This window comes from Noviherbaspirillum aerium (assembly GCF_008929045.1).
Taxonomy (GTDB): domain Bacteria; phylum Pseudomonadota; class Gammaproteobacteria; order Burkholderiales; family Burkholderiaceae_D; genus Noviherbaspirillum; species Noviherbaspirillum aerium.
In genome coordinates this window covers 114,061-171,731 of record NZ_VFAH01000008.1, presented here as the reverse complement: position 1 = coordinate 171,731, position 57,671 = coordinate 114,061, and the positions used below count along the sequence as shown (strand labels likewise).

Sequence of the window (57,671 nt, the reverse complement as noted above, 5' to 3'; positions counted from 1 at the left end):
TCCTGAATGCGCGGCACGGCGAGAATTTCGAAAAGCTGATGGCTTTCCAGGCCGAGCGCGCCAAGGCAATCTATGCGGAAGCCTTCGCCCTGCTTCCCGCCGCCGACAGGCGCGCGCAGCGTCCGGGCCTGATCATGGCCGCAATCTACCGCACGCTGCTTGACGAGATCGAGCGCGACGGTTTTCATGTGCTGAACCAGAAGATTTCGCTGACGCCGATCCGCAAGCTCTGGCTTGCCTGGAAAACCTACATCCGCGCCTGATGAAACGTGTCGCGGTCATCGGCGGAGGCTGGGCAGGCTGCGCTGCGGCGGTCGAACTGGCCCGTCGCGGCGCACCGGTCACGCTGTTCGAAGCGGCAAGGAACCTGGGCGGCCGCGCCCGCATGGTGGAACTGAACGGCCGCAAGCTTGATAACGGCCAGCATATTTTGCTCGGCGCCTATGCCGACACCTTGCGCCTGCTCGAGACAGTCGGGCTTTCCGTATCCGATGTGCTGCTGCGCCTGCCCCTGCAGATGCGCTACCCGCCTCAGGCCGGCGGCATGGACTTCGTCACGCCCCGCCTGCCGGCGCCGTGGCACATGCTTGCCGGACTGATTCGAGCGAAAGGCTTGCAGCGCGAGGACAAGCTGGCGCTCGCGCGTTTTTCCACGACGGCGCGCTGGATGGACTGGCGGCTCAACAATGACTGCAGCGTCAATGAGATGCTGGAACGCTTCGACCAGACTGACCGCCTGATTCAATTGATGTGGCGTCCCTTGTGCATCGCTGCCCTGAACACGCCGCCCGAACGCGCCTCCGCGCAGGTATTCCTGAATGTATTGCGGGACAGCCTCGGCGCGAGAAGATCCGCGTCCGACATGCTGATCCCCCGGGTCGATCTGTCGGCGCTTTTTCCCGCACGGGCCGCGGCCTTCATCGAGCGTCACGCCGGCAGCGTGCATTGCGGCGCGGCCGTCAGGCGCATCGTTGCCTCCAGCAACGGATGGCAGCTTGAAACGGGCGATCCGGAAACGGAAGATGGCTTTCAGTATGACGCCGTGATCGTGGCGACTTCCGCCTGGCAGGCGGCTAGCCTGCTTGCCGGCCATGCCGACGTGGCAGCACTTTCGTCGTTTTCCCATGAGCCGATCACCACCTGCTTCCTGCAATACCCGCCGCAGGTCCGGCTTGCGCATCCGCTTCTCGCGTTGATTGATGATGCCCGCAAGGAGCATTGGGGGCAATTCGTTTTCGATAGAGGCCATCTCGACGCCGAGCAGGCTGGACTGCTCGCCGTTGTGGTGAGCGCCTCTGGCGATGCCATCACTCACGGCCACGAAGCGCTGTCTTCGGCCGTCGCCGGTCAGCTTGCCGAAGTCCTGCGGCGCCCCGAACTGGCGTCGCCGTCATGGAGCAAGGTGATTTCGGAGAAGCGGGCGACATTCGCCTGCACGCCCGGGCTGCAGCGGCCAGCCAATGAGACCGGCATCAACGGCCTGGTACTGGCGGGCGACTATACGGCAAGCGACTATCCCGCGACGCTGGAAGCGGCCGTGCGGAGCGGCTTACGGGCCGCCCTGCTGGCGCTTGGCAGCTGACCGCGACTGCTGACTGCTCACTCGTCGCGCAGGCGGTTGAGCGCTTCATCGATGCGCTCGACGCCAATGACCTTCAATCCTTCGATGGCCTGCTTCGGCGCATTCGCTTTAGGTATCAGTGCCAGGGAAAAGCCCAGCTTGGCCGCTTCCCGCAAGCGCTCCTGTCCGCGCGGCGCCGGGCGTATCTCGCCCGCAAGGCCGACTTCACCGAACACCACCAGGCCGCGCGGCAGCGGCTTGTTGCGCATGGAGGAATGAATCGCCAGCAGCACGGCCAGGTCGGCGGCCGGCTCGGTGATCTTTACACCGCCCACGGCATTGATAAAGACATCCTGGTCGAAGGCCGCGATCGATGCATGCCGGTGCAGGACGGCCAGCAGCATCGCCAGGCGGTTCTGCTCCAGGCCGACCGACAGGCGGCGCGCATTCGGCACATGGGAGGTGTCGACCAGCGCCTGGATTTCCACCAGCAGCGGCCGCGTGCCTTCCTGCGTCACCATCACGCAGGAACCGGGCACCTGGTTGTCGTGCTGCGACAGGAACAGCGCGGACGGATTCGACACGCCCTTCAAGCCCTTTTCACTCATGGCAAAGACGCCAAGCTCGTTTACTGCTCCGAAACGGTTCTTGAAGGCGCGCACCAGGCGGAAGCTGGAATGGGTATCGCCTTCGAAATACAGCACGGTATCGACGATGTGCTCCAGTACCCGCGGACCGGCTAGTGCGCCTTCCTTCGTGACATGGCCTACCATGATGATGGTAATACCCGACTGTTTTGCAACCCGCGTCAGCTGCGCGGCGCATTCCCGCACCTGGGCAACCGAGCCCGGCGCCGAGGTCAGCGCATCGGAATAAATGGTCTGGATGGAATCGATCACCACCACCTGCGGCTTGTGCTCGGCTAGGGTATTGAGGATTTTCTCCAGCTGGATTTCAGCCTGCAGCTGCAGTTCCTTGGCATCGACCGCGAGACGCTTGGCGCGCAAGGCGATCTGGGAACCGGACTCCTCGCCGCTGACATACAGCGCCTTCTTGACGCGCGCGAGGTTGGCCAGCGCCTGCAGCAGCAGCGTCGACTTGCCGATGCCCGGGTCGCCGCCGATCAGCACCACGCCGCCGGCGACCAGTCCGCCGCCCAGCACGCGGTCGAACTCTTCAATGCCCGTGCCGAATCGCGGCACATCGATGGCTTCGATATCGGACAGGCTCAGCACCGGCGAGGTTTGCGCCAGGGCCTGGTGCTGACCTGAAAATCGGTTGCCGACGGGCTCGACGAGGGTTTCCACCAGCGTATTCCACTGTCCGCAGGATGGGCACTGGCCGGCCCACTTGCTGACGACGCCGCCGCATTCGGTACAGGTGTAATTGGTTTTTTGCTTTGCCATTGGATATTTACCTTTTGTTGGCCTTGTCCGGCCTTGTGTGGCTGGTTCTGACCGGTTCTGACCGTTTCCCGCCGTCTTAGTCCTCGATGACCGCCACGCGGGGCGCCAGTGCGCACATCAGCTCATAGCCGATGGTTCCGGCGGCGCCTGCCACCTCGTCGATGGGAATATGCCGCCCCCACAATTCCACCTTGCTGCCGAAGCCGGCATCAGGCAGCTCGGTCAGATCCACCGTGATCATGTCCATGGAAACCCGGCCCACAATACGGGTGCGCCTGCCGCCGACCATGACAGGCGTGCCAGCCGGCGCATGGCGCGGATAGCCGTCCGCGTATCCGCCGGCCACCACGCCGATAGTCATGTCCTTGTCGGCAACGAAGCGGCTGCCGTAGCCGACGGCATCGCCGGCCCGGATGCGCTGAACGCCGATGATCTCGCTTTCCAGCGTCATTGCGGGCTGCAGTCCGAACTGCTCCGCCGTTTTACCGCCCGGCGTGCCGCCATATAACATCACGCCCGGCCTTACCCAGTCCGCAGCAAGCTCGGGATGACCAAGCACCGCGGCGGAATTGGCGAGGCTGCGCCTGCCTTCCAGCCCGGAGCTGGCCGCATCGAAGCGACGGATCTGCTCGGCCACCGGCATGGCGGCATTGGCGGGATCGTCCGCATTGGCGAAGTGCATCATCAGCGTAATGCTGCGGACCGCGGGAATGGCTTGCAGACGCTGATAGGCATCGCGGTACTGATCCGGTTGGAAGCCCAGCCGGTTCATGCCGCTGTTCATCTTCAAATGCACGTCGACCTGCCTGTCGAGCCGAGCCTTTTCCAGCATGTCGATCTGTTCATGGCAGTGAATCGCAAATTCGATCTCGCGCGCCGCCAGTTCGGGCAGGTCGGATTCGTCAAAGAAGCCTTCGAGCAGCAACACCGGCTTTCTCCACCCCAAGTCGCGTAGGCGAAGAGCGCCGTCCACCTCGATCAGGGCCAGGCCATCGGCCGCATCGAAGGCCCGGCTGGCGCGCGCCAGGCCATGTCCGTAGGCATTGGCCTTGACTACCGCCCATACTTTGGAACGGGGCGCCGCGCGGCTGGCAACATTCAGATTGTGCCGCATTGCAGCAGCGTGGATTCGGGCGACGATGGGTCTTGGCATGGGGCTGAAACTATTTGCTGTGGGACATGTTTGCGAGGGTTTATTCTACTGGACGGCTACGGAACCATGCCTATCAAAACCCTGTCCGTCAGGATTTTCATGGTATAAAGCAAGCCGGAGACAGTAGAGAAACACGGGTACCCCTCAATATGCGGATGAATCGCGGTTTTTACACCATCATGGCAGCGCAGTTTTTTTCTTCGCTTGCCGACAATGCTCTCCTCATCGCGGCCATCGCACTGTTGACAGCCATGAAATCTCCGGCATGGATGACGCCGCTGCTCAAGCTGTTCTTCGTTCTCTCCTACGTTCTTCTTGCAGCCTTCGTCGGCGCCTTTGCGGACTCGCTTCCCAAGGGCCGCGTCATGTTCATTACCAACCTGATCAAGATCGCCGGCTGCAGCCTGATGTTCCTGGAAGTCCATCCTTTGTTTGCCTATGCGGTGGTCGGCTTCGGCGCGGCCGCATATTCGCCGGCGAAGTACGGCATTCTCACCGAATTGCTGCCGCCGGAGAAACTCGTGGCGGCCAACGGATGGATCGAGGGATTGACAGTCATCTCCATCATTCTCGGCACGGTGATGGGTGGCGCGCTGGTCAATGCGCAAATTTCAAGCGCGCTGCTTGCATTCGATTTTCCGCTATTTGATCTCGGCATCGATACCTCGGCCGAAGCGGCCTTGTCGGTCATCATGGTGACCTATGTATTGGCAGCCATCTTCAACCTGCGGATTCCGGATACCGGCGCGCGTTATCCTCACCAGGAACGCAATCCGGTCAAGCTGATCGCCGATTTCTCGAATTGCTTCACCACCCTGTGGCGGGACAAGCTGGGCCAGATTTCACTTGCCGTCACCACCCTGTTCTGGGGTGCGGGCGCGACGCTGCAATTCATCGTGCTCAAATGGGCGGAAAAGTCGCTCAACATGCCATTGGACAAGGCGGCGATCCTGCAAGGCATCTTTGCCGTCGGCGTGGCCGTAGGCGCGGCTGCGGCTGCCCGCTTTGTCCCCCTGAAAAAATCACTGACCGTCATGCCGCTGGGCGTGGCCATGGGCCTGATCGTATGCACGATGACGATGGTGCATACGGTATGGCTTGCCTATCCGCTGCTGGTGCTGGTGGGTGCGCTGTCGGGCTATTTTGTCGTGCCGATGAATGCCCTCCTGCAGCACCGCGGGCATGTGCTCCTGAGCGCGGGGCATTCCATCGCCGTGCAGAACTTCAACGAGAACCTTTCGGTCCTGACGATGCTCATGCTGTATGCGCTGATGGTCAAGCTCAATCTCGATATCAATATCGTCATCATCATGTTTGGCGTGTTCGTTTCCGGGACCATGATGCTGGCCATGCGCAAGCATGCGGCCAATCAGCGCGAACGCGATTCGCTGTCGCTGATCGGCGAACACAAGCATTGATTGCAAGCCGCGGCAGGAATTTAATGAAGGATTCGATAACCGGCGCGTTGAAGCGCTGAGGAGTCATCCTGCATGCCGGATGCGTACCTCGGCGCGGCTGCGCCAGTCGTCCGGAACGATGAACCCGCGGTCCGATTCAAGCAGGAAATCCTGCCCACCCTCTTCCAGCAAGGCGATCAATACCGGAGCGTCGTTCTCCTGAAAATGCCGCTGGAGCTGCCGTGTCAGTTCCTCATGGCTGAGTGCCGCCGGACGCGGCAGCTTCGCCGGCGCGAGCCAGCCAAGCCGTGGAAGCACGGCATAATGCCGCGCCGATAATTGCCGGACCTCCTGCAGAGCGCACCAGAATCCCTTGCAGTGTCCATGGGAAATGCCCTGAGGCTGCGCCGGCAGCGGCGTTTCGCCATGATAGAACAGCCACCCCTTGATCAGCGCCTGCGCCAGGTTGACCGGTTGCGGCAGATGCGCCAGCGCGGCGGGATGCTGCGACAGCATCAATTGCTGATCCATGATCTTCCGGATCTTCGCGCCCAGCGTGTCGGCCAGATTCGGACCGACATAGTAATCCGCCTGCCTCCCATGGCCGCCGGATTCCAGCAGATAAAGCTTGGTGGCGAATTCCCAGTGCACCAGGGCATCGCCCTGCCTCAGCAGAAAGTCGAACTCGCCGATGGTCTGGTTTTTTCCTGCACGCACCTGCACGCCATGCGCGACCAGCCACCGGCGATGCTGCAGATAGAACGCCATGAGCTGCTCCGCATAGCGGCCCAGGCGCTTGTGAGGATGAACTTCCAGTGAAGCTTGCAGTGCGGCGGGCAGGCTATCGAGCTCGTCCAGCCATGCACGCGTCATTTCGTCAACGGGCTCCAGGCTGGCAACCCGGCCCTGCCATTCTTCCGCCCTGGGGTCGAGCAGGTCGGGCGCGTCGAGCAGCCAGGCCAGCGTACGTACATGCGGATTGTTGAGATGACTCCATCTCTCATGGAATCGGACTTGATAGCGGTGCCGGTGCCGGTGCGGGTCGGTCGGCCCAACTGGCTCAATTGGCCCAGTTGGTTCAGTCGGCACCAGCATAAGTGGCCATGGCCAGGCTGAGATCTTCCCAGGATTTGCGCTTGTCCGCCATGTTGCGCAGCAGATAGGCAGGATGGTAGGTCACGACCAGCGGCCGGCCGGCATAGCGATGGATCTTTCCGCGCAGGCGCGATACCGGCGTATCGGGATCCAGGCCGAGCAATGCAAGCGCGGCAGTCTTGCCGAGCGCCACCAGCATGGTGGGCTGGATGAGTTCGATCTGCCGCTCCAGATAGGGCAGGCAAGCCGCAACCTCATCGGCCGTCGGCGGCCGGTCGCGGCCATTGTCATCGGTAGGACGGCATTTGACGATATTGGCGATGTAGGCATTCTCGCCCCTGCGCAGTCCCATGGCGATCAGCATGTTGTCGAGCAGCTTGCCGGCTTGGCCGACGAAAGGCTCCCCCTGCAAATCCTCATTGCGGCCCGGTCCTTCGCCGATGAAAAGCCAGCGCGCTTTCTCGTCGCCGACACCGAATACTGTTCGGGTACGGCCGCGGCACAGATCGCATTTAACGCATCCGGCGACATTGGCCTTGAGCGTGGCCCAGTCCATCAAAGCCACTTCGGGCTGCGGCGGCGCGCTCGGATGCACCGGCAGGCCAGCCTCCTCGACTGGCATGGCAACCTGCGCCGAACGCTGCGCGCCAGCCTCCCGGCCCGGCATGGCCGTACCGTCGTCCGGCGCCGCCAATGCGTCTTCCGGTCCGGACGGCGCGTGGCGCTGCGTCCACAACGGTCCGAGATCCATCTCTTCAAGAAAAGCCTTGCGGCGATTCGAATTTGCGGTCATAGATGAAACCTCATCACGATGGCGTCCTCGCGCGTGCCGTTGGCGGCGGGATAATATCCCTTGCGCTTGCCGATCTCGGCAAAGCCGTAACGCCGGTACACCTCCAGCGCGCGCTGGTTGGACGGCCTGACCTCAAGCAGCACCGAGGACATGGCCTTCTCTCTTGAGAGTGCGACGATGCGGTCGAGTTGCATGCGGCCCACGCCGTGTCCGTGCAGGTCGGGGCGTACACTGATGTTGAGCAGGTGAGCTTCGTCGACCGCAAGCATCACCAGGAAATAGCCGGCCAGCAGACCGGACGCTTCGCGCAAGGTCCAGCTTTCGTAACCGCTGTAGAGGGAATCGAGAAAGTTGCCGCGCGTCCAGGGATGCGGATATACGTCGTTTTCGATGGCAAGCACATCCGAGAGATCTTCGACCCGCATGGGCGCGAAGCGCAGGGAGTCCGGTGCGGGCGATTCGGCGACGACTCTGTAGACGGCATTCATGCCGCCGCCTTTGCCAGACGTTCGGACGTGGTCAGGGCAACCTTGTTGCGCAGGTAGATCGGCTGGGCTTCGCGTGCATGGATGCTGCGGCCTGCAAGCAACTCCTCCAGAGCAAGCGTGGCTACCTGGGCGGCATGCGGAACAATGTCCGGACAGATGGCGAATTCCTTGCCTGCAAAGGCGGGGGCATAGGCGATCAGGCCATTGCCGCAGGCGGTCGCCCTTGCCGATGCCGTCACGGCCGAAGCGGCGGCGAGCGCGGGTCCGGCTACCGTGTGCCAGCCATTGTCGAATCGATATTCCGCCCAGTACACCTCTTCCATGCGGGCGTCGAGCGCAACCAGAACCTCGTCGGCACCGCAGCGTTCACGGCAGGCCTGCGCCATGGCTTGCAGGGTCACGACAGGAACCAGCGGTAGATCCGCCCCGAAAGCCAGGCCCTGCGCCACGCCGCATGCGGTACGAACGCCGGTGAAGGAGCCGGGACCGGCGCCGAATGCAATGGCATCGCATTGCGAAAGCGGCACGCCTGCCTCGGCCAGCAGCTGCTGAACCATGGGCAACACGGACTGGGAGTGGGTCTGCACGCCGGAACTGTCGCGTGCGAGAAGCCGGCCATTGTGCAGCAAGGCGGCGGAAGCGAGATCGGAGGATGTTTCGATGGCAAGAATGGTACGCATGCCGTTATTTTACCGTGCCGGTATGCTTCTTCGGGCCAAATAGCTAAAGCTTGGCATGACTTTGCCGTTACCGATGAAAATGACAGGAGAGGCTTATGGAAGTGACGGACATCGCGAGGCTTGCGACAACGATGGCATCGACCGCCACGGCGGACGCGGTAAATGTCGCCGTTCTGAAAAAGGCAATGGACATGCAAGCCAGTAATGCGACGGCGCTGCTGCAGGCGCTGCCCCCGGTAACGCCGGCTGCGAATCTGCCTCCCCACCTTGGACAGAATGTCAATACGACTGCCTGAGCAATACTGCTGCCCGGGTTGATCGAGCCAGTTGAGTGACTGCATCGTCTGCTGATTCTGCTTCACCGAGCGGCAGGCAGGTCCTTGCCTTACAATAAGGCTCCCGTCGACTTGCCACGCTGCTTTCACCTTCATGTCCTGGACCGGCTTTACCCTTGATGAGAACAATCGCGCCCAACTGGCCCAATGGCTGGAAAATGACACCTGGGTGATTGCCTGCCTCTGCGCTGCGTGGTGCGGCACTTGCGATTCCTATCGCGCCAGCTTTGAACAGCTTGCCGCATTGCATCCTGACAAGCATTTCGCCTGGATAGACATCGAAGACCAGGCCGATTTCATTGGCGATATCGATGTCGACAACTTCCCGACGCTACTGATCCAGCGCGGCGGCAATGTTGCCTTTTTCGGCACGGTGTTGCCTGACATGAAGATTGCAGACCGGCTGATCGCGGCACAGGCCGAGAAAAGCGGTGAGCAGTTGCAGATGGAAGCCGACTTGTCCAAAGAGCGACGCGAATGGCAGCGCATCTGCAACCTGCGCGTGCTATTGGACAACGCAGACGCTGCCTGAAATCAAGCTGCCTGGCTTATTGCTTCGGCCCGAAAGATGGTTCATTTTTCGGACCGGACCTATAGCTTGAGCGGCAGGCTGCGCAGTCGCCGGCCGGTCAGCTTGAATACCGCATTGGCGACGGCGGGCGCGATCGGCGGCGTACCGGGTTCGCCCACGCCTTCCGGCGGCGCGGCGCTTTTCATCACGATGGTATGGACTTCCGGGGCCTGATTCATTCTCAGTACCGGATAGTCGTGGAAATTCTGCTGCTGCACCCTGCCGTTCTTGATCGTCACTTCCCCGAACAGGGCGGCGCTCAGCCCGAACACGATCCCCGACTCCATCTGCTGCGCAATGATGTTGGGATTGACGGCGAGGCCGCAATCGATGGCGCAAGTCACCTTGTGCACCCGGATGTCATTGCCTTCCATGGAGACTTCCGCCACCTGCGCCACGATGGATCCGAATGAAGCATGCAGCGCCACGCCGTGCGCCCTGCCCGGTCCCGGCTTGCCGGCCTGCGCCACCGCCGCATCCAGTACCGCCAGATGGTATGGATGCCGCTGCAGCAGGCCGCGGCGGAATTCCACTTCATCCTTGCCGGCGGCATGTGCCAGTTCATCGATGAAGCTTTCCTTGAAAAACGCATTGTGCGAATGACCGACCGAACGCCAGTATCCGAGCGGGACAGGCGTTGGCACGGTCACATGCGCAATGCTTTGATGGCTGAACTCGTAGGGCATGTCGAATGCGCCTTCAGCCGTGGTCTTGTCGGGCCCCACGCCCTCGTAGCCGATCGTACGTGCGAGCACTTGATGCGTGATCGCCCCGGAGGCCAGCTTGTTTCGATAGCTCACCACACTGCCGGCCTTGTCCAGCACCGCAGTGAAACGCGCCAGCGCGGCAGGCCGGTACATGTCATGCGCCATGTCGTCCTCGCGGCTCCATATCACCTGCACCGGCACGCCGTTTGCCTGCGCGGCAATCGAGACCGCCTGGGCAATCATGTCGGTCTCCAGCCGTCGGCCGAAGCCGCCGCCGATGTAAGTCACGTTCAGCTCCACCTTCTCGACGGATGTTTTGGCGATGCTGGCGGCGACATTGATGGCCAGGCTGGGCACTTGCGTGGGGACCCAGAGAATGACCTTGCCTTCCTTGACAAGCGCTGTGCAATTGACCGGTTCCATGGTTGCATGCGCCAGGAATGGCGCCCGGTATTCCGCCTGCACGGTCTTGACGCCCGTCTTCATCGGATCAGGCGTCCCCGCTTCGTGATATACGTAGCCGGATTCCGCATCGATGCGCTGCTCCAGTTCCCGGAACACGCTTTGCGTTGATAAAGCCTCGTGCGGACCGGCATCCCAGTCGATCATCAAAGCCATCGCCGCCTGCTTCGCCTGCCAGTAAGTCCTGGCCAGCACGGCCAGCCCTGCCATGCCGGGCGCGGCGCCGGAAAAATTGATCACATCCAGCACGCCGGGCATGGCCTTGGCCGCGTCGGTTCTTGCGCTGCGCATGGATCCGCCGATGGCCGGCGCCATTCTGACTGCGGCATACACCATCCCCTCGGGACGGACATCCATGCCGAACGCAGCGGAGCCATTGACCTTGGCCGCGGAATCGCGGCGCGGCTGTGCGGTACCGATCAGCCTGAATTGATTGGGGCGCTTGAGCCTTACCGCGGCGGGCCTTGAGTTCAGCGCCTTCTCTGCCAGGTCGGCATAAGCAGCGCGCCTGCCGCCGGCATGGATGACCGCGCCGTTCTCGGTACGGCATGTCTGGGCATCGACATTCCACTCCGCGGCGGCGGCGGCCACCAGCATTGCGCGCGCCGCGGCGCCCGCCTCGCGCATCGGCATCCATGCATCCTTCACAGAGGTCGAACCACCGGTGATCATCAGGCCGAGTTCGCGCGCAGCCTTGCCGGTGAACCAGCGCGCGGTCTCCTTGAAGGTTCCGGCTCCATCCGGATGAAACGGCAGGCTGTCGGTCAAGACTGCCATGTTCCCGAAAATGCGATCGACCGGAGCCTGCTCGATCCTTACCTGTTCCAGCGGCACATCAAGTTCTTCCGCGACCAGCATCGGCAAGGCGGTGAACACGCCCTGCCCCATCTCGCACTGCGGCATGGCGACAGTGACCGTGCCGTCGCGCGCCATCCGGATCCAGCCATTGAGCATCACTTCGCCTGCTTTTGCGGGCAAGGGATTGGACATATGGAGGCGCTGCCGGGGCGGCATCACTCCCCAGCCGACAATGAGGGCGCCGGCCACACCCAGTCCGCCGAGCAGGAAGCGGCGGCGCGACTTCTTTTTTGATTCGGTGGATCGCATGTCTCATCCGTATTTTGTTTTGCGGTCTTTATGGCATGCTACGCCATTCGCCGGCTTGACAGGGCTCTCTCGTTCCGAGACATCACTCTATAAGAACATTTCAAGAAAGAGATTAACGCCATGACCGAGAATTTCTTCCAGTCGTTCATCATTCTCTTGCTTGTCACTGATCCGTTCGGCAACGTGCCCCTGTTTGCAAGCGCCCTGGCTCATGTGCCGCCGGAACGGCGGGGCAAGGTCATTGTCCGGGAATGCCTGATCGCGTTCCTGCTTCTGCTGGTCTTCATGTTCTTCGGGAGGCATTTTCTCAACGCCTTGCAGCTCACCGATATCGCACTGCGGATCGGCGGCGGCGTCATCCTGTTCTTGATCGCACTGCGCATGGTATTCCCGCAGCCCGGAGGCGTGCTGGGCGATGGCGGTGAAACCGGCGAGCCATTCATTGTGCCGCTGGCCATTCCGGCGCTGGCAGGGCCTTCCGCGCTGGTGACGGTCCTGCTCTTTTCCTCCAGTACCACCATGGAAATGATGCTGCATACGGGTGTTCTGCTGTCCGTCGCCGCCATCTGGCTGGTGGTATTGCTGAGCGCGGAACGCATGCAGCGGGTGCTTGGCCCTCGCGTCATGACGGCGTTCGAACGCTTGATGGGGTTGATACTCACGGCCATGGCGGTCGAGATGCTGCTTGCCGGTATCCGCGCCTATGTGAAGTCGCTTTGAAGACTCTGGTATCGCTTTAAAGGCTTAGACGCAGCCAGTCCGCGAACTCCCGGTCGGAGCACTGCCCGGCTTCCAGCCTGTGCATCATCTGCCGCTGTGCTTCATTCGGAGCGGTGATGTTCCAGCCGTTCTGCAGCAGGAAGAGCTCCATGGCGAGCAGGCCTGCCTGGGCATTCGACCGGGGAAACGGCGCATACTCCAGCATGCCGCGCATGTATGCCACCGCGATGTCTGCAATATCGGCGGCGCCTGCGGCTGCCACGGTCAGCGGATGCAGCAATGCCGCCTCCAGCTTGCCGCGATCATGCGCCGCCGGCTCCGCGTACGCATCCGCGTACGCGAGCAGCAAGGCATCGGCTTCGATCGAGCGCAGATTCATATCACCCCCTTGGCCTGATAGCTTGCCTGCATGGTGGCGCGCTGTATTGAGGGCGCTTAAGCGCTTTCGGAATTTGGCCGCATGCCGCATGCCGCATGCCGAGGAGACAGCGGAGCGTCCCTTACAAGGTCTTGTAAAAGTAGAAGAGCGTCAGCAGCATGCCCACCGTGATGATGAAGCGACGTAGCCACAGCGCGGGAATCCGGCGGGCGATGGTCGCGCCCCAGTAACCGCCCAGCGTTGCCGTGGCCAGCATGATCAGGGTATAAGGCCAGTTGACGGCGCCTGCTGCGACAAACGTCAGTACCGTCACGCTGTAGATAATGGCCGACAGCAGATTCTTGATGGCGTTGATCTCGTGAACGTCGTCGTGTCCGGCCATGGCGAGACTGGCCAGCATCAGGATGCCCATGCCTGCACCGAAAAAGCCTCCATAGACCGATACCACCGCCTGCCCGGCCAGCGAAGTCGGACTGTTGCCGGGCTTGCCGGACTCCGGACCGCGCAGCCATGATGAAATTTTCCCGGAGAAGGCGAAGAGGATCGTGGCAAACAGCAGCAACCAGGGAATGAGCTTGGAAAAGGTTGCGTCCTGGGTGGCCAGCAGCAGCAACCCGCCGCCGATGCCGCCGATGAAGGAGACGATTCCCATGGGAATCAGGTAACGCTTGTAGCGTGACAGTTCCTTGCGATAAGCCCATGCGCCCGACAGGCTTGCCGGCCACAGCGCCACCGAATTGCTGGCGTTTGCCGCGACCGGCGGCACGCCGACAGCCAGCAAGGCGGGAAAGGAAAAAAAGGTGCCGCCGCCAGCCACCGAATTCATCGCGCCCGCACAAAAAGCCGCAATACCTACGAGAGCGATTTGCCAGCCTGTCATTGATATGATCTCCATGATGTTGTTTGGTGAAGCGGAGAAATGCCTTGGGAACGGACCACTTTCCACTACTCAATGCATTCTCGGCATGCATGAGTATATTAAATATAATTAAGCAAAGGCCGAACGAATAATCACTTTATTATTGCGTTTTAATATCAAATCTCCTATCTTCCCGGCATGGATCAGTTCAAGCAAATTTCGACCTTTGTGGATGTCGCCGCCAAGGGCAGTCTTTCCGCAGCGGCACGGGCGGAAGGGATTGCGCCTGCGATGATTGGGCGCAGGCTGGACGCGTTGGAAGAACGGCTTGGCGTCAAGCTGCTCCAGCGCAGCACCCGCAAGATTGCACTCACCAACGAAGGAATTGCCTTTCTCGAAGATTGCCAGAAGATCCTTGCCGATCTTGAAAATGCGGAGTCCGCGGTATCCGAACGCAGCGCAAGGGCCAGCGGCCATCTGCTGATTTCCGCGCCTGCCGGTTTCGGCCGCCAGCATGTTGCTCCGCTGCTCCCCTCGTTCCTCGCGGAGCATCGTGATGTGGCGGTGACACTGAATCTCAATGACCGGGTAGTGGATCTGATTGGGGAAGGCATTGATGTTGCCATCCGCATCGCGGCATTGTCGGACTCGAACCTGATCGGCGTCAAACTCGCCGACAACAAGCGCGTTGTCGTGGCCTCGCCCGCTTATCTGAAGCGTCATGGAATGCCCATGTCGCTGGATGATCTTGCCAAGCACAACTGTCTTGCCATGAGCAGCGAGGGTAGCCAGCGCGGCTGGACCTTTCGTCAAAACGGCAAGAATGTCACCTTGAAGGTAGTCGGAAACATGGTGTGCAATGACGGTGCGGTCCTGCATGAATGGGCGCTGTCAGGCAAGGGGCTGGCGTGGCGGTCGATGTGGGAAGTGGGGAGCGCGATCGAGGCCGGCCAGCTTGTCACGGTACTCGACGAATTTGCCGCGCCGGGCAATGACATCTATGCAGTATTTGCACAGCGGCGCCATCTTCCGCTGCGCATTCGGGCGTTTGTCGATTTCCTGCGGCATGCTTATGCCGCGCCCGATTACTGGCGGAAGTCAATGACGGATAACGCAAATTGAGCTTACTCTCGGAAGATACGGTGCAGGACAGGAACATCGCTCCGGATCAATGATAAGGGTATCGACGAATGGCGCACCCAGAAAAAAACCCCGGCATGCCGGGGTTTTTCATTGCGCTTGGATCAGCTGGCTATTACAGCGGCTGGATCGCGGAAGCCTGCTTGCCCTTCGGGCCAGTCGTGACTTCGAAAGAAACGCGCTGGTTTTCCTTGAGCGATTTGAAGCCATTGGACTGGATCGCGGAGAAGTGCGCGAACAGATCTTCGCCGCCTTCGTCCGGAGTGATGAAACCAAAGCCTTTAGCGTCGTTGAACCACTTAACAGTACCTGTTGCCATTACTTACATTCCTATCAGTTAAATTGGGCTTGCGCCCGGGTCGATCCTTTGAAGCAAGAAAGAAATGACAGACAAATACTGCACTACTAGTTCAAACTTCAATCGGTCGTGGCATTGTAACCGATATGATGGGCATGGATGAATAAATTTTAGTTTTTTCCCATCTCCGCCATGCGGGCTCCGAGAGAGGTTTTTCATAGGAAAAAGATGCATTTCAGCATCGATGGTCTAGGCATGAATGCTGCATCGGGCATCGCATCAAATTGACTCGGAGCTGCTGATTCATGTCTATTCATACCTCGCCGTCGACAAGAAGCGGCGGACGAAAAATGTCGCCCTCTTCCATGGCGCGGCGTCCGCACACAAAAATATCCAAGGCCGAGCTGCACGAGACGCTGAATGAAACCTTCGGTATCGAAGAACTGCGTCCAGGACAGAAGGAAGTGATCGACAACGTGCTGCATCGCTGCCATACCCTGGCGATCATGCCTACCGGAGCAGGCAAATCGTTGTGCTACCAACTGCCGGCACTGAAGATGCCGGGGATGACCCTGGTCGTCTCGCCTCTTATCTCGCTGATGAAGGATCAGGCCTCCAAGCTGGAAAATGCCGGCGTTGGCGCAGCCGAGGTCAACAGCACCTTGAGCACGCGTGAAGAAGCATCCATTCTCGAAAGCATCAAGCAGGCGGATCACGAATTTGTGTTCGTCACGCCCGAGCGGCTCTCCGATCCCGATTTCATCGATACCATCTCTCATAACAAGATCAGCCTGTTCGTCATTGATGAAGCCCATTGCATTTCACAGTGGGGGCATGATTTCCGCCCGGCCTTTCTGAACCTTGGCGCAGCCATCAAGGCATTGGGAAATCCGACCGTGCTGGCACTGACGGCAACCGCGACGCAGGAAGTCGTGGATGACATCGTCAAGCAACTCGATCTTGATGACATGCATGTCATAAATACCGGCATATACCGGTCAAATCTTCACTATCGGTCCATTGCGGTGACCGACGACGCGGAGAAGCTGAGTCAGATCATCCGTCTGGCGCGAGAGGAGCAAGGCGCGGGCATCATCTACGCGGCGACGGTGAAGGCGGTCGAAGAAGTGCATGAAGCGCTGCAGGCGGCCGGCGAAAGCGTCACCTACTATCATGGCCAACTGTCAGCCAAAGTGCGTTCGCAGAACCAGGATGCGTTCATGAATGGAGAAAGCCGCATCATGGTCGCTACCAACGCATTCGGCATGGGCATTGACAAGGCGGACATCCGGTTCGTGGTTCACTTTCAGATACCGGGCAACCTGGAGGCGTATTACCAGGAGTCGGGACGCGCGGGGCGCGACGGCGAACCGGCAGATTGCATACTGCTCTACCATGCGAAGGACAAGCAGGTGCAGCAGTTCTTCCTGGCCCGGCGTTATCCGGGCGTTGACGATCTGAGTTCGGTTTATTCGGTCTTGCAATCCTTGACGGCCAATGGCGGCTTCGTCTCCTTCGCGCGTCTGCATGAAGAGCTGGAAGAGCTGTCGGATACGCGCCTGCAGGTTTCGCTCAAACTGCTCAGGGATGGTGAACTGATGGAGCAGAACGAGGAACTGGCCTACCGTGTTACCGGCATCCGTGCGAAGTCCAAAGATTTGGCAAGGCTGGTGGAAACCTACCGCGACAAGAGTGCGAGGGATCATGAAGCACTGGAACGCATGGTGTTTTATGCGCAGACCGGATTCTGCCGCTGGAAGGTGCTGATTGATTACTTCGCGGAGCAGGCCGACTGGTCGCGCTGCGGCAGTTGCGACAATTGCCGGCAGCCTCCGGAGCAGGCGCTGAGTCCGGAACACGTACGCGACCATGCGCCGCCCCCGCTGCACGACGACAAGGATCCGTTACCGGATGTCGGTACGGCCGTACGCGTTCCCAAATACGGAGAAGGCCGCGTGGTTTCATCGGCCGGCGACAAGGTGACCATCGTTTTCCCCGATCGGCAGACCAAGACCTTTCTGAGGGATTATGTCAAGGCTGCCTGAGCAGTTGCTGCAGGACGCACAACGTCATGCGTCGCCATAGTGGCGCCGTATGTCGCCGTATGTAATGCCAATGCAGGTGGCTGCTGCTCTTGCTTGCCCGGCTCCATCTTCACCATTACCTTCTCGGGCACGGTAATAAGGCTTTCCTTCTGCAGTTCACCCATTCACTGCAGAAGGAAAATTCGGGACGGCTCTATGGAAAGGCTTTCTCTTTACCGGTGCTTTGTTCCCGCTAATGCAGAAGCCGAAATCTTATTCTGCTGTTGAAAAAATCATATTCACATTGAGGTTTATCAAGACTTGTGCAGGCACTTAAGCCAACCAAGTTTCTCCAATGGCCGTGTACTTGCTTACAACTATATTTTCTTGAGAGGAACCGACATGAAATATTCAGTATTGCTCGCGGCGCTCGTAGCCACGCTGACCCTGGGTGCTTGCGACAAGAAAGATGGCGGCACTGCTGGCGCTGGTGCTGGCAGCACCAGCAGCAGCACTGGGGCAGCCGGCAGCACCGGCGCCACCGGCGGAACAACAGGCAGCACTGGTGCGGCAGGCAGCACCGGTAGCACTGATAGCAGCGCTGGCGCTACAACACCTGGCGCAGCCGGAAGCACCGGAAGCACTGCCGGCGGCACCACTGGCGCAACGCCGGGTGGTACGGGCAGCACAGGCAGCGATGCATCGAGCGCAGGCGCTGCTGGCGGCGCAGGAAGTACCGGCGGCTCCGCAGGCGGAGCATCGAGCACTCCGGGCAGCAGCGGCGGCACAACCGGTACGACCGGCAGCGCAGGTAGCACTGGCAGCGATACCAGCTCCAGCAGCGCAGGCAGCACCGGCGGAAGCGCTGGCAGCACAACTGGTGGCACTACCGGTTCCACAGGCAGCACGACTTCGCCTTCCGGCGGCAGTGCAGGCAGCACCGGCGGCACCACAGGCGGCGCATCGAAATAAACGCAACCGCCATACCGGCCAAGGCCGTGCCCGGCACATACCGGCGCACGGCTTTTTCATTTCGCTTTCATCTGCGCCGATCGCCATGCGCCGCCGCTTCCAGAAGGCATACCATCTTTGAATCTTTTCAGGATCGGTAGCGCGCCTGGTTGTCTGGCTCCTTGATTTCAGAGCTGAACCGGCTGTACGAACAATTCACCGCGCAGCATGGGCTTGACCAGTATCTTGTAAGTATCGACATCAAATGCCCGCCTGGCCGGGCGCTTGACAGGCTTCGCCCCCTTGGCGTGATCAATCGAGCCGAGATAGGCCCAGTGGTCCACCACATGGGTCTGCTTCCAGCCGTCGCATTCCTCGACAATACCCATGGCACCTTCATAAGGCCAGATCATGACGCGCATTTCATTCAGCGCAGCCTTGAGGCGCCGGTAATGTTCCTGCGCCGTCTCGACACCAACGCAGGCGCCAAGGCAGCGCGATATCTGGTGGGCAAAGCAGGCCCTGCCCCGCATGGATGCTTCCAGTCCGGTCAACGCAGGACACAGCATCTGCATCTCGACGATTTCGCGCAGCTTCTCCTGCGCGGCCCTGCGCGTGGCGAACAAGCCGTAGAGGTCGGTCGTGCAGGCAAAATCGAGATCGCGCGCATACACCACTTCGGGCATCGACTTCACATGGGCTCCAAGGCGCAATGAACACATCTCGCGCGTGCGTCGCAGCTTCTTGTTATGCAGCGGCTGCATTTCCTTGATCAGGCGCGACTCCAGCAGCAACGCGCCGATATCGCCCGCCGTGCGCTGGAATTCGACATAACTGCTCTGCTGCAGCATGCGCGCTTCCTCGGGCGTACGCAGATGGGACAGCACGCGCGTGCGGATATTGATGCTTTTGCCGATGTAAAGAGGCCGGTCGTTTTCATCTCGAAAGATGTAGATGCCGGGCTTCGACGGCAGAGCATCCAGACTGGCGCGATCAATGTGATGCGGATATTCGAAGGCATCGGCGGGATTCGGCTTGATCAGCAGGCCGAGAGAGGTGACATGGGGTTGCATAGGACACAAGACTCTTTAAAAAAATATAAAGACAGATCAATCACATGACAAATTTGACTAAGCTGTCTCCACGTTATACTGTATATTTATACAGTATAAATTGATGCCTGGCATCGCCGTGAAAATACTAGGAGGTCCGCATGTCCACATTAGTTTCCGCTGCAAGGCTGCTCGATGGAGGTTTCCCCTCCCTGCCTCACGCGGTGTGGCGCGCCGACCAGATGGCATCAGGACATTGCGCAGTCACATCCACGGGTCATCCGCTTCTTGATCAGGAATTGCCGAATGGCGGCTGGCCGAAGGCAGGTCTGATCGAACTACTGATGGAGCAGCCGGGCATTGGAGAAATGCGGCTGCTGCGCCCCGCTTTGAAAGCGGTTGCCGGCAAGCGCCGTATCGCCCTCGTGCAGCCACCGCATCTGCCCCATATCTCCGCCTGGGCAAACTGGGGTCTGCCGCTCGGCAGCCTGCTCTGGATTCAGGCTGAGCGCAGTGCGGACGCGCTGTGGAGCGCGGAACAGATTCTCAGCAACCGCAGTTGCGGCGCCCTCATCTTCTGGCAATCGCATGTGCGCACCGACTCGCTGCGACGCCTTCATCTCGCGGCGCAGGGAAGCGATACCTTGTTCTGGCTGATGCGGCCGCTGGCCTGCATGCAGGATGCCTCACCCGCTCCGCTGCGGCTGGCGCTGCGTCCCGCCGCCGACGGCGTGCAGATCCAGATCCTCAAGCGCCGTGGTCCGCACCGTGACGATCCGCTTCACCTGAGCATGAACGACATGCCTGCGGTGCCTCATCCATTCAACATCCCGCAAGACCCGTCTTCCCGCCACCGGACCAGCCATGCTGGACAGGCCGGGGCACGCGCGCAAGGTGCCAGCCTCACCGAGGCGATTGCCGCCCAGGCGCAAGCTCATCCTGTCAATTGACGCAAGACGGGAAAACGGATGCGCTCCTGGATCGGCATACACCTGCCATTGTTTCCGCTTGAAGCCCTGCGGCCGTGCTGGAGCGAGCCGGGCAAGCATGTGCTCATCCATCGTGAATATGTAATGGCGATGAGTCCGCAAGCAGCGCATGCCGGCGTGCGTATCGGCATGCGCCGCGCCGGCGTGCAGACTATTTGTCCGGATGCGACGTTGCATGAACGTGACGAAACCAGGGAACGGGAAGCGCTCGACAGCATCGCGCTTGCTCTCTTGCAGTACACCCCGGAAGTGGCTTTCGCCGAACGCTGCAGTCTGCTGCTCGATGTCACCGCCAGCCTGCGCGCATTCGGCGGCCGCCTGGCGCTGTCCCGCCTGGTGCGTCATAGCATGCTCGTGCTCGGCTTCACGCCGCAGCTGAGCATGGCACCAACCGCGCAAGGTGCCTGGTTGCTGGCCTGTGCCCGTTCCGGCCGCAGGCCGGCACGGCGTCGGATGATACGCATGGGGAACATGATGCGCCGTCTCGACGCCCTGCCCTGCATGCTGCTGCCGCAAGTGCAGCCTTACCTGCAATGGCTGGAAGGCATCGGTTGCAAGACGCTTGGCGACCTGCGCAAGCTGCCGCGCGCCGGCTTGCAGCGACGCTGCGACAAAAGCGTGCTGGATGCGCTCGATCGCGCCTATGGACAAGCTGCCGAACTGCACGACTGGGTGCAGCCGCCGCAGAGCTTTGCCGCCCGGCTGGAACTGCCCGATCGCATCGAGCATGCCGATTCCGCCTTGTTCGCCGCGCGGCGCCTGCTGCTGCAAATGACCGGCTGGCTGGTTGCCCGGCAGCTCGCGGTATCGCGCTTCCTCCTGCTGCTCGAACATGAACGCGGCCGCACCGCAATTGCGCCGACGCCGCTGGAGATCGCACTGGCCGCGCCGGTATGGCAGGAGGAGCACCTGACGCGACTGCTCAAGGAAAGGCTGGCCCGCGTCGAGCTCATCGCTCCAGTCATCGGGCTTCGGCTCGAAGTGGCACAGATTTCCCCGATGCTGCCGCCCACCGAATCACTGTTTCCCGAACCCGGCGGAGCACCGGCCGACTTTCACCGCCTGCTGGAACTGCTCAAGGCAAGGCTGGGCGACCATGGCGTTCTGGCCCCGTCGCCGCAGGCAGACCATCGCCCGGAAATTGCCAATGCATGGACGCCTGGCCATGCCGCGGAAAGTGCGGCCGGCCGAAATGTGCATTACGCGGAAAGGCCGTTCTGGCTGCTCAAGCAACCGGTCGAACTGATCGTGCGCAATGAGCGGCCCTACTACGGTTCGCCTCTGCGCATGGTGAAAGGGCCGGAACGCATTGAATGCGGCTGGTGGGATGGCAGGCTGATCATGCGCGACTATTTTGTCGCGCAGGCAGAAAACTCGAATTTCTACTGGATATACCGGGAGCGGCACGGCATGGAAATCTGCTGGTTTCTTCAGGGCCTGTTCGGTTGAAGCGGCAAAGGGCAAGTGGGCAGGCGACAGCCTGTGAAGGAGGAGCTACCGGCGGCGCGGCATGGCATGCCATCGACGCAGGCGACATGTGCATGACGCGGGTATGCAACATCCATTGGCAATAGCAGATTTACATTGACAAAAAGACAGCTTGCCGTTTTATACTGTATTTTTATACAGTATAAATTCAAGCCAACGTGAGTCTTGACCAGTCGCCAAAGTTCTCCAGCCCGTCCTCTCCTCTACTGCCCGCATATGCCGAGCTGTACTGCCTCTGGAATTTCACTTTCCTGCATGGCGCCTCTCATCCCGAGGAACTCGTGCTGCGAGCCTCGCAGCTCGGTTACGCAGCCCTGGCGCTGACCGATGAATGCTCGCTGGCCGGCGTGGTGCGTGCCCATGGCGAAGCCAGGCAGTGCGGGCTGCATCTGATCATCGGCAGCGTCTTCCAGCTGGCGCATGCGGACGGCCGCCCCGCATTCAGACTGAGCCTGCTCGCCACCGACAGGGATGGCTACGGCAATCTGTCGGAACTGATTACCCTGGCTCGCACGCGCACGCAGAAAGGAACTTACCGCCTTACCCTGGAAGACTTCACTTCGCCGCCACAGGACTATGCTCACTTGCGCGGCATGCCAGGCTGCCTTGCCATTCTGCTGCCCCCACCCGGCATTGCAGCCGATGAATTGGATTGGCAGGCGGAATGGATGGCGCGCGCATTTCCGTCACGCGCCTGGGTCGGACTGACACTGCTCCTTCATCCCGGTGATGACCGCCATCGCGCCGTTGTCAATCAAGCCGCCGGCCGGGCGGGCCTGCCGATCGTCGCCGCCGGAAGCGTCTGCATGCATGTGCGCTCGCGCAAGCCGCTGCAGGATACGCTGACCGCCATCCGACTTGGCAAATCGATTGCCGAATGCGGCTACGACCTTGCGCCGAATGCAGAGCAACACCTGCGCTCGCGGCTGCGGCTGGCCAATATCTATCCGGCTGCCGCTCTGGCGGAAACCTTGCGCATCGCCGAACTGTGCACATTCTCGCTCGATGAACTGCGCTATGAATATCCGGACGAACTCGTCCCCCCTGGCTATACACCCGTCGCCTATCTGCGGCGAGAAGTCTATGCCGGCGCCATGGAGCGCTTTATCAACGGCATCCCCCCGGCAGTGCAGCAGCAACTCGAACACGAGCTCAGCCTGATCGAGGAGAAGCGTTATGAGCCCTATTTCCTGACCGTGTACGACATCGTGCGCTTTGCGCGCAGCGCGGGCATTCTCTGTCAGGGGCGCGGTTCCGCCGCCAATTCGGTGGTCTGCTATTGCCTGGGCATCACCGAGGTCGATCCTTCGCGCAGCACCCTGCTTTTCGAGCGCTTCATCTCAAGAGAGCGCGATGAACCGCCGGACATCGATGTCGATTTCGAACACCAGCGCAGGGAAGAAGTCATCCAGTACATTTACAACAAGTACGGACGGCTGCGCGCGGCCCTGACCGGGGTCGTCATCAGCTACAAGCCGCGCAGCGTGCTGCGCGATGTCGGCAAGGCCCTTGGCGTGGATCTGGGCATCGTCGACCAGGTCGCGAAGTCGCACCGCTGGTGGGACGGCAAGAACAGCCTGGCCGAGCGCTTTGCCGAATGCGGGATGGAGAAGGAATCGCCAATGGCCGTGCAATGGGCCGACATCGCCGAAAAACTGATGCGTTTTCCCCGCCACCTGTCGCAGCATCCTGGCGGTTTCATCATCGCGCGCGGCAAGCTTTCCCGGCTTGTGCCGATTGAAAATGCCGCGATGAAGGATCGCAGCGTGGTGCAATGGGACAAGGACGACATCGATGCGCTGGGCCTGCTCAAGGTCGACATTCTCGCACTGGGCATGCTCAGCATGATCCGCCGTGCGCTGGATTTCATCACCGACCTGCGCGGCGAGCCCTTCAGCCTGCCGGACATCCCGCGCGAAGATCCGGCCACTTACGCCATGATTTCCAGGGCCGACACCATCGGCGTGTTCCAGATCGAAAGCCGGGCGCAGATGACCATGCTGCCGCGCCTGCGTCCCAGGGAGTTTTATGATCTGGTGATTCAGGTGGCGATCGTGCGCCCGGGCCCGATCCAGGGAGGCATGGTGCATCCCTATCTGCGTCGCCGGCAGGGACTGGAGCCGGTCACCTACCCCAGCGAGAAGATCAGGCAGGCCTTGTCGCGCACGCTTGGCGTTGCCATTTTCCAGGAACAGGTCATGCAGATCGCCATTCTGGCGGCCGACTTCACCGCCGGGGAAGCCGATCAGTTGCGGCGCGCGATGGCGGCATGGCGGCGCAAGGGCGACATCGGGAAATTCCAGGACAAGCTCATAGCCGGCATGAAAAAAAATGGCTACGAGGAGGAGTTCATCGACGCCATCGTGCGGCAGATTCACGGCTTCGCCGAGTATGGCTTTCCTGAAAGCCATGCGGCAAGCTTTGCCTTGCTGGCCTATGCGAGTTCCTGGATCAAATGCCATGAACCGGCTGCCTTTCTGGCTGCGCTCCTGAACAGCCAGCCGATGGGTTTCTATTCGCCTTCACAACTGGTCCAGGATGCCCGTCGCCACAAGGTCACGGTACGTCCGGTCGATATCCGTTACAGCGACTGGGATGCCAGGCTGGAATGGTCCGACGGAGAGGCGGCCATGCAGCTACCTGATGTCATGCAAAAAACCGGCGCGATGGCAACGCCGCCCCAAGGCCAGCCTGCGGTGCGCCTGGGTTTCAGCATGGTTCGCGGCTTGTCCCGCGAGACGGGCTGGCGTATTGAAGAAGCACGCGCGGTCAGGTCTTTCCGGGACTTGGCGGATCTGGCTCTGCGCGCGCAGCTGACGCGGCATGACCTGGAGATGCTGGCCAATGCCAATGCCCTGGAGGCGCTGGCCGGGCATCGGCGCCAGGCGCTGTGGCATGCAGTGACATCCGAGCCGGACAAGGGGCTGCTCAAGACGGCAGGCATCGAAGAAGAACCGGTGCGGCTTGCTGCGCCAACCGAAGGAGAAGACATTGTGGCGGACTATCACTCCACCGGCCTCACGCTCGGCAGGCATCCACTGGCCCTGCTGCGTGCCTCGCTGGCGGCAAAGCGTTTCCTGCCCGCGGAGACATTGCATACCTTCGCGGATCGCCAGCTTGCACGAGCATGCGGCATTGTCACGGTTCGCCAGCGCCCGCAGACGGCCAACGGCACCATGTTCGTCACGATCGAGGACGAGACCGGACTGGTCAATGTCATCGTATGGCCGGCGCTGATCGAACGCTACCGCAGGGAATTGCTTGGATCGCAGCTGCTAGGTGTGTATGGCGTATGGCAATGTGAAAGCAATGTGCATCACCTGGTGGCCAGCCGGCTGGTGGACATGTCAGGATTGTTAGGGCGGCTGCAATTTCACAGCAGGGACTTTGCGTGAAAGATTAGAGCGGATTGCAGGTGGATGTATGGAAGAATCGGTTTGCCCTGGGATGCAGGGCAAGGCGCAAGGAGCCCCGTGTGGCGGGCCACACCAGCGACGAACAACGCGGCCAAGTGCCCAGGGCAAGCCGAGGCGGCCGACCATTCACCGGCAATCCGCTCTAGTTATTGGCGGCGATGGGCTTATGGGCAACCGCTGTCCCGTTGCCAAACCCAAGAGGGTCATGGCATGAGACCACGTGTTTTGCACTTGGCCAAGTTGCGTTCGCCATCCGACAACTGTTCATCAATCCATGACTGCAGCATCAACCTTGACGAAAGAAAGAAACATCGAGTTCGGAAGAAAAAGCATCTAAGTTTTTTGACATGACATGTCATCGATACCAGAGGCTCAGCTGAATAATGCATCCGAATTGATCTCGGCCAGTGTGGCGCAGCCGCACAAGGCCATGGCGATTTCCAGCTCATCGCGAAGCAGTCTTACCACATGCGATACGCCCATGGCTCCTGCGTTGGCCAGGCCAAATATATAGGGACGTCCGATCAGGACCGCATCGGCGCCCAGTGCAATCGCCTTCAAAACATCGGTGCCGCGCCGGATGCCTCCATCGGCCAGTAGCGGAAATTGCGGCCCCACCGCGGCACGAATCCTGGGCAGCACGGCCGCTGTTGCAGGCAGGGTATCTAGCGTCCGGCCGCCGTGGTTCGAGACGATGACGCCATCCGCGCCATGGTGCGCCGCAAGCTGCGCATCTGCGGGATGCATGATCCCTTTGAGAATGATCGGCAAACGCGTGATGCCACGCAGCCATTCGATGTCTTTCCAGGTCGGAGCAGTCTTCAATAGTGCATCGAACATGCGGCTCTGATTTGCTTCCAGCATGAATGGCTTGGCGGCCGGCAGGCCGGCAAGATTGACTGCGGATATGCCCGATGGCAACTTGAAGCCTGCGCGGCGCTCCCGGTCCCGTACGCCGCTGCTGGAGGCGTCGATGGTAACCACCAGCGCTTCGTATCCGGCATTTTCGGCACGGCGCACGAGTTCTTCGGTAAAACCGCGATCGTGCTGAAAATAGAGTTGAAACCACAGCGGTCCGCGCTGCCGTTCAGCCAATACGGCGAGTGCCACATCTTCAAGCAGCACGCTCGCCTGCGAACTCAGCACCAGTCCCGCGCCCTGCATGCTGGCCGCGTAGGCGGTCGCCATTTCGCCATCACGATGCGCCATGCGCTGAAACGCCACCGGGGCCAGCAGGATGGGGTGAGCTAGCGTGCGGCCGAACAAGGCCGTGCGCGTATGGCCTCCGACCAGATCGCGCAACACCCGGGACGACAACTGGATGCCGTCCCAGGCGACCCGGTTGGCACGGAGCGTGATCTCATCGGCGGCGCCCCCGCAGAAATAGGCTAGCGCATTGGCATCCAGGCGTTGGGTCGCATGCCGTTCATGATCCTCAAGGCTTACAACACCCTCGGGGATGGGTTCAACGGAGGGAAGTCCGCTCACGTATCCGCCCACATCCGCAACAGGTTGTGGTAAGTGCCGGTCAGCTGCACCACTGAAGGCTCCTGTTCTCCAAGAGAGTCGCGCAGTTTCAGCAGCGCCATGTCCATCTCGAAGAGCAGCTGACGCTGGTCGCTACCGCGCACCATGCTTTCGATCCAGAAGAAGCTTGCCAGGCGCGTTCCCCGTGTCACGGGTGTCACCTGGTGCAGGGTCGTGCCCGGATAGAGCACCAGGTCACCGGCCGGCAGCTTGATGCGGCGCTCGCCCTGCGGGTCCTGCATTACCAGCTCGCCGCCATCGTATTCGTCAGGCTCGGACAGGAACAAGGTGCAGGACAAGTCGGTGCGTACCCATTGCGCGGGGTTGCGGGAATAAAGCACGGCGCCGTCTATATGCGCGCCGTAATAATTGCTGTCGCCACGATAACGATTGAACAGCGGATTGAAGATCTTGCGCGGCAGGGCTGCGGAAAAGAACAGCGGGTCGCGCTGCGCCGCAGCCAGGATCAACGACTGCAGCTGGCGAGAGACATCGCTGTCCTGTGCCAGTTGCTCGTTGTTCTTGCGGGCAACCGCCTGGCCGCCCGCACTCACCCGTCCGTCCACCCACGGTGCCCCCTGCCCGAGCAGTGCCCGGGCAGTCGCCAGTTCGTCGCGGGAGAGGACGTTCTTCAGGTGCAGAAGCATCAGAGATTTCCTAGAACATCGCTTTCAGCGTCAGTTCCACACGACGCGGTGCGCCAGGCGCATAGAAACCGCGGTACAGGGAATCGGCATAGAGCTTGTCAGTCAGGTTGGTTACGTTCAGCTTGGCGGACCACGTCTGATTGATCGTGTACTCGGCCATTGCATCAACTACGGTGAAGCTGTCTGCCGTCACGTGCCGTGCACCCTCCGGGTTCTGCTGGCCGCGGTAGGTCAGGCCGGCGCCAAGGCGAAGATCCGGCAGGATACGGTACGTGGTCCAGAGGCTGCCGCTGTGCCTTGGCGTCAGGCCCGGACGGTCGCCCTGCACTTGCGGACCGGTGCCTGCCGCGTTGAGGGCGACATTGCTATTGTCGATCTTGGCGCGCGGAATCCAGGTATGGTTGAAGAACACTTCCCACTTCGGCGTGATGCGGCCGGCGAGGTTGAACTCCAGGCCCGCTGCATGCCGTTTACCCGACAGGAGCTGCTGGGTGGATGCGGTATCCGGGTCGGTGTTGCGCTCGTTGTACTTCTCGCTGTAAAACGCGGCGAGACCGAGCGAAGTGCGCTTCTCGAAAAGCTCCCACTTGCCGCCCAGTTCGAAGTTGCGGCTCTTCTCCGCCGGTGTATTGGCGTCCCGCTCCGCCTGCGAACCAGGTGTCGGCGCGGCCGGAGTGAACTGGTAGGTGTCGCCGGAAGTATTGTAGGAAGTACCGTAGGACACGTAATACGATGCCCAGTCGCTCGGCTGGAACAGCGCGCCGACGCGGGGCGACCAGAGGCTTTCGCTGCGGTCATTGCTCAGACCGGCCGCGGTATTGTATTTGGCGGTGAAGTGGTCGAAGCGCAAACCGCCGAGCAGCTTGAAAGTGTCGGTGATGCTGACCATGTCCTGCGCATACAGACCGATGTTGCGCGCGTCGAAATTGTTGTACACAGGATTTCCCCGCGTATCGGCGCGCCAGTCGCCATCATTCGGCGTGCCAACCGTGGTCGTCAGCGGACTCGCGGTGCCGGGGAAGCTGTTGTTGCGCTTGGCGTCTTCCTGGTAGAAATCGACCCCTGTCAGCAGTTCATGCTGGCGGCCGCCGAAGTTGAACTTGCCTGAGTAATCACTCGACAGTTGCGTGGTGTCGCTGACGGCAGTGCGACCTTTAGGCGCCCGACGCAGGACGGTGGCGTCGCTGAAGTTTTCCCTGGTCGTGCCGGGGGCAAACTGAATTACGCTGGCCCACAAGTCGCGCTCGTAGCGGCCATGACGCACCTGGGTCTTGACTTGGCTGCCGTCATCAAAGCGATGTACGTGGGCCAGCGTGCCGTAGGTGGCGCGGGTATCAAGGTAATCACTGGCGAAACCGTAATAGTTCTTGGCCGGCAGCGTCTCGAGAATAGTGCCGCGATTGCCACCGGAAAGGAACCAGGGATTGCTGTAGTTCGGCCGGCCGTCGATATCGAGGTGGAACAGACCCACGGTGAACTCGTCACGGGTCCCGATGCCCCAACTGTAAGTCGGTGCGATGCCGAGCTTCTTCTGCTTGGCGCCCCAGTTATCCGCATTGTGCACCATCGCATTCAGGCGAAGGGCTGCATCGTCGCCCGTCTTGATATTGAAGTCGCCGGTAAAGCGGTGCAAGTCGCCGCTGCCGAGGGTATAGGTAACCTCGTGCTGGTCAAACAGGAAAGGCATCTTGCTGACCTGGTTGACGATGCCGCCGGTCGAACCCTTGCCGAACAACATCGAGGCCGAACCTTTCAGCACTTCGATGCGATCGTTATTGAAGGTGTCGCGCTCGTACAGCGCGCCGTCGCGCAGACCGTCCGTATAAATATCGCCGGCCTGGCCCAGCGAAAAGCCGCGCAGGCGTACATCCTCCTCCCCTGTTTCGCCGGCCTGGAACGTGACGCCTGCGGTGGTGCGCAGCACTTCACGGAAATCATCCAGGTTGCGGTCGTCGATCAGGCGCTCGGTCATTACCGTCACCGACTGCGGTATGTCACGCAGTTGCTGGGTGCCCTTGCCGATGCCGGTGGTGGTCGTACGCAGCGAATCCTTGCTCAGGGTTTCGCGCTGGCCCTGCACTTCCACAGTCGGCATCACCTGATCTGAGGAAGCGGGGGCCGGAGCGACGTTCTGCGCGGTTGCGGAAACCGATGCAGCAAGCATCAGTGCGCCCAGCGGCAGGCTGGACGTACGGCGCGTTTCGGCCTGTGCCGAGGTCTGGACTTGCCGTGCACGCTTCCCAGCCTCGAGTGCGTGGCGTTTTGCAGATTTCTTTTTCATTTTATATTTCTGTGGATAGTGAATTGAATCGTCAGGCTGGCTATCAACAGGGAGTGGCTGGCTGCGACATGAGTGATGGAAAAGTGAAAGCGAAAAAATTATTTGTAGCCGACGCGATCGAGTATCTTCTGGGCCGCGATCTGGTTCTTGCCGATGGCAGTAATCGATACGTTCTCGGTCTTGAATTTGCCCATCTGCTGCAGCACCGGGTTCTTCGGCACCGCAGATGAGACCACCGGCCATTCGTTATTGCCGTTGGCGAAATAGGCCTGGGCTTCATCACCGGCGAGGTATTCAAGGAATTTCACTGCGGCCTCGCGATGGGGCGCGTACCTGGCTACCGCACCGCCGGCAACGTTGATGTGAGTCCCGGAGCTCTCCTGGTTCGGCCATACGAAGCCGACCTTGTTCATCATTTCGCGGTCTTCGGACTTCGTCGAGCGCAGCAGGCGCGCGTAGTAGTAGGAGTTGGCCACCGCAATGCCGCACTCGCCCGAGGCCACGCCCTTGATCTGGTCGGTATCGCCACCCTGCGGCGGACGCGCGAAATTGGCGACCATCCCTTGTGCCCATTTTTCGGTCGCCGCTTCACCGCTGCGCTCGATCATCGAGCCGATCATGGAAAGCATGTACGGATGGTTGCCGGAACGGGTGCAGACCTTGCCCTTGTTGATCGGGTCGGCCAGCGATTCATAGGTAGCGACATCTTCACGCTTTACGCGCACCTTGTTGTAGACAATGATGCGGGCACGGGTGGACAAGCCAAACCACTGGGCGCCCTGCCCCTCGTCCCCGCCGCGCAGATTGGCGGGGATTCGCTCTTCCAGCACTGTCGAACGCACCGGCTGGAACTGGCCTTCCACCTGCGCGCGCCACAGGCGGGCCGCATCGACCAGCAGGATCACGTCGGCCGGACTGTTCTTGCCTTCGTTGCGCAGCCGCTCCACCAGCGCGGCATCATCCGCTTCGATGCGATTGATACGAATACCGGTCTGCTGCGTAAAGTTATTGTAGAGCTGCTCGTCGGTCTGATAGTGACGCGCCGAATAGAGATTGAGAACTTTCTCCTGCGAGTACACAGTCGTTGCGCAAAGCAGGGACAGGACGGCAACGGCAATACGCTTCTTGGCGAAAATATTCATGAGAAATCCTTATTCTTGAACGGTGCAATGGCGCACCAGACGGCCCATCGGCAGCCCGGGTGCTTCATTGGTAATGCAATGACTAGCGTGGCGCATCAGGATCGGTGACGAATCCGATCTTGTTGAGGCCACCGATCTGCGCGGCGGACATCAGACGCGCGACATTTTCATAGGGTGTCTTGCGGTCTGCGCGCAGGTGCAGCTCCGGCTGCGGCGACAGTGCGGCAGCCGTTGCGATATGGCCCTTCAGGGATTGCTCGTCGACCGCGGCGCCATTCCAGCTGACGACGCCGTTGGCATCGATGGCAACATCGATATGCGCCGGCTTTACATCATTGGGCTGGCTCTCGGCGCGCGGCAGGTCGAGCTTGACCGCATGGTTGATCACGGGGACGGTAATGATGAAGATGATCAGCAAAACCAGCATGACGTCCACCAGGGGCGTCATGTTGATCTCCGACATCACGTCATCATCCTTGTCGGAAGCGCCGAAACTCATGCTTATTCTCCCTTGGCACGCAGGCTGACCACATTCTGGCTCTGTCCCACGCGGCCGCCGGTGATCAGATAGGCATGCAGGTCATGCGCAAAATTCGACAGCTGCGCCAAAATGGCCTTGTTGCTGCGTGTGAGCGCGTTGTAGCCGAGCACCGCCGGAATGGCGACGACGAGGCCGAACGCGGTCATGATCAGCGCTTCGCCCACCGGGCCTGCAACCTTGTCAATGCTGGCTTGCCCGGATACGCCGATGCCCACCAGCGCATGGTAGATGCCCCACACCGTGCCGAACAGGCCGACAAACGGCGCGGTACTGCCCACCGATGCCAGTACCTGCAATCCGCTCTGCAGGCGGCCGGTGATGTTCTCGATGGAGCGGCGCAGGCAGCTGGTGACCCATTCGCTGATGTTGAGCGCGCCATGCAGGTCTTCCTTGCTCATGGCATGGTGCATGGCCGCGTTGGCGCCGTCTTCGGCAAGTGCGCGGAAAGGATTGTTGTTGCGGTCCGGCGCCAGCAGGTTCATGCCCTCTTCCAGGCTTTTGCTATGCCAGAAATGCTCGCTGGCCACGGCCGCCTGACGGCGCAGGCGGATCAGGCTCCAGGCCTTGATGGCCATGACGTACCACGACAGGATTGACATGACGAGCAGAATGATGGCAACAGCATGGGTAACCGAATCACCTTGCTGCCAGAGATTGGCGATACCGTAAGGGTTGTTCATGACACGCTTTCGAAAAAATGGTTGGGTTCGTTAATTCAGTTTGAAATCGATCGGGACCTGGACCCACTCGGCGACTGCCGTATCGCCGCGCTTGGCGGGGACGAAACGCCATTTGCGCACCGCTGACAAGGCGGCTTCGTCGAACAGCGCCGAACTGCTGGGGCGCAGCACCTGCACTTCGCCGGCAATGCCTTCCGCCGTCACGAAGACGCGCAGTACGACTCGCCCCTCCTCGCCGGCGCGACGCAATATGGGCGGATATACCGGTGCCGGATTGTTCAGGTAGGCCGCATTGAAGCGCGGCGGAGTCACGGGAGCCGGCGCCGGAGGTCCGGGCGGCGCGGGTGGTGAAGGCGGGGCGCTGGGTTCGGGCGGTGCCGGTGCGGCCGGCTGCACCGGCGGCGCTTCCTGCTTCGGTGCCGTCAAGGCTTTCTCGCTGTTGGTTGTGCGCGGCGCTTCCTTCTTGGGCTGCGGCTTGGCCACTTCCTTCTTCGGCTGAGGCTTCGGCGTTTCCTTCGGCTGAGGCTTGGGCTCGGGCGGCTTCGGCTGCGGGATCTGCTGTTGAACCGGCTGGACGGCAGGAAGCATTTCAACCATTACCATAGGCAAGGGTGCGGGCGGAGCCAGTGAAGGTTTGTTCAATCCGACTGCCAGCATCCACAGCGCAGCCAGGTGAAAGGCGGTAATCAGTGCAAATGCGCCGAATTTTTCGTGAAGGATTTGGGTCATGTTCTGGGTTTCGGCTTTTCGTCAGAGACGAAAATGGCGGCGGCCTGACGGGCGAGACGCGGCCGCAAAATCAATTACATCCGGTTTCAACATTAACATTAACGATAATGATAACAATTCTCATTTGTTTAGGAAAGTCCTAATTCACGACTTGATAAGATTCTGTCTAGGGAACTACATGTTTTGAAGGGACGATCAGGAAAATTGCACAAACGACATGGTCATGTGCGCTTGCTTGGAGCGTTTTCGGTTCGACTATGCTGGCGATGCTTGAACATTTGCCCACAGCACCGCGTTGTGTGATGACGCGAATTCCTCCGCGCCGTGTCCCAGGGCGCCGATCTCGCCATGTCCGGCGGTCAAGTCTTCTCGGCCTTGCCTGATCCAGCCAAGCCGAAAACGTTTGGCATCCTGAGGCGCAGGAGCGTCTTGAGGGCAAGAATTGGAGCAGAAGAAACGTAATGGCGCGGAATGGCCCCATCTCCATGCCGGGCGTCAGGACCACCAAGGTGGGTTTTTCTCGGTTGTCGAACAGCTCAAGCGTTGCCGTATAGCCCGGATCAATGAGCGCTGAGGCTCAAGACCGGACGCGGGCGTGCATTAGCGCAACCGCGAGTGCCCGCAGCACTTTCAGGAAAAGCTAGGACATCAAACCCAGAGTCTCGAACTCTTCAATCTTGCGGTAAAGACTGGAAAGCCCGATGCCAAGATTGCGGGCAGCCAGACGGCGGTCTCCACCCGCATCGGCAATGGCCTTGACGATGACCGAACATTCGAAACGCCTGACAAGTTCCCGCAGGCCGTCCCCTGTCGCTGCCGCCGATTCCGGAGCAGGAATCAGCCGTGCAATCTGGGGCGGCAGGTCGGCCCGGGTGATGCGTCCGTCCTCGGCCAGAATCAGGGCGCGATCCACCACATTTTCAAGTTCACGCACATTGCCAGGCCAGTCATAGGCGTTCAAGACCTGCTCCACATCCGGATCAATCACCAGTTCCTCCGATCCGGCGTTCAGTCGTCTTGCGCCTCGCCGCATCATGAAACGGACCAGGCCGGGAATATCCTGCCGCCGTTCCCGTAACGGCGGCGCATGCAGATGAAAGACAGTCAGTCTGAAATAAAGGTCTTCGCGAAACCTGCCGTCGGCCACCATCTGCGCAAGGTCGCGATTGGTCGCGGCCACAATCCGGACATCCGCCTTCTTTGCCTGTTCACTGCCGACAGGACGTACCGACTTTTCCTCGATCACATGCAGCAGCTTGACTTGCAGCGAAAGGGGCAACTCACCGATTTCATCCAGGAAAATGGTGCCCTTGTCCGCCTCCAGGAAAAGTCCCTTGCGTGCTTTGTCGGCTCCGGTAAAGGAACCCTTGACGTGGCCGAAGAGTTCGCTCTCCATCAGGTTTTCAGGAATCGCACCGCAATTGACAAGAATGAACGGGCCGCCCGCCCGCCCGCTCTGCTGATGTATCTTGCGGGCGATCACGCCTTTTCCGGTTCCGCTTTCCCCGGTGACGAGCACCGTGCTGTCCGTCGGCGCCACCTTGGCGATCAGCCGCTCGAGGTCGCGCATGGGCGGAGAGGCAAAGCCGTACACTTCCTCCTGCGTTGCATTGACCATGCTGCGCAGGACCCGATTCTCGCTGCTGAGCCGGCGCATGTCCGCCATCTTGGCCACACGATGCAGCACTTCATCATTGCGCACCGGCTTGATCATGTAATCGGATGCGCCGGCCTTGATCGCCTCGATCGCGGTATCGACCGACGCATAGGCGGTCATCATGATGAAGTTGGTATCGACGCCGGCGGCCCGCGCCCTGCGCACCAGTTCGATGCCGTCGAAATCCGGCATCTGGATATCGCTGATGGCCACCTCGAATTCCCCCTGCGCCAGTTTCTGCAGAGCTTCGGTGGCATCGGCTGCCTGGACGACGTGACAACCGGCCTTGGCCAGGCGTACGGCGAGGATCTGCCGGATAGCCGGCTCATCGTCCACCACCAGGACCTCCAGGGATTTCAGAATCTGCACGTCTGCTTGTTTCATTGGATCTAACACGATGGATCGCCCTTACACACCCTACTCATATCTATGACTCGCTACCCGCGACTGCGCTCCCTCAACGATACCGCAAACCTTCCATCTCAGAGCCGAATCGCCATCGTTTTTCTTTCCATTGAGAAAAATTGTCTTTGGTCTTCCCGGTTTCGGGAAATATTTTAAAAAACGGATGGGATTTATCCATTTGGTTACAGGAGAAAACAGCAACAAAGCTCTAATGTAACAATGAAATTTGGTGGCACATTACTTGCTAAAAGGAAATATCAAGACTAAATCGTCCTTCTTTACAACCACCAAAGAAAGCATGATGCGCAAGCTGACCTCCCATCTGCTACTTGTGATGTTTCTTGTGGGAGCCGCCTCCGGCTTTTTTGTAAGCGTCACCGGTTGGTGGGGGCTGCAACAAGGAAGCGGTCACCTGAAGCAACTGCAGATCGAAACGGCGGCACTTCCGGCCTCGCCAGCCGTCGTTGAAATCATTGCCAGTGCCGTAGCGGATATTGACTTCGCTCTTCATACCCTATTGGCCCTGTCACTGCTGGCGACCATTTTCTTCTGCGTGATTGCGGCATTGACCTATCGGCAATCGGCCGCAAAGCAACGCCAGTCGGTGGAACTGGAAAAGCGGCACATGCTGTTCCGCATCCTGTTTGAAGGCACCAGCGAGGGTGTCATCCTCATGACTGCCGAGCGGCTGATTGATTGCAATCCTGCCGCACTTAGGCTGCTGGAAGTCGGAGAAGCAGAGGATTTGCGCGTACTTCTTCCCGAGTCGTCCATCCCGATGCAGCACGACCAGCAAGCGCTGTCCTTCACGGGCCTGCGCCCGCGCATCAGAGCCGCCGCCACGGCGCCAGGCATCCAGACCTTCGAATGGACATTCCATGCGCTGGACGGCACGCCAACCTTTGCCGAGCTGACACTGCAATCGGCCGCCGTCGGCAGCGAAACGGTCATCCGGTTAAGCATCCGGGACATTACCTCGCGCAAGCATGCGGAAGCATCGATGCGCCTGGCGAACCAGGTTTTCGACAATTCGCTGGAAGGCATCGCCATCACCGATGCACAGGGAAACATCGTCAAGGTAAACAAGGCGTTTTCCAGCATCACCGGATATGCTGCGGAAGAAGTCATCGGAGACAACCCCCGCCTGCTGAGTTCAGGCCGCCATCCGGCTTCCTTTTACCAGGAAATGTGGCGCGTGGTGAATGACACCGGAAAATGGCAGGGTGAAGTCTGGAACCGGCGCAAGAATGGCGACATCTACCCCGAATGGCTGAGCATCAGCCGGATTCTCGATGAACGCGGAAAACTCACAAACTATGTGGGTGTATTCAGTGACATTTCCGATGTCAAGCTTGCCGAAGAACGACTGCTTCGCCAGACCTACTACGATACGCTGACAGATCTGCCCAACCGCAGCCTTTTCACGATGCGTCTGCAGCAGGCGGTGGCGGCGCATGGGCCTGAATCGAACAGCCTCGCACTGCTGCTGCTGGACATCGACCGTTTCAAGGTCATCAACGACAGCATAGGCCATGAACAAGGCGACAATCTGTTGCGCCAGGTTGCGCACAGGCTTCGGCGCCAACTGCGCGAGGCAGACATGATTGCGCGCATGGGGGGCGATGAATTCGCCGTGCTGATTCACGGCGCGCAGGATGCCGATCATGTGGCGTCGCTGGCGCGCAAGCTGCTTGACGCATTGCGCGAACCCTTTATCGTCAATGCGCATGAACTCCATGTCAGCGGCAGCATTGGCATCACGCTTTACCCCAATGATGCCGCCGATGCCGAGAGCCTGTTGAGAAATGTCGATGTCGCTCTATATCGGGGCAAGGCGCTCGGCGGCGGCCGATACGAATTCTTTACCCATGACCAGCACGGCATCGCCCTGGAACGCCTCCATATGGAAATCGGCCTGCGCGGTGCCGTCGAGCGCAACGAACTCAAGCTGGTCTTCCAGCCGCAGCGCAGAATCGTCAGCGGAGAGATATACGGCGCGGAAGCGCTGGTGCGTTGGCATGAGCCGAAGCTCGGAATGGTCTCTCCGGCCAGTTTCATTCCCCTTGCCGAAGAGTCGGGCCTGATCGTCATCATCGGCGAATGGATCCTGCGCCAGGCCTGCGCGCAGGCACAGCGCTGGCTTGCGGCCGGCGTTCCCTTGCGGGTGGCGGTCAATGTCTCGCCCCGCCAGTTTCATGACGGCGATCTTGCGAACCTGGTCGCTGCCGTTCTGCAGGAATGCCGCCTGCCTCCGCACCTGCTCGAGATTGAAATCACCGAAAGCATTCTGATGCAAAACGCCGAGCAGACGCTGGCCATCCTTAACCGCCTGCATGCCATGGGTGTCAAGATAGCCATTGATGATTTCGGCACCGGCTACTCTTCATTGTCCTATCTGAAACGTTTGCCGATCGACGTGCTCAAGATCGACCAGTCGTTCGTCAGGGATATCGCCGACGACGCGGATGACAGGGCAATTGTTTCCGCCATTATCGGCCTCGCCCACAGCCTGCAGATGGATGTCATTGCCGAAGGCGTTGAAACGGAGGCGCAGCTGGCATTTCTGCGTGAGCGTGAATGCGGCATCATGCAGGGCTATCTGTTCAGCCGCCCCATCGGCGGCGATGAAGTTCTGAAGTTGGTAACGGCAAAGACAGTCGCCGCATGATGCGGCACGCTCCCCGAAACCATGGCCGATTCGACAAGCGCAAGACACGCCTTTGCAAAAAGCTTCCAAAATTAGTTGAATGGGTGCTATACTCTTGTTCTTCGCGGCTGTAGCTCAGCTGGATAGAGTACTTGGCTACGAACCAAGGGGTCGTGGGTTCGATTCCTGCCAGCCGCACCAGATTGATCGAGGGGGTTAAACCGAAAGGTTTAACCCCCTTTCTGGTTTCCGGGCGGACGATCGTCTGTATGCCGTAGTCTGTCGCGGCGTACTGCAACATCCTGCCAGGCTCTCTTTCTGCCCTTCTCCTCCTTGTATCAATGCAGCTCATGCGCTCATGCTGTAGCAACTTTTCCCTGTTTTGCTCGCACAATGGAATTGTGATCATTGCTTTTGAAAAAGCTTGTGCTAAAGTCGCCGGAGCAACTTGCTACTGAGCAGGTTCCCAATGCAGTGCCTTGATATTCCATGAATCCATTTGCTTGCTCGTCCAACGCCTGTCTTTCCGCACTCGCGGCGCACCTTGCACCTCGGCCGCCAGCCAAGGCAAGAATGCCTCGCAACAGATCAGACATGCAAAGAAGGCATGATGAACTCTTGAGCGAGGCGATGGACCGCAATGCCATCAAACCACCTCATCTTGCAGGCAACCCAGCTTCAATCGCAAGGCGAGCCATCGTCTTCACTGCGCTCGCAACATCCGCCTTCGTTGCCCACGCGGCGGCGCTGACCGTGCAGGTACTCGATGCCAGTGGCCAGGCATTGCAGGACGCCGTGGTATATGCCGAAGCCGCTGCCGGCCATGCGCCACCGAAACTGCAGAAAATCGTCGAGATTGAACAGAAGGGCCGCAGGTTCATACCGCTGGTCACGGCGGTACAGGCAGGAACCAGCATTGCCTTTCCAAATAATGATACGGTTCGGCATCATGTCTATTCCTTTTCTCCTGCCAAGGTATTCGATCTGAAACTCTATACCGGCCAGCCGGAGAATCCCGTCACCTTCGACAAGCCGGGCACCGTGGTAATCGGCTGCAATATTCATGACCAGATGGTGACGTATATACATGTCGTTCCCACTCCCCATTTCGCCAGGACGGATGCGAACGGCAAGGCAAGAATCGAAGGACTGGCCGCCGGAAAGTATCAGCTCAAGGCCTGGCACTTCGGCTTGCCCACATCGGCGCCGATTTCCGAACAACCCTTGGCGATGACGGCGGGCGATAGCGCGGCATCGTTCAAACTGGACGTGAAAGCCAGATAGGAATGTGTCATGCGCTTGCGCAGCCTTGAAAGCCGGATTGTTCTCCTCTTCCTCGTCCTGATCCTTGCCGTTCAGTTGGCGGGATTCTTTGCCATCCAGACCGGAATCCAGGAAAACGCGCGCGCCGCCATCCGGGCGGAACTCATGATCGGCGAACGCGTCTTCAGGCGGCTGGTCGACCAGTACGCGCACAACCTTGCCCAGGGCGCGCGCCTGCTTGCGGCGGATTACGGCTTCAAGCAGGCCATCAGCAGCAATGACCGGGAAACCGTGGAATCGGCGCTGGCCAATCATGGCGAACGCATCCAGGCTTCGCATGCCATGCTGATCGGGCTCGACCGCACGATCAAGGCCACGACCACGGCCGCTCCTGCCGGCAGCCTCGAAAGCTCGATCCTGCGCCTGGTCGACCGCGCCGAATCGGCAGGCAGCGCTACCGAAACAGGCGTCCTTGGCAATCATCCTTACCAGATCGTCGTGGTGCCCGTCAAAGCCCCGGTGACAATAGGCTGGGTTGCGATGGCCTTCTCCATCGAGAAACGCATCGCCGCCGACATGCGCGAACTCTCCTCCCTGCAGGTCTCCATCCTGACCAAGACAGCCGAAGGCCCATGGATACCGGATGCGTCGACCATGTCGGATGCGGATGCCGGCAGCCTGGCGAGCCAGCTGCGCGGCATTCCCGACGACAAATCCTTTCTTCCCCAGCTGACGATAGGCGACAGCGATTTCACCGCGCGCGTATTGCACCTGGCCCAGGACTCCGGCCAGCAAGTCATCGTGGTGCTGCAGCGCTCCATCAGCGAGGCCGTCGCGCCCTACCGCCGCCTGCAGATCAGCCTGCTGGTGCTGACCGTGATCGGCATCATGGTGGCCGTCACCGGCAGCGTCTTCGTCGCCCGGCGCATCACGGGACCGCTGCGCAAGCTCGGCCATATCGCGCGGCGCCTGGGCACGGGCGACTATCAGGGGCCGATCGAGATGCGGCGCGACGACGAGATAGGCGAACTGTCCAAGGCGTTTGCCAGCATGCGGGACGGCATCGCCAACCGCGAACTCGAAATCCGGCGCCTGGCTTACTGGGATACGCTGACCGACCTGCCCAACCGCGCGCAATTCATCAACCTGCTCAATGATGCGATCATCGAGGCGCAGCAGAGGCAGTCCGCCTGCCATGTGCTGATGATGGATCTCGACCGCTTCAAGCATGTCAACGACGTCATGGGGCACAGTTTCGGCGACGCGCTGCTGCGCCGCATGGCCGAGCGACTGCAGGCGCAGCTCCATAGCCCTGAGCACCGGATCGCGCGCCTGGGCGGAGATGAATTCGCCCTGCTCCTGCCGCGGACCAGCGAAGACGATGCCAGGCAAGTCGCCAACCGCATCCTCAAGTCGCTGGAAATTCCCATCTCGATCGATGATCAGAATGTGGACCTCGGCGCCGGCATCGGCATCGTCGGGTTCCCTGCGCACGGCACCGATGCGGAGCTGCTGCTGAGTCGCGCGGAAGTCGCCATGTATGCCGCTAAGACCAGCGGCAACGATGCCGTCGTCTATGCGCCGGACATCGACAAGGGCAGCCAGGAAAGCCTGTCGCTGCTGAGCGAACTGCGACGCGCCGCGGAAGAGAACCAGTTCCGCCTGTACGTGCAGCCGAAGGTCAGGCTCAGCACAGGACAGGTGGTGGGCGTGGAAGCCCTGGTGCGATGGGTTCATCCGGAACGCGGCATGGTGTTTCCCGATCAGTTCATTCCCTTTGCCGAAAAGACCGGATTCATCCGCATCCTGACCCAATGGATGCTGGAACGTTCGGCTTCGCTGTGCAGCGAACTCATCGCCAGCGGCGTCCGCCTTCGCATCTCGGCGAACCTGTCGACGCGCGACCTGCTCGACCAGGACCTGCCGTCGAAATTCATGGCCATCCTCGACAGTCATTCCCTGAATCCATCCTCGTTCTGCCTTGAAATCACCGAAAGCGCGATCATGGATGATCCGGTGCGCGCGCAGCAGACCCTGGAGCGCCTGCATGCGATCGGCGTCGATCTTTCCATCGATGATTTCGGTACCGGATATTCTTCCCTCGCCTACCTGAAGCGCCTGCCGGTGCACGAGTTGAAGATCGACAAATCCTTCGTGCTCAAGATGGAGAGCGACATCGACGACATCAAGATTGTCCGCTCCACGATCGACCTCGGCCACAACATGGAGCTGAAAGTCGTTGCGGAAGGCATCGAAACCATCGCGGCATGGGAATTGCTAGACAGAATGGGATGCGATGAGGGCCAAGGTTATTTCATCAGCAAGCCAATGCCTGCCGAACAGCTTCGCTCCTGGCTGCTGGCCTGGCAGCCGCCGGGTTTCCTGACCGAGCCGGCCATCCTGCAGGCGGACGGGAAATGACACGCCTTCCCTCCTCGCCCAGGCAATGCCGCGGAAAGCGGGACCTAAGGAATGCAAGGAACGTAAAGAAAGTACAAGAGGAAGAAAAATCGACATGATGCTGCAGGCGGAATGGCTGCCGATTGTACTGGGGGGCTCGTTCAGCGAAATCTATGTTGTCGACGCCAGCATGATGCGGCTGCTGCACGTGAATCAGTCCGCCCGGAATAACCTGTGCTACAGCGAGGCTGAACTCGAAAGCATGCATTTTTTCGATATCGCCGGCACACTCCCGCACGAAGCGCTTGACCGCCTGCTGCAGCCGCTGCGCGAGGGACGCGCCGCGCATGTCGATATTGAAACGATCCATACCCGCAGGAACGGCTCAAGCTATCCGGTTGAGCTGCGGATCTTTCATTGCCCGTCCGGACCGCAACCCGTTTATATCGCCATCGGCAATGATCTCAGCGCCCGCCTCGCCTCGGCGGATGCCCTCAGCGCCAGCGAAACGCGGTTCAGGGCAATTGTTTCCAATACCCCCGGACTGGTCTATCAGTTCCTGCTGCGCCGCGACGGAACCATTACCTTTCCCTATCTCAGCGACGGATGCCACGCACTGCTGGGCATCGATGCGGAAAAGCTGCGAGCCGACTCCTCGCTGTTCCTGCAACTGATCCTGCCGGAAGACCGGCCGTCCTATCTTGAATCCATGCAGAGTTCCGCCGCCGGCATGAAAGCCTGGAATTGGGAAGGCCGCATCTGGGTCGAGAAGTGGCATGACACCAAGTGGATCAATCTGCGTTCGACGCCGCGCGCCCTCGCCGATGACAGCGTGCAGTGGGAAGGCATCATGACCAACATCACCGAGAGCAAGCTGGAACAGGAAGAGATCCGCCGATCGCGCGCCCAGCTCGCGGAGCTTTCCGCGCATGTGGAAACGGTCAAGGAAAAGGAGCGCACCCGCATTGCGCGCGAGATCCATGACGACATCGGCGGCAACCTCACCGCCATCAAGATGGCGCTTGCCCGCATCCGCAAAAGCCTGCCGGCCGATGATGCCGCCCTGGCCGGAAAAACCGACTATGTCGATTCACTGGTCGATCGCACCATTGAAGCCATCCACCGGGTCTCGGTCGACCTGAGGCCGGGCATTCTCGATTTCGGGATTGTCGCGGCCATTGACTGGCAGGCCAAGGAATTTGAAAGGACCGCAGGCATTCCCTGCGCCGTTTCATCAAGCACGAAGGACATCAGCCTGCATACCGACCAGGCCACCGCCCTGTTCAGGATTTTTCAAGAAGCGCTCACCAATATCGGCAAGCATGCCGGCGCCACGCAGGTCACGGTCAAGCTGCTGCTCACCAATCGCAGCGTCAAGCTTGTCATCATTGACAACGGCCGCGGCATCGCCGCGTCCGATCTCGCGAAACCGAAATCCTTCGGCATACGCGGCATGATGGAACGCGCCAGCGCGCTCGGAGGTCAACTGACGGTGTCCAATGCCCCGGGCGGCGGCACCGAACTTGCATTGCGCATACCGCTTGCCCAGGAACAGGAATAATTCAGCAACATGACGGCCCAGACTCCCATCCGAATCATCATCGCCGACGATCATGCCATCGTGCGCGAAGGCTTGAAGCAGATCCTCGCCGACAGCGCCGACATGGTCGTCTCGGGCGATGCCGAAAACGGCGCGGACGCCATCAAGCTGGCGCGCAAGGATGAAGCCGACGTGCTCCTGCTCGACATCTCCATGCCGGACCGCAGCGGCATCGAAGTGCTCAAGCAGATCAAGAAGGAAGTGCCGAAGCTGGCGGTACTCATGCTGTCCATGCACCGCGAAGACCAGTACGCGATACGTTCACTCAAGGCCGGCGCGGCCGGCTACCTGAACAAGCAGAGCGCGCCGGCGGAACTGGTCGATGCGATCCGCCAGGTGGCGTGCGGGCGCAAGTACATCAGCGCCGCGCTGGCGCAGGAACTGGCCAACCAGGTCGGCGATGAAAACCGCGCCGTGCCGCCGCATGAAACCCTGTCGGACCGGGAATACCAGACGCTGATCATGATCGCCTCGGGCAAGACCGTGAGCGACATCGCGGGCGAGCTCTCGCTGTCGGTCAAGACCATCAGCATGTACCGCTCCCGCCTCTTGCAAAAAATGAAACTGCGCCACAACGCCGAGCTCACGCATTACGCGATCAAGAATCAGCTGGTTGAGTAAGTTCCCGCAATCCGGCCAATGCCGGGCAATGGTGCGAGTCCCGTCCGGGCATTGTCCGATTTGCAAAAATGCGTTTTTTTAATCCGGCAAGATCACCGGACTGCTTTCTCGGGCGATACTATCGATCCCTAATGCAATCATTTCGACGTCCGGGACGAGAGCCGCCATGCAAGACAAAGACAAGAAGCCGGAAACGCAAAGCCCTGCGGATATCGCGCGTGAGGCATTTCGCCGGCTTGCGATGCGGCGGGTGGCGCCGACACCGGATGCTTATCGCGACATCTATGAAGAAATAGCCGGTGCCAAGCCTCAGGTCGGCCCCGAACAGGTACTCGCCGATTTTGCCACCAGCCTCTCGAATCTCAACTCCAAAGCCGCCGAGCTTGCCGTCCACTTCCAGCGCGCCCTGCAGAAACGCGATTGGCAGGAATACGGCAACACGCTGTCGAAACTCGCGGAACTTCATCTTGCAGGCGGCGACCTGCAGTCCGTGCCGGCGGTCTCCTCCGCTTCCACCTCCGCGACAAACACCATAGCGGCCAAGGCAGAAACTTCCGCCAGGAGCGCGGGCATACCTCTCGTTGACGATGCGCCGCAAAAGAGTCTTAGCCTGCGCGGCATCCCGCTGGTCGACGCCGTTCCCGCAGCGAGTCCGAGAAATCTAGGCATCCCGCTGGTCGACGATGCGCCGACGACCATCCTGAGAAGTGCAGGTATTCCGCTGGTCGATACACCCGCCCCATCATCACCTGCAGCGGCGCCAGTGCCCGCGCCCGTTCCAGCCAGCCCCGCACCGGAATCGAAACAGCTGACCCTATTGCGGGACCTGCTGGTACGCACGCTGACACTGGCGCTCGGCTCCCTGCTGCGCAATGCCCCGGACCTGGCGGAAGAATCCGAAATGCTCGCCTCTTCCACCCGGAACGCAAACACCGAACCCGCGCTTCAGAACATCAGCGCGAGGCTCAAGCAGCTCTGCTTCAAGATCGAGCTGCGCACGGACGATCTCGCGGAAGAACATGAACTACTGCTGCGCCTCTTCCAGCTGCTGCTGGAAAACGTCGGCGAACTGCTGGAAGACGATTCCTGGCTGAGCGGCCAGGTGGCCAACGTGCAGGACCTGCTGGCCGGCCCGCTCACCCGCAGCGCGCTGCTCGAAGCAACCCGCAGCCTCAAGGAAGTGATCTACAAGCAAGGCGTGCTCAAGCACAGCCTGAAGGAAGCCAAGGTCACGGTGAAGAACATGATGATCACCTTCATCGACCGCCTCGGCGCGGTGGCGGCCACCACCGGCGATTTCCATGAAAAGATGGGCGGCTATACGCAAAAGATCAGCCAGGCAAAGAACATCATCGAACTCAATACCATTCTTGACGACGTCATGCGCGACACCAGGCTGGCCCAGGCCGAGGCTTTGCGTTCGCGCGATGAGATGGTGGCGGTGCGCCAGGAAGTGCAGGAAGCGGAGAACCGCATTCAGGAGCTGGAATCCAAGCTGCAGGAAATGAGCGAGCTGGTGCGCGAAGATCAGCTGACCGGCAGCCTCAACCGCCGCGGGCTCGACGACGCCTACGAGCGCGAAGTGGCCCGTTCCGCGCGCCGCAAGACGCCGCTGTGCATCGCCCTGCTCGATCTCGACGACTTCAAGCGCCTCAATGACACCTACGGCCATACTGCCGGCGATGAAGCCCTGATCCATCTGGTACGGGTCATCAAGGATACGCTGCGCAGCATGGACGTGATCGCGCGCTTCGGCGGCGAGGAATTCCTGGTCGTGCTACCGGAGACGCCGCTCGATGAAGCGGTGCAGACCGTGAGCCGCATCCAGCGCGAGCTGACCAAGCAGATTTTCATGTATGACAACCAGAAGCTGCTGATCACTTTCAGCGCGGGCGTGGCGCTCAGGCGCGACGACGAAGAACAGACGGATCTGATCAAGCGGGCGGATGAGGCTTTGTACGAGGCCAAGCGGGCCGGGAAGAACCGGGTTGTTGCCTCCAGCTAGTGGTGTGAGTTGGAAATTTGTTAAGACAAATGTGGCGAAATCATGGCGAGACAAGGAAACAAGCACAGCAAGGCCGGGGCCTTGCGCGCATTGTTGACGCAGTATCGGCGTGATTCTCGTCCATCATTTGACCAATAAATTTTTAACTCACACCACTAGTCCACTGCCTCCTCGGCATGCCAAAACGACATTTATTTTGTCATTTCCGCCACACGTATTTCATGAAGATTCAGGAAAGTCCGGCAAGGAGCGCTGATTCATGTTTTGCGTTTCCACTGGAACGCCGATAATGCACCCCGAGTTGGCAATCCTGCAGGAAAATATGCAACAGAAAATCGAGTATTCGCTGGATCCGGAAAACTGGGATGAACTGCGCGCCCAGGGTCACCGCATGTTGGATGACATCATCGACTATATGCAGCACTTGCGCGAACGCCCGGTATGGCAGCCTGCGCCCGATGAAGTGCGCGACACCTTCCGAGAGCCGCTGCCCCATGGCCCAATGGCATTATCGGACGTGCATGAAACGTTCATGCAGAATATTCTCCCCTACGCCATCGGCAACGCGCATCCCGGTTTCATGGGCTGGGTCCAGGGCGGCGGCACGCCGGTCGGCATGCTGGCGGAAATGCTCGCAGCAGGCGTCAATGCAAATGTTGGCGGCCGCAATCAGATGCCGGTGGAAGTCGAACGGCAGATCCTGTGCTGGGTTCGGGAATTGTTCCGCTTCCCGGAACAAGCGAGCGGCATCTTTGTCACCGGCACGTCAATGGCCAATCTGATCGGGGTACTCGTTGCACGGACCAAGGCCCTTGGCGTCGATGTACGCAGCACTGGCCTGCAGAACAGCAGCAAGCGCCTGACCGCCTACACTTCGGTTGCCGCCCATGCTTGCGTTGCGCAGGCGTTCGACCTCTCCGGTCTCGGCACCGATGCACTGCGCCTGATTCCCACGGATGCACGGGGCGAGATGGATACCGAAGCGCTGAAGCGTGTGATTGCCGCGGATCGCGAAAATGGCTGCACGCCCTTCTTCATCGCCGGTACAGCCGGCACGGTGGATACCGGCGCAGTAGACAAGCTCTCCGTACTCGCTGATATCGCTGAAAAGGAAAGCCTCTGGTTCCACGTCGACGGCGCTTACGGTGCGCTTGCCGTGATGGCGCCGGACATTGCGCCGCGCCTTGCCGGGATTGAGCGTGCCGATTCCATTGCCTTTGATTTTCATAAATGGGCGCAGGTGCAGTACGACGCCGGCTTCATACTCGTACGCGACGGTACGCTGCATCACGACACCTTTGCCGCGCCAGTCGCTTATTTGGCACGGGCCGAGCGCGGCATGGCTACGGCCTACCCGCCCTGGCCGTGCGACTTCGGACCAGATCTGTCGCGAGGATTCCGGGCACTGAAAACCTGGTTTGCGATCAAGACCTATGGCATCGAAGGCTTGGGCAAGGTGATCTCGGGTAGTTGCATGCTGGCGCAATACTTGAAGCAGTGTATCGAAGCAGAACCTGAACTGGAATTGCTTGCGCCTGTTTCGCTCAATATCGCCTGTTTCGGCTACCGCTGTGACGACCCGGACCGCGTTAATGCCAATCTGGCAATAGCGCTGCAGGAGTCAGGCATTGCGGCCCCTTCCACCACGCTGGTCAATGGCCGTCTTGCGATACGCGCCGCCCTCTTCAACCATCGCAGCACTACCCGCGATGTTGACGCATTGATCGAAGCGGCACTGCGCTTCGGAGCTGCCGAAGTGCGGAACACAAAAGCTTTCGAAAAGGTGGCTTGAGACGCTCGTGGCCAGGATGACGTGCTGAAGCCGCTTTAACGGCATATATTTTCAGAACTGTAGGGGCAACAGGCGTTGCCCCTTTTCTTTTCAGGAATCCGCCCTTTCCTGCCTGTGGTTATGCGCCCTCACCCACGAAATCGGCGGAAAATCCCTCAATGGCACTAAAGATTTTTCCAGGGCGGCCGAAGAATCAGGCATCCGGCAAGAGTTCGGATGGATCTGAAAAATAATTGGAAAAAAATCCTAAAGCTTTTTCAGACCCATCCGATAAAGATATCAACAGAGGTTCAAATGGATGTTACAGCCATGAACCGGAGTTGAAAAACTCAAACCGGAATGATTCGGCCCCCTTCAAATTAGGAGAAATACTATGGCCTCGTATATCAATACCAACGTAGCATCACTCAACTCCCAACGTGCATTGAGCTCATCACAAGGGGCTCTGCAAACTTCACTGCAACGCCTGTCTTCCGGTCTGCGTATCAATAGCGCAAAGGACGATGCGGCAGGTCTGGCGATTTCCGATCGCATGACCTCGCAAATCCGTGGCATGAATCAGGCGGCTCGTAATGCGAACGATGGCATCTCACTGGCCCAGACAGCTGAAGGCGCACTCGGTGAAATTGGCAACAACTTGCAGCGTATTCGCGAATTGGCCGTACAGTCGGCGAACGCCACCAACAGCGCATCTGACCGGGCAGCCCTTCAGGCTGAAGTTACACAGTTAGCTTCCGAAATAACTCGCGTCGGTAGCCAGACTCAGTTCAATGGATTGAACTTACTTGACGGCTCATTCGCCGACCAAGATTTCCAGGTTGGCGCTAACTCTGGCCAAACCATCAAAGTCGCCTCCATCAGTGATGCACGCTCGACTGGCCTCGGTCGCCATAACTTAGTTGCTGAAAGTGGCGCTGGAGCCACTGCTATCACCGGTAAAGTTGTGTCTGGCGCCGCTACTAATGGTGTTACCGCAATGACAGCAGCAGACGCGTTCACTATTTCTACCGATGCAGGCACAACTGCAGCAATCACTTATGCTGGCGACGCCAGCGCCAAGGATATCGCAGCTGCCATAAACACCGCTGGAACTGGCATTGGCGTAACCGCTCAGGCCAGCAATAGTGTGGAACTAAGTGATCTGAGCGCTGCAGGTGCAGTCACCTTTGACCTCAACGGCAAGTCGATTAGCGCCACAGTTACTGATACTTCTGACCTGACGTCCTTAGTTGCAGCAATCAATGGCTCTAACAGCGGAGTGACTGCAACATTTACTGACAATGGCAAGAAGGACTCAATTACGCTAAAGAATGCGGATGGCGACGATATCGTTATAGAAAATTTCGCACATGCAGCTGGTGCAGCCAGTGATGAAACCATAAAATTTGGTGGCACTACCCTTGACGAGGCTGCCGATGTCGATGCCGTTAAAGTCGGCACCATTGAATTGAACAGCAGCAAAGGCCGTATTACGACTGCAAATGCAAGTGAAGAAATCTTTGAAACAGCCGGTACTAACACCAGCTCGTTCGAATCGGTTTCGCTAATTGACATCTCAAGCGCAAAAGGCGCTCAAGACGCCCTGAAGGTCATCGATGCTGCGATGTCATCGATCAACAGCACCCGCGCTGACCTCGGTGCCGTACAGAACCGGTTCACATCAGTCATCGCAAATCTGCAGACAACATCTGAAAACATGTCCGGTGCGCGTAGCCGAATCATGGACGCGGACTTTGCCGCAGAAACTGCAAGCATGACTCGTTCGCAGATCCTGCAGCAAGCTGGCACCGCAATGCTGGCCCAGGCAAATTCATTGCCGAATGGCGTGCTGAGTCTGCTCCGCGGTTAATTAAAGTTCGTTGGACATGCAACAACCCGGCCGGTATCCCCGGCCGGGTTTTTCCCCTTGTGAGGACATCATGGAAATTCGGCCTATAAGCAGCAACTTGCAATCTAACCTTGCTGCCAATGACGTTGGGGTGTCATCTAAGCCAGTTGCGGTTGCCACGTCTGTCGCTGCTCCTGTGCAAACCAGTGTTACTGCCGTACAGCAGCCGGGAGCAGTGCCTAGCATGGGGGAATTGTCCGAAGCGGTAAAAAACATTAACAAAACCTTGCAAACCAAATCCCAGAATATTGAATTTGCCGTCGACCAGGATAGCGAGCGCATGGTGGTCAAGGTAGTTGATCGAACCAGCGGCGAAGTATTGCGCCAAATCCCGTCAGAAGAAGCGCTGGAGATATCAAAAGCGCTAGATCACGCACTCCAGGGATTGCTGATCAAACAACAAGCCTGAGCTTTTACGTTTCAGGAATAAGCACGTAATTTACCTTCTCAAGTCCGGTTTGAGCTTGCCGTTAACAGGGTACAGTTTCAACTTTCGTAGGAGACATACGTGGCTCTTTCCGCATCAGGCATAGGCTCGAATCTGGATGTCAATAGCATCGTCCAGCAACTCATGCAGGTCGAGTCTCAGCCACTGACTTCCCTCGCAAAAAAAGAAGCGAGCTACCAATCAAAACTGTCTGCATATGGCAGTCTGAAAGGAGCCCTTAGCTCCTTTCAAAGCGCAATTGCTGCTCTGGCAACTCCCTCGAAATTTCAAGCGTATTCCGCGTCCACAACTGATGCTGCGATTGCCTCTGTTTCAGCGAACAGTCAAGCTGTTCCAGGCAGTTACAACCTCAATATTACACAACTCGCGCAGGCTCAAACTCTGACATCGAGCGGCCGCACTAGTGCAACCTCCGATGTTGGCACCGGCACCATTACTTTTCAGTTTGGCACAATTAGCCTTCCTGGGGCACGCCTAAGCACAGCTGTCGCCTCTAGTGGAATTGCTGCTGGTTCGTTGACTATCAACGGCACAACGATCGCCACCAGTGCCTCTACCAATAGCGCGAAGGCGTTAGCCGTCCAAATTAACCTGGCAAGCGCTACCACTGGAGTCACCGCTGCAGCCCAACCCACCGACACAGGCAGCTTGGGAGCTTTCACTACCACTGTTGGTCCGGACGACTATTCACTCAGTGTTGGCGGCGTCAACATTATCAGTGGTGGCGTACCGGGCACAGACGCTGCGGCCATCGATACACAATTGGCGAATTCAAGTATTGCTGGCAGTCTTAAGTCCGCTGGCATTAGTTTCACTGGAACCGCAGTTGACGGCACATTGCGTTTTACACGAAATGATGGCGGCAATATTCTAATTCAGGAGTCGGGTGCTGGCGCTAATGGCGGATTCATGGACACCGTTGGCATCGGCCCCAGCAAAGTCTTCACCAGTTCAGTGGTGCTTACTCCTGCCAATGTGACTATTGGCGGGTCTGACCCTTCACTCGCAGGCTTTACCGCAGGAGCCGCAGCGATCAATGGCATTTATAGCAACAGCGCTTTTGCACAGGATGCATTGCAGGCGTCAACCAGCATCACGATTGACAATAGCAACCGGTCATTGCAAGGCATCAGGGATGCCATCAATAAGGCTAGTATCGGGGTAACTGCTTCCATCGTCTCCGACGGCAGCGCCCAGCCTTACCGACTGGTACTAACATCGAACAAGACTGGCGAAACATCGAGCATGAAGATCTCTGTTGATGGAGACGACGCGCTCAAGGAATTGCTGAACTACGATCCAGGCATTGCCTCGGCGCAAAAGATGACTGAAACCAGCGCGGCAAAAAATACTGCGCTTACAGTGAATGGTATATCGATAACAAGTCCAGCCAAGACACTTTCCGATGCGATTCAAGGCGTAACACTGAACCTGAATAAGACTGGCTCAACTTCTCTGACTGTATCGCGCGACACCAATTCCGTGAATGCCGCTGTCAATGCCTTCGTCAAGGCATACAACGACATCGACAAGACGTTAAAAAGCCTTACCTCATATAACGCGGAAACTAAACAGGGTGGCATTTTACTCGGCGACTCGACCGCACGTACTATACAGACGGGCGTGCGCCAGATGATGACCGCCGCGATCGGGGAGCTGAGCGGCAGTGCCGTAAATACGCTTTCGGATATTGGTGTGGCGTTCCAAAAGGATGGCACACTGGCAGTAGATTCAACAAAGCTGCAAAAGGCAGTAACAAACAATTTCAGTGATATCGCTGCGCTGTTCTCGGCAATAGGCAATTCCTCTGATAGCCTGACGAGCTTTGTCACTTCTACCAGCGCAACTAAGGCCGGTAAGTACGCTGTCAATATCACACAGCCGGCAGAGCGAGCAATGGTGACGGGTACGGTGGATTTGAACGCCTCCCCAGTTACGATTGCCTCCGGAACCCGGATAAAGCTTACATTGGATGACAAGAGTGCAACGGTCTCGCTAAGTGCTGGCAGCTATACCAGCTCCCGGCTGGCGGCCATGCTTCAGTCTGCAATTAACGGAACTTCGGCATTCAGTTCTACTGGCGTCGGAGTGACCGTAAGCGTAGATGAAAATGGTCATCTAGGTATAGTATCCAAGCGTTACGGGTCCGTCTCTAAAGTAGAAATTGCCGATGAGGCCGGAACGAGTATCACCACACTATTGGGTGCAGCGTCCCTGAGCGATACAGGAAAAGATGTAGCTGGAACTATTGGTGGAGCAGCAGCAACCGGCTCCGGACAAGAACTTACTGGTGCTGCTGGAACGTCCGCTGATGGCCTGAAAATACTTATTGCTGGCACTAGTGGTGGCGATCGTGGCACTGTCACCTTTTCGCGCGGCTACGCTGATCGACTTGGCGGTCTGATGAACACATACGTTGGAGCAGACGGACTAATTTCCAGCCGCACCTCAGGTTTAAACACAAGTATTAAAGACATCGGGAAGGCACGCAATGCACTCAGTCAACGCCTTGAAGCTACCGAGGCACGCTATCGTGCTCAGTTCACTGCACTCGACACGTTATTATCGAGCATGAATCAGACCAGCAGCTATCTCTCACAGCAGTTGGCGAGCCTTTCCTCGTTGTCTTCGTCGTAATAAAAGGATCTATAGGAAATGTTCGGATCATCCACCAAAGGCGCAAATGCCTATGCAAATATTGGCATCGAGACTGGCGTGGCCGCAGCTAGCCCACATAAACTGGTCGTAATGCTTTTTGAAGGCGCAATGGTAGCAATAGCGTCCGCAATTCAACATTTACAGGCAGGGGACGTCGCTCAGAAAGGTCTGGCGATTTCGAAGGCAATTTCCATTATTGACAATGGACTACGTGCAAGTCTCGACAAGAGTATCGGTGGTGAAATTGCCTTGAACCTTGACGCACTCTACGAATACATGAGCAGCCGACTTCTCATTGCCAATCTGAAAAACCAAGTGCAAGTATTGGAAGAAGTCCACCAACTGCTCAAGGGACTAAAAAGTGCATGGGAAGAAATCAATCCTGCGACAGTGAATGGTAGTCAACCACAGACGGCTGTTCCTACTAAAGCACAAGCCTACGACCCGCTCGCCCCGCAAGCGCCCTCCCGTTTAGCGAAAGCCTGATCAACATGGATAACCAAGACATCATTTCCCTGTACGAGACCGTCGCCGATATTACGGACCAGATGCTGGCTGCGGCCAAGACCGGCAACTGGGAACACTTGGCTGAGCTCGAGTCGCGCTGCTCGAGCCAGGTCGAGATCATCAAGATGAACGACCGGCCGCGCGAGCCGCTGACGCCGACCGCCCGTGAGCAGAAGACGCGAATCATCAAGAAGATCCTTGAAGATGACCGCCAGATTCGCGACATCACCGAGCCATGGATGGCGCGCCTGTCGGCAATGATGAAAAGCACCGGCACCGAGCGCAAGCTTGTCCAGGCCTACGGTGCCAATCAGAGCAGTTAAGCATCATGCTGCCGCGGGCTGACCTTACTTCGTCCAGGCCGCGGACCGATCTCAGTTCGTCCACGTCGCCTTCCCCTGTCGTTCCGACAACCAGCGTCGCGCCTTCCGGCGACGCACGGCAGGACGTTTTCAGGCGGCTAACTCAAATCGCGATCGGCAAGGAACTGCAGGCTCTCGTCGACGGGATGCTCGATGACGGGACCTTTCTCGTCAAGATCGCGGACACCACTGCCCGCATGGCGCTACCGCAAGGAACCAGGACTGGCGACGTACTGCCGATGGTATTCATTGCAAAGGAGCCGCGCCCGACTTTTCTTCTGACCCAGCAAGGCGGTAGTGCGCCGGCCACGCTGAGCAGTGCCGCCCGCCTGATCGGACAGGCACTCCATTCCGCCGAGCAGCAGGGCAAGCCGGCTGCGGTAGAAGCACGGCAACCGCTGCTTGCCGCGCCATCTTCCGATCCGCAACGCTTCGCCGACGCATTGCAGGATGGACTGGACCATAGCGGACTATTTTACGAATCGCATCTGCACGAATGGGTCAAAGGTACACGCAGCCTTTCCGACCTGTCGCGCGAACCGCAAGCATCGCAAACAAACCGTCCGCAGGACAAGCCGGAGTTGCCCCGGCAGCCATCGAGCACCAGTGCGGTTCAGATCGCGGCGCAAATGCGGGAATCCGGAGGCGCGGGCGAAAAACTTGCCCTTCTGATGCGCGACGTGCAAATGATAGTTCCTTCCACCGTGCGCACCGATGCCGATGTCTTGGCACGCACCGACATGATGGCGCCGGCCCTTGATCCGGAAGCCGCGCGCATGATCAGCCTGCAGCTCAATACCCTGGAAACCCAGCAGGTACGCTGGCACGGGGAGTTGTGGCCGGGCCAGCCGATGGAATGGGAAGTCAGCGAAGATGCCCCGGAACGGTCACCCGCAGGCATCCAGGAACCGGTCTGGAACAGCAAGGTGCGATTCGAACTGCCTCATCTCGGCGGCGTTTCGGCGAGCATCCGTCTCGTCGGCAACAGCGTGCAGGTACATGTAGAGGCAGCCGATGACGCGACGGTGGAATTCCTGCGCCGGCATGGTCCCGGCCTGACGGAGCGCATCGAAGCCTCCGGCGCCTCTCTCGACTCCTTTTTGGTGAAACGCGATGAGCAAGCCTAGCCTGCCGCCGAACGCGGTTGCCCTCGCCTACCAGGCGGGCGACTCGGCGCCCAAGGTCGTGGCCAAGGGGCGCGGCCTGATTGCCGAGGAGATCATCCGGCGCGCCAAGGAACATGGCGTATTCGTGCATGAATCAAAAGAGCTGGTGGCCCTGCTGATGCAGGTCGATCTCGACCGCAATATTCCGCCGGCGCTCTACAGAGTTGTGGCGGAATTGCTCGCATGGCTTTACCATATCGACGCAATTTCACATACTGGAGACAAAGGACCGCATCCCCGTCCCTAGTTTCACTTATTAGCAGAGTTCCATGGCATTCAACACGAAGTTCGGCACAGAAGACGTCAGTCCGTACCAGATCCATTCCCGGCGCGAGATCCTGAGCCTCATGCGCGCCATGCAGGAGCGCGGTCAGCTGGTCAGCATGCAGATCAACGGCGGCGCGGAAGCCGTCGTCACCTCGGTGCTGGAGGTCAATGATGAAGACGGCACCGTCGTGATCGACCGCGCGCCGAGCAATCTCGTCAATCAGCGCATCCTTGAGAGCGACAATGTTTCATTCGAAACCTTGCTCGACAATATCCGCATCATCTTCTTTTCCAATGACGTCACGGAATGCATTTTCGAGGACATGCCGGCCTTGTCCATTCCCGTGCCGGCCGTTCTCATCCGCCTGCAGCGCCGCGAGCACTATCGCGTGCCGACTCCGGTGGCGAACCCGTTACGCTGCACGGTGCGCATTCCCGAGGATGAAGCTTCCGGCAAGGCGGCAACCACGGCTGTCGTGACCGTCAAGGACATCAGCGGCGGCGGCATCGGCGTCATCGACGAGAAGAAGCTTCTCGACAACACCATCGGCAAGGTCTACAAGGGCTGCCGGATCGACCTCCCTGGCACCACCGCCCTGGTCGTTGACCTGCAGATCAGGAATTCGCATGAGCTCTCGCTGACTACCGGGAAATCGATACGCAAGCTGGGCTGCATGTTCGTCAATCCGCCTTCGGCGACAGAGGCTGCGGTGCAGCGCTATATCACGAAGCTGGAACGCGAACGCAACGCGAGAGCGACAGGCTTGGCTTGAGCTTGGCAGCAGGGCTTTCGATGACGCCGGCGCTCCGGCGACTGCCCTGCCATGAATTGACGAGATGCCGGTGACTGGTTGCCGACATGCTGGCCAAAAGACAAAGCGGGAAGTGTGTGAGGGCAGTCGATGCGCGCCCGTTTGGGTTTGACTGCGTCGGCCCGAACCGCTGCTCAGGCACCTTCATCGCACGGCGCCGCGAAGATGCCCGATGCCGCTGCACGGAAAAGGCTTTTTGTCACACCTGCATGTTCATGATGTCGTGATAGGCCGACACCAGCTTGTTCCTGACCTGGACGGTTGCCTGGAAGGCAATGCTGGCCTTCTGGGAATTGATCATCACGTCCGACAGGTTGACACTGTCGTCGCCCAGTACGAAGCGTTTGCTGAAATCTTCCGCCTTGCGCTGGGCACCGTTGACCTGATCGAGGGATGCCTTCAGCGCGCTGGCAAAGTCCACCCTGGCGGCGGGCTCGCCATCCGGCACGGCGCCTCCCATGCCCTTGACACCCTGCTCCGGACGCGTCGCGGCAGCCCTGAGCTGCGAAATCATCGCTTCGATGCGGCTTGTATCGATTATTCCAGTCTTCATGCTTTCCTCGCCGGGCATCGCCAAACGCAATGCCATTTTTCACAGCGCTAAGGTAGCACGTGGAAATCTCCTGTTTTCAGGTGATTAGCAGTCAAAAGCACACTCTGTTCCTGCGATCAAATTTCGCCAAGGCGACGAGAATTCCACACTAAGGCGAAAACCCCGAATTCGTAAAACACAACATGAATAACATTTACCTGAACAGCAGCAACCGGAAAGGCGGATCATGGCAGTAGCGGGCGACTCCACCGCCGTTATTCCGGCCGCACCTGGCGGCGTGGCCGGCTTCGTCCAATCGCCGGCGGGGCGCAATGTCCTGCTGATGGTCGGCGTGGCGGCCGTTCTCGCCGTGATGACAGGCGTCTGGCTATGGAGCCAGCAGCCGCAGTACCGCGTCCTGTTCTCGAATTTCTCCGACCGCGATGGCGGTGCCATCGTCGCGTCGCTGCAGCAGATGAACGTGCCCTACAAATATTCCGATGGCGGCACGGCAATCATGGTGCCTGAAAGCCAGGTTCACGACGTCAGACTCAAACTTGCTTCGCAGGGCTTGCCCAAGGGCGGCAATGTCGGCTTCGAGCTGATGGAAAACCAGAAGCTGGGCGTGTCGCAGTTTCTCGAGCAAGTCAACTTCCAGCGGGCGCTCGAAGGCGAGCTGGCGCGCTCCATCCAGGCGCTCGCGGCAGTCCAGGCGGCGCGTGTTCATCTCGCCCTGCCGAAAGCGTCGGTATTCGTGCGCGATCAGCAGAAGCCTACCGCTTCGGTCTTGCTGAATCTGCATCCCGGCCGAGCGCTCGACCAGTCCCAGGTCAGCGCCATCGTTCACCTGGTGGCCAGCAGCGTTCCCGAGTTGCCGATCAAGAATGTCACCGTCGTCGACCAGAACGGCAACCTGCTGTCTGACACTGGAAAGAAACCGGGCGCCAATGGACTGGACGCCACCCAGCTCAAGTATGTGCAGGAAGTCCAGCAGAGCATCGTCAAGCGAATCGAATCCATCCTTACGCCCATCCTCGGCGCCTCGAACGTGCGGGCCGAGGCGACCGCCGATGTCGATTTCTCCACCAGCGAGCAGGCTGCGGAAATCTACAAGCCGAACGGCACCCCGAACTCGGCGGCCATCCGCAGCCAGCAAAGCAGCGAATCGCAGAATGGAGGGTCGGCGAACGCGTCCGGCGTACCGGGCGCCTTGTCCAATCAGCCGCCAGCTCCGGCGACCGCACCGCTGAACGCGCCGGGCGCCGCGCCGAATGCGGCACAGGCGGCCCCGGGCAGTGCGCAGAAGGACATGACCGTCAATTATGAAGTCGACAAGACGGTGCGTTATGTGCAGCAGCCGATGGGCGGACTCAAGCGGCTGACCGTGGCTGTCGTCGTGAACTACCGCAAGGAAGTCGGCAAGGACGGCAAGGTCACCATGAAACCGCTGACGGATGCGGAAAAAGTCCAGATCACCGACCTGGTCAAGGAAGCCATGGGCTATAGCAAGGACCGCGGCGACTCGCTCAACGTTGTCAACAGTCCTTTCGCCAGCGAGGAAAAGGAAGCAGAACCCGAGGTCCCGCTCTGGAAGCGCCCCGAGGCGATCCCGCTTGGCATGGTCGTCGGCAAGTATCTGCTTGGCGCGCTGATCATTGCCTACCTGTTCTTCGCCTTCCTGCGGCCGATGCTCAAGAAGATCACTTCCCACTTCGCTCCGCCCAAGGAAGACAAGAAGGAGGAAGAGGACGAGGACGCGATTGTCCAGATCGGTCAGCATCAGGGCGGTGAAAAGGACGAGACGCAGCTTCTGGAACAGGAAACGAAGCAGCGCACTTATCATGACAATCTGGAAGCGGCCAAACAGTTGGCCAAGTCCGATCCCAAGATCGTGGCGAATGTGGTGAAGGCATGGGTAGGCGGAAATGAGTGAAGACGGCGTAATGAAGGGAGCAATCCTCATGCTCGCATTGGGTGAGGAAGAAGCGGCGGAGGTCATGAAGTATCTTGGGCCGCGCGAGGT

The 57,671-nt window shown here is 59.5% G+C and carries 50 protein-coding genes and 1 tRNA gene (2 of these 51 only partly in view); 30 read left to right on the top strand and 21 right to left on the bottom strand.

Annotation, left to right across the window (positions count from 1 at the left end; genetic code table 11):
- A protein-coding gene (gene hpnD / locus FH061_RS13920) for a presqualene diphosphate synthase HpnD (RefSeq protein ID WP_151636426.1) crosses the window boundary here: on the top strand, positions 1 to 263 show its 3' portion. The gene continues 571 nt to the left of window position 1, outside the view; 263 of the gene's 834 nt are visible here — the last part of the coding sequence; the start codon falls outside the window, past its left edge; its stop codon occupies positions 261 to 263.
- Positions 263 to 1,582 carry a hydroxysqualene dehydroxylase HpnE gene (hpnE, locus tag FH061_RS13915; RefSeq protein WP_151636425.1) on the top strand — a complete coding sequence of 440 codons (1,320 nt, stop codon included), beginning with the start codon at positions 263 to 265 and terminating at the stop codon, positions 1,580 to 1,582. Before hpnD ends, hpnE begins: the two co-directional genes overlap by 1 nt.
- A gap of 17 nt (positions 1,583 to 1,599) precedes the next feature.
- Here the strand turns inward: hpnE and radA are convergent, their stop codons facing one another.
- Positions 1,600 to 2,967, bottom strand: a complete 1,368-nt coding sequence (gene radA / locus FH061_RS13910; protein ID WP_151636424.1) for a DNA repair protein RadA — start codon at positions 2,965 to 2,967, stop codon at positions 1,600 to 1,602.
- A gap of 76 nt (positions 2,968 to 3,043) precedes the next feature.
- Positions 3,044 to 4,120, bottom strand: a complete 1,077-nt coding sequence (alr, locus tag FH061_RS13905) for an alanine racemase (RefSeq protein WP_151636423.1) — start codon at positions 4,118 to 4,120, stop codon at positions 3,044 to 3,046.
- Positions 4,121 to 4,275: 155 nt separating this feature from the next.
- Between alr and lplT the strand changes: the two genes are divergently transcribed.
- Entirely contained in the window at positions 4,276 to 5,538 is a 1,263-nt protein-coding gene (gene lplT, locus FH061_RS13900; RefSeq protein WP_151636422.1) for a lysophospholipid transporter LplT, read from the top strand.
- Between the two features lie 63 nt (positions 5,539 to 5,601).
- Here the strand turns inward: lplT and FH061_RS13895 are convergent, their stop codons facing one another.
- Genes FH061_RS13895 through tsaB form a run of 4 tightly spaced genes read right to left on the bottom strand, consistent with a single transcriptional unit; the run spans position 5,602 to position 8,573 of the window.
- On the bottom strand, positions 5,602 to 6,612 hold the full coding sequence (locus tag FH061_RS13895; protein ID WP_151636421.1) for a DUF1853 family protein: 1,011 nt from the start codon (positions 6,610 to 6,612) through the stop codon (positions 5,602 to 5,604).
- Entirely contained in the window at positions 6,596 to 7,405 is an 810-nt protein-coding gene (locus FH061_RS13890; protein ID WP_225984662.1) for a uracil-DNA glycosylase, read from the bottom strand. The genes FH061_RS13895 and FH061_RS13890 overlap by 17 nt, the downstream gene beginning before the upstream one ends.
- On the bottom strand, positions 7,402 to 7,893 hold the full coding sequence (gene rimI / locus FH061_RS13885) for a ribosomal protein S18-alanine N-acetyltransferase (protein WP_151636420.1): 492 nt from the start codon (positions 7,891 to 7,893) through the stop codon (positions 7,402 to 7,404). Before rimI ends, FH061_RS13890 begins: the two co-directional genes overlap by 4 nt.
- The gene (gene tsaB / locus FH061_RS13880; RefSeq protein ID WP_151636419.1) at positions 7,890 to 8,573 is read right to left on the bottom strand and encodes a tRNA (adenosine(37)-N6)-threonylcarbamoyltransferase complex dimerization subunit type 1 TsaB; all 684 of its coding nucleotides are present in this window, start codon (positions 8,571 to 8,573) and stop codon (positions 7,890 to 7,892) included. The genes rimI and tsaB overlap by 4 nt, the downstream gene beginning before the upstream one ends.
- A 95-nt stretch (positions 8,574 to 8,668) precedes the next feature.
- On the opposite strand from tsaB, the gene FH061_RS13875 reads away from it, so the two are divergent.
- Both FH061_RS13875 and FH061_RS13870 read left to right on the top strand, forming a co-directional pair.
- Positions 8,669 to 8,869: a YjfB family protein gene (locus FH061_RS13875; protein ID WP_151636418.1), complete on the top strand. Its 201-nt coding sequence runs from the start codon at positions 8,669 to 8,671 to the stop codon at positions 8,867 to 8,869.
- A 133-nt stretch (positions 8,870 to 9,002) separates the two neighbouring features.
- Positions 9,003 to 9,440: a thioredoxin family protein gene (locus FH061_RS13870; protein WP_151636417.1), complete on the top strand. Its 438-nt coding sequence runs from the start codon at positions 9,003 to 9,005 to the stop codon at positions 9,438 to 9,440.
- A gap of 59 nt (positions 9,441 to 9,499) precedes the next feature.
- Here FH061_RS13870 and FH061_RS13865 read toward each other — a convergent pair whose 3' ends face one another.
- On the bottom strand, positions 9,500 to 11,755 hold the full coding sequence (locus FH061_RS13865; RefSeq protein ID WP_151636416.1) for a xanthine dehydrogenase family protein molybdopterin-binding subunit: 2,256 nt from the start codon (positions 11,753 to 11,755) through the stop codon (positions 9,500 to 9,502).
- Positions 11,756 to 11,875: 120 nt separating this feature from the next.
- On the opposite strand from FH061_RS13865, the gene FH061_RS13860 reads away from it, so the two are divergent.
- The gene (locus tag FH061_RS13860) at positions 11,876 to 12,475 is read left to right on the top strand and encodes a MarC family protein (RefSeq protein WP_151636415.1); all 600 of its coding nucleotides are present in this window, start codon (positions 11,876 to 11,878) and stop codon (positions 12,473 to 12,475) included.
- 16 nt (positions 12,476 to 12,491) lie between these two features.
- Here the strand turns inward: FH061_RS13860 and FH061_RS13855 are convergent, their stop codons facing one another.
- Both FH061_RS13855 and FH061_RS13850 read right to left on the bottom strand, forming a co-directional pair.
- Positions 12,492 to 12,854, bottom strand: a complete 363-nt coding sequence (locus tag FH061_RS13855; protein WP_151636414.1) for a hypothetical protein — start codon at positions 12,852 to 12,854, stop codon at positions 12,492 to 12,494.
- Positions 12,855 to 12,975: 121 nt separating this feature from the next.
- Positions 12,976 to 13,734 (bottom strand): sulfite exporter TauE/SafE family protein, encoded by a 759-nt coding sequence (locus FH061_RS13850; protein ID WP_151636413.1) that lies wholly within the window; start codon positions 13,732 to 13,734, stop codon positions 12,976 to 12,978.
- A 177-nt stretch (positions 13,735 to 13,911) separates the two neighbouring features.
- On the opposite strand from FH061_RS13850, the gene FH061_RS13845 reads away from it, so the two are divergent.
- Positions 13,912 to 14,835 (top strand): LysR family transcriptional regulator, encoded by a 924-nt coding sequence (locus FH061_RS13845; RefSeq protein ID WP_151636412.1) that lies wholly within the window; start codon positions 13,912 to 13,914, stop codon positions 14,833 to 14,835.
- A 133-nt stretch (positions 14,836 to 14,968) separates the two neighbouring features.
- Here FH061_RS13845 and FH061_RS13840 read toward each other — a convergent pair whose 3' ends face one another.
- Positions 14,969 to 15,172: a cold-shock protein gene (locus tag FH061_RS13840; protein ID WP_088707577.1), complete on the bottom strand. Its 204-nt coding sequence runs from the start codon at positions 15,170 to 15,172 to the stop codon at positions 14,969 to 14,971.
- A gap of 284 nt (positions 15,173 to 15,456) precedes the next feature.
- Here FH061_RS13840 and FH061_RS13835 point away from each other — a divergent pair, with 284 nt between their 5' ends.
- Positions 15,457 to 17,196 (top strand): RecQ family ATP-dependent DNA helicase, encoded by a 1,740-nt coding sequence (locus FH061_RS13835; protein ID WP_225984661.1) that lies wholly within the window; start codon positions 15,457 to 15,459, stop codon positions 17,194 to 17,196.
- Here FH061_RS13835 and FH061_RS13830 read toward each other — a convergent pair.
- Positions 17,178 to 17,360: a hypothetical protein gene (locus FH061_RS13830; protein ID WP_151636411.1), complete on the bottom strand. Its 183-nt coding sequence runs from the start codon at positions 17,358 to 17,360 to the stop codon at positions 17,178 to 17,180. The two genes, FH061_RS13835 and FH061_RS13830, sit on opposite strands and share 19 nt — an antisense overlap.
- A 266-nt stretch (positions 17,361 to 17,626) precedes the next feature.
- Here FH061_RS13830 and FH061_RS13825 point away from each other — a divergent pair, with 266 nt between their 5' ends.
- The gene (locus FH061_RS13825) at positions 17,627 to 18,268 is read left to right on the top strand and encodes a hypothetical protein (protein WP_151636410.1); all 642 of its coding nucleotides are present in this window, start codon (positions 17,627 to 17,629) and stop codon (positions 18,266 to 18,268) included.
- A 46-nt stretch (positions 18,269 to 18,314) separates the two neighbouring features.
- On the opposite strand, the gene FH061_RS13820 is transcribed toward FH061_RS13825, so the two are convergent.
- Positions 18,315 to 19,199: a GIY-YIG nuclease family protein gene (locus tag FH061_RS13820; protein WP_151636409.1), complete on the bottom strand. Its 885-nt coding sequence runs from the start codon at positions 19,197 to 19,199 to the stop codon at positions 18,315 to 18,317.
- A gap of 140 nt (positions 19,200 to 19,339) precedes the next feature.
- Here FH061_RS13820 and imuA point away from each other — a divergent pair, with 140 nt between their 5' ends.
- From imuA to FH061_RS13805, 3 genes are all read left to right on the top strand, one after another.
- The gene (gene imuA, locus FH061_RS13815) at positions 19,340 to 20,128 is read left to right on the top strand and encodes a translesion DNA synthesis-associated protein ImuA (RefSeq protein WP_151636408.1); all 789 of its coding nucleotides are present in this window, start codon (positions 19,340 to 19,342) and stop codon (positions 20,126 to 20,128) included.
- An 18-nt stretch (positions 20,129 to 20,146) separates the two neighbouring features.
- A complete protein-coding gene (locus FH061_RS13810) occupies positions 20,147 to 21,616 on the top strand; it encodes a Y-family DNA polymerase (RefSeq protein ID WP_151636407.1) in 1,470 nt (489 codons plus the stop codon).
- Between the two features lie 197 nt (positions 21,617 to 21,813).
- Positions 21,814 to 25,050: an error-prone DNA polymerase gene (locus FH061_RS13805; RefSeq protein ID WP_151636406.1), complete on the top strand. Its 3,237-nt coding sequence runs from the start codon at positions 21,814 to 21,816 to the stop codon at positions 25,048 to 25,050.
- 393 nt (positions 25,051 to 25,443) lie between these two features.
- Here the strand turns inward: FH061_RS13805 and FH061_RS13800 are convergent, their stop codons facing one another.
- From FH061_RS13800 to FH061_RS13765, 8 genes are all read right to left on the bottom strand, one after another.
- A complete protein-coding gene (locus FH061_RS13800) occupies positions 25,444 to 26,559 on the bottom strand; it encodes an alpha-hydroxy acid oxidase (protein ID WP_151636405.1) in 1,116 nt (371 codons plus the stop codon).
- Complete coding sequence (locus FH061_RS13795; protein ID WP_151636404.1) at positions 26,556 to 27,245, bottom strand: Fe2+-dependent dioxygenase; 690 nt, start codon at positions 27,243 to 27,245, stop codon at positions 26,556 to 26,558. The genes FH061_RS13800 and FH061_RS13795 overlap by 4 nt, the downstream gene beginning before the upstream one ends.
- A 10-nt stretch (positions 27,246 to 27,255) precedes the next feature.
- Positions 27,256 to 29,526 carry a TonB-dependent receptor gene (locus FH061_RS13790; protein ID WP_404822468.1) on the bottom strand — a complete coding sequence of 757 codons (2,271 nt, stop codon included), beginning with the start codon at positions 29,524 to 29,526 and terminating at the stop codon, positions 27,256 to 27,258.
- 98 nt (positions 29,527 to 29,624) lie between these two features.
- Entirely contained in the window at positions 29,625 to 30,668 is a 1,044-nt protein-coding gene (locus tag FH061_RS13785) for a Fe(3+) ABC transporter substrate-binding protein (protein WP_151636403.1), read from the bottom strand.
- Positions 30,669 to 30,750: 82 nt separating this feature from the next.
- On the bottom strand, positions 30,751 to 31,167 hold the full coding sequence (locus tag FH061_RS13780) for an ExbD/TolR family protein (RefSeq protein ID WP_151636402.1): 417 nt from the start codon (positions 31,165 to 31,167) through the stop codon (positions 30,751 to 30,753).
- A 2-nt stretch (positions 31,168 to 31,169) separates the two neighbouring features.
- On the bottom strand, positions 31,170 to 31,889 hold the full coding sequence (locus FH061_RS13775) for a MotA/TolQ/ExbB proton channel family protein (RefSeq protein WP_151636401.1): 720 nt from the start codon (positions 31,887 to 31,889) through the stop codon (positions 31,170 to 31,172).
- A 30-nt stretch (positions 31,890 to 31,919) separates the two neighbouring features.
- Positions 31,920 to 32,618, bottom strand: coding sequence for an energy transducer TonB (locus tag FH061_RS13770; RefSeq protein ID WP_151636400.1), 699 nt, complete (start codon positions 32,616 to 32,618; stop codon positions 31,920 to 31,922).
- A gap of 640 nt (positions 32,619 to 33,258) precedes the next feature.
- Positions 33,259 to 34,659: a sigma-54-dependent transcriptional regulator gene (locus FH061_RS13765; RefSeq protein ID WP_225984660.1), complete on the bottom strand. Its 1,401-nt coding sequence runs from the start codon at positions 34,657 to 34,659 to the stop codon at positions 33,259 to 33,261.
- 319 nt (positions 34,660 to 34,978) lie between these two features.
- Between FH061_RS13765 and FH061_RS13760 the strand changes: the two genes are divergently transcribed.
- From FH061_RS13760 to FH061_RS13685, 16 genes are all read left to right on the top strand, one after another.
- The gene (locus tag FH061_RS13760) at positions 34,979 to 37,348 is read left to right on the top strand and encodes a putative bifunctional diguanylate cyclase/phosphodiesterase (RefSeq protein WP_151636399.1); all 2,370 of its coding nucleotides are present in this window, start codon (positions 34,979 to 34,981) and stop codon (positions 37,346 to 37,348) included.
- 103 nt (positions 37,349 to 37,451) lie between these two features.
- Positions 37,452 to 37,528: transfer RNA gene (locus FH061_RS13755), tRNA-Arg, on the top strand.
- A gap of 393 nt (positions 37,529 to 37,921) precedes the next feature.
- On the top strand, positions 37,922 to 38,611 hold the full coding sequence (locus FH061_RS13750; protein ID WP_225984659.1) for a methylamine utilization protein: 690 nt from the start codon (positions 37,922 to 37,924) through the stop codon (positions 38,609 to 38,611).
- A 9-nt stretch (positions 38,612 to 38,620) separates the two neighbouring features.
- Positions 38,621 to 41,011, top strand: a complete 2,391-nt coding sequence (locus FH061_RS13745) for a putative bifunctional diguanylate cyclase/phosphodiesterase (RefSeq protein ID WP_151636398.1) — start codon at positions 38,621 to 38,623, stop codon at positions 41,009 to 41,011.
- A gap of 94 nt (positions 41,012 to 41,105) precedes the next feature.
- Positions 41,106 to 42,551 (top strand): PAS domain-containing sensor histidine kinase, encoded by a 1,446-nt coding sequence (locus FH061_RS13740; protein WP_225984658.1) that lies wholly within the window; start codon positions 41,106 to 41,108, stop codon positions 42,549 to 42,551.
- A 9-nt stretch (positions 42,552 to 42,560) separates the two neighbouring features.
- Positions 42,561 to 43,211 (top strand): response regulator, encoded by a 651-nt coding sequence (locus FH061_RS13735; RefSeq protein ID WP_151636397.1) that lies wholly within the window; start codon positions 42,561 to 42,563, stop codon positions 43,209 to 43,211.
- A gap of 166 nt (positions 43,212 to 43,377) precedes the next feature.
- Positions 43,378 to 45,216, top strand: a complete 1,839-nt coding sequence (locus FH061_RS13730; RefSeq protein ID WP_225984657.1) for a GGDEF domain-containing protein — start codon at positions 43,378 to 43,380, stop codon at positions 45,214 to 45,216.
- A 322-nt stretch (positions 45,217 to 45,538) separates the two neighbouring features.
- Positions 45,539 to 47,008: a pyridoxal phosphate-dependent decarboxylase family protein gene (locus tag FH061_RS13725; RefSeq protein WP_151636396.1), complete on the top strand. Its 1,470-nt coding sequence runs from the start codon at positions 45,539 to 45,541 to the stop codon at positions 47,006 to 47,008.
- A gap of 373 nt (positions 47,009 to 47,381) precedes the next feature.
- Positions 47,382 to 48,857, top strand: coding sequence for a flagellin (locus tag FH061_RS13720; RefSeq protein ID WP_151636395.1), 1,476 nt, complete (start codon positions 47,382 to 47,384; stop codon positions 48,855 to 48,857).
- Between the two features lie 70 nt (positions 48,858 to 48,927).
- Positions 48,928 to 49,305 (top strand): flagellar protein FlaG, encoded by a 378-nt coding sequence (locus FH061_RS13715; RefSeq protein WP_192805062.1) that lies wholly within the window; start codon positions 48,928 to 48,930, stop codon positions 49,303 to 49,305.
- Positions 49,306 to 49,404: 99 nt separating this feature from the next.
- On the top strand, positions 49,405 to 51,981 hold the full coding sequence (gene fliD, locus FH061_RS13710) for a flagellar filament capping protein FliD (RefSeq protein WP_151636393.1): 2,577 nt from the start codon (positions 49,405 to 49,407) through the stop codon (positions 51,979 to 51,981).
- Between the two features lie 18 nt (positions 51,982 to 51,999).
- Entirely contained in the window at positions 52,000 to 52,488 is a 489-nt protein-coding gene (fliS, locus tag FH061_RS13705) for a flagellar export chaperone FliS (protein ID WP_151636392.1), read from the top strand.
- A gap of 5 nt (positions 52,489 to 52,493) precedes the next feature.
- Positions 52,494 to 52,832, top strand: coding sequence for a flagellar protein FliT (locus tag FH061_RS13700; protein WP_151636391.1), 339 nt, complete (start codon positions 52,494 to 52,496; stop codon positions 52,830 to 52,832).
- 5 nt (positions 52,833 to 52,837) lie between these two features.
- Complete coding sequence (fliK, locus tag FH061_RS13695) at positions 52,838 to 53,998, top strand: flagellar hook-length control protein FliK (protein WP_192805061.1); 1,161 nt, start codon at positions 52,838 to 52,840, stop codon at positions 53,996 to 53,998.
- Complete coding sequence (locus FH061_RS13690) at positions 53,985 to 54,284, top strand: EscU/YscU/HrcU family type III secretion system export apparatus switch protein (protein ID WP_151636389.1); 300 nt, start codon at positions 53,985 to 53,987, stop codon at positions 54,282 to 54,284. Before fliK ends, FH061_RS13690 begins: the two co-directional genes overlap by 14 nt.
- 22 nt (positions 54,285 to 54,306) lie before the next feature.
- Positions 54,307 to 55,077: a flagellar brake protein gene (locus FH061_RS13685; RefSeq protein ID WP_151636388.1), complete on the top strand. Its 771-nt coding sequence runs from the start codon at positions 54,307 to 54,309 to the stop codon at positions 55,075 to 55,077.
- A gap of 238 nt (positions 55,078 to 55,315) precedes the next feature.
- Here FH061_RS13685 and fliE read toward each other — a convergent pair whose 3' ends face one another.
- Entirely contained in the window at positions 55,316 to 55,669 is a 354-nt protein-coding gene (gene fliE / locus FH061_RS13680) for a flagellar hook-basal body complex protein FliE (protein WP_151636387.1), read from the bottom strand.
- Between the two features lie 226 nt (positions 55,670 to 55,895).
- Here fliE and fliF point away from each other — a divergent pair, with 226 nt between their 5' ends.
- The gene (fliF, locus tag FH061_RS13675; RefSeq protein WP_151636386.1) at positions 55,896 to 57,581 is read left to right on the top strand and encodes a flagellar basal-body MS-ring/collar protein FliF; all 1,686 of its coding nucleotides are present in this window, start codon (positions 55,896 to 55,898) and stop codon (positions 57,579 to 57,581) included.
- Positions 57,574 to 57,671, top strand: partial view of a flagellar motor switch protein FliG gene (gene fliG, locus FH061_RS13670; protein ID WP_151636385.1) — the 5' portion only. The gene runs 898 nt beyond the window's last position; 98 of the gene's 996 nt are visible here — the first part of the coding sequence; the start codon lies at positions 57,574 to 57,576; its stop codon lies off the right edge, out of view. The genes fliF and fliG overlap by 8 nt, the downstream gene beginning before the upstream one ends.

What these genes read in the sequence shown, in the direction of transcription:
- FH061_RS13750 (WP_225984659.1), top strand. Translation starts at nt 37,922, where the DNA reads ATGCAAAGAAGGCATGATGAACTCTTGAGCGAGGCGATGGACCGCAAT.
- FH061_RS13820 (WP_151636409.1), bottom strand. Translation starts at nt 19,199, where the DNA reads ATGCAACCCCATGTCACCTCTCTCGGCCTGCTGATCAAGCCGAATCCC.
- FH061_RS13775 (WP_151636401.1), bottom strand. Translation starts at nt 31,889, where the DNA reads ATGAACAACCCTTACGGTATCGCCAATCTCTGGCAGCAAGGTGATTCG.
- rimI (WP_151636420.1), bottom strand. Translation starts at nt 7,893, where the DNA reads ATGAATGCCGTCTACAGAGTCGTCGCCGAATCGCCCGCACCGGACTCC.
- FH061_RS13700 (WP_151636391.1), top strand. Translation starts at nt 52,494, where the DNA reads ATGGATAACCAAGACATCATTTCCCTGTACGAGACCGTCGCCGATATT.
- FH061_RS13690 (WP_151636389.1), top strand. Translation starts at nt 53,985, where the DNA reads ATGAGCAAGCCTAGCCTGCCGCCGAACGCGGTTGCCCTCGCCTACCAG.
- FH061_RS13850 (WP_151636413.1), bottom strand. Translation starts at nt 13,734, where the DNA reads ATGACAGGCTGGCAAATCGCTCTCGTAGGTATTGCGGCTTTTTGTGCG.
- FH061_RS13840 (WP_088707577.1), bottom strand. Translation starts at nt 15,172, where the DNA reads ATGGCAACAGGTACTGTTAAGTGGTTCAACGACGCTAAAGGCTTTGGT.
- FH061_RS13795 (WP_151636404.1), bottom strand. Translation starts at nt 27,245, where the DNA reads ATGCTTCTGCACCTGAAGAACGTCCTCTCCCGCGACGAACTGGCGACT.
- FH061_RS13685 (WP_151636388.1), top strand. Translation starts at nt 54,307, where the DNA reads ATGGCATTCAACACGAAGTTCGGCACAGAAGACGTCAGTCCGTACCAG.
- FH061_RS13895 (WP_151636421.1), bottom strand. Translation starts at nt 6,612, where the DNA reads ATGCTGGTGCCGACTGAACCAACTGGGCCAATTGAGCCAGTTGGGCCG.
- FH061_RS13770 (WP_151636400.1), bottom strand. Translation starts at nt 32,618, where the DNA reads ATGACCCAAATCCTTCACGAAAAATTCGGCGCATTTGCACTGATTACC.
- FH061_RS13835 (WP_225984661.1), top strand. Translation starts at nt 15,457, where the DNA reads ATGTCTATTCATACCTCGCCGTCGACAAGAAGCGGCGGACGAAAAATG.
- fliS (WP_151636392.1), top strand. Translation starts at nt 52,000, where the DNA reads ATGTTCGGATCATCCACCAAAGGCGCAAATGCCTATGCAAATATTGGC.
- tsaB (WP_151636419.1), bottom strand. Translation starts at nt 8,573, where the DNA reads ATGCGTACCATTCTTGCCATCGAAACATCCTCCGATCTCGCTTCCGCC.
- hpnE (WP_151636425.1), top strand. Translation starts at nt 263, where the DNA reads ATGAAACGTGTCGCGGTCATCGGCGGAGGCTGGGCAGGCTGCGCTGCG.
- FH061_RS13810 (WP_151636407.1), top strand. Translation starts at nt 20,147, where the DNA reads ATGCGCTCCTGGATCGGCATACACCTGCCATTGTTTCCGCTTGAAGCC.
- lplT (WP_151636422.1), top strand. Translation starts at nt 4,276, where the DNA reads ATGAATCGCGGTTTTTACACCATCATGGCAGCGCAGTTTTTTTCTTCG.
- FH061_RS13845 (WP_151636412.1), top strand. Translation starts at nt 13,912, where the DNA reads ATGGATCAGTTCAAGCAAATTTCGACCTTTGTGGATGTCGCCGCCAAG.
- FH061_RS13715 (WP_192805062.1), top strand. Translation starts at nt 48,928, where the DNA reads ATGGAAATTCGGCCTATAAGCAGCAACTTGCAATCTAACCTTGCTGCC.
- FH061_RS13890 (WP_225984662.1), bottom strand. Translation starts at nt 7,405, where the DNA reads ATGACCGCAAATTCGAATCGCCGCAAGGCTTTTCTTGAAGAGATGGAT.
- FH061_RS13745 (WP_151636398.1), top strand. Translation starts at nt 38,621, where the DNA reads ATGCGCTTGCGCAGCCTTGAAAGCCGGATTGTTCTCCTCTTCCTCGTC.
- FH061_RS13870 (WP_151636417.1), top strand. Translation starts at nt 9,003, where the DNA reads ATGTCCTGGACCGGCTTTACCCTTGATGAGAACAATCGCGCCCAACTG.
- FH061_RS13720 (WP_151636395.1), top strand. Translation starts at nt 47,382, where the DNA reads ATGGCCTCGTATATCAATACCAACGTAGCATCACTCAACTCCCAACGT.
- FH061_RS13780 (WP_151636402.1), bottom strand. Translation starts at nt 31,167, where the DNA reads ATGAGTTTCGGCGCTTCCGACAAGGATGATGACGTGATGTCGGAGATC.
- FH061_RS13740 (WP_225984658.1), top strand. Translation starts at nt 41,106, where the DNA reads ATGATGCTGCAGGCGGAATGGCTGCCGATTGTACTGGGGGGCTCGTTC.
- FH061_RS13760 (WP_151636399.1), top strand. Translation starts at nt 34,979, where the DNA reads ATGATGCGCAAGCTGACCTCCCATCTGCTACTTGTGATGTTTCTTGTG.
- FH061_RS13830 (WP_151636411.1), bottom strand. Translation starts at nt 17,360, where the DNA reads ATGGGTGAACTGCAGAAGGAAAGCCTTATTACCGTGCCCGAGAAGGTA.
- alr (WP_151636423.1), bottom strand. Translation starts at nt 4,120, where the DNA reads ATGCCAAGACCCATCGTCGCCCGAATCCACGCTGCTGCAATGCGGCAC.
- FH061_RS13765 (WP_225984660.1), bottom strand. Translation starts at nt 34,659, where the DNA reads ATGAAACAAGCAGACGTGCAGATTCTGAAATCCCTGGAGGTCCTGGTG.
- fliE (WP_151636387.1), bottom strand. Translation starts at nt 55,669, where the DNA reads ATGAAGACTGGAATAATCGATACAAGCCGCATCGAAGCGATGATTTCG.
- FH061_RS13730 (WP_225984657.1), top strand. Translation starts at nt 43,378, where the DNA reads ATGCAAGACAAAGACAAGAAGCCGGAAACGCAAAGCCCTGCGGATATC.
- FH061_RS13725 (WP_151636396.1), top strand. Translation starts at nt 45,539, where the DNA reads ATGCAACAGAAAATCGAGTATTCGCTGGATCCGGAAAACTGGGATGAA.
- FH061_RS13875 (WP_151636418.1), top strand. Translation starts at nt 8,669, where the DNA reads ATGGAAGTGACGGACATCGCGAGGCTTGCGACAACGATGGCATCGACC.
- FH061_RS13735 (WP_151636397.1), top strand. Translation starts at nt 42,561, where the DNA reads ATGACGGCCCAGACTCCCATCCGAATCATCATCGCCGACGATCATGCC.
- radA (WP_151636424.1), bottom strand. Translation starts at nt 2,967, where the DNA reads ATGGCAAAGCAAAAAACCAATTACACCTGTACCGAATGCGGCGGCGTC.
- FH061_RS13860 (WP_151636415.1), top strand. Translation starts at nt 11,876, where the DNA reads ATGACCGAGAATTTCTTCCAGTCGTTCATCATTCTCTTGCTTGTCACT.
- imuA (WP_151636408.1), top strand. Translation starts at nt 19,340, where the DNA reads ATGTCCACATTAGTTTCCGCTGCAAGGCTGCTCGATGGAGGTTTCCCC.
- fliF (WP_151636386.1), top strand. Translation starts at nt 55,896, where the DNA reads ATGGCAGTAGCGGGCGACTCCACCGCCGTTATTCCGGCCGCACCTGGC.
- FH061_RS13785 (WP_151636403.1), bottom strand. Translation starts at nt 30,668, where the DNA reads ATGAATATTTTCGCCAAGAAGCGTATTGCCGTTGCCGTCCTGTCCCTG.
- FH061_RS13790 (WP_404822468.1), bottom strand. Translation starts at nt 29,526, where the DNA reads ATGAAAAAGAAATCTGCAAAACGCCACGCACTCGAGGCTGGGAAGCGT.
- FH061_RS13855 (WP_151636414.1), bottom strand. Translation starts at nt 12,854, where the DNA reads ATGAATCTGCGCTCGATCGAAGCCGATGCCTTGCTGCTCGCGTACGCG.
- FH061_RS13865 (WP_151636416.1), bottom strand. Translation starts at nt 11,755, where the DNA reads ATGCGATCCACCGAATCAAAAAAGAAGTCGCGCCGCCGCTTCCTGCTC.
- fliK (WP_192805061.1), top strand. Translation starts at nt 52,838, where the DNA reads ATGCTGCCGCGGGCTGACCTTACTTCGTCCAGGCCGCGGACCGATCTC.